General features: G+C 47.5%; 46 protein-coding genes, 1 tRNA gene and 1 rRNA gene (1 of these 48 running past the window's edge). 36 read left to right on the forward strand and 12 right to left on the reverse strand.

What is annotated here, in order from left to right:
- Positions 1–58: 58 nt before the first annotated feature.
- From rrf to ACN08X_RS03880, 17 genes are all read left to right on the forward strand, one after another.
- Positions 59–175 (forward strand): 5S ribosomal RNA (rrf, locus tag ACN08X_RS03800).
- A gap of 195 nt (positions 176–370) precedes the next feature.
- Positions 371–1,600 carry a hypothetical protein gene (locus ACN08X_RS03805; protein WP_419107936.1) on the forward strand — a complete coding sequence of 410 codons (1,230 nt, stop codon included), beginning with the start codon at positions 371–373 and terminating at the stop codon, positions 1,598–1,600.
- 1 nt (position 1,601) lies between these two features.
- A complete protein-coding gene (locus ACN08X_RS03810; RefSeq protein WP_419107937.1) occupies positions 1,602–2,597 on the forward strand; it encodes an HAD-IIA family hydrolase in 996 nt (331 codons plus the stop codon).
- A 177-nt stretch (positions 2,598–2,774) separates the two neighbouring features.
- Complete coding sequence (locus tag ACN08X_RS03815; RefSeq protein ID WP_419107938.1) at positions 2,775–3,503, forward strand: TlyA family RNA methyltransferase; 729 nt, start codon at positions 2,775–2,777, stop codon at positions 3,501–3,503.
- Positions 3,504–3,550: 47 nt separating this feature from the next.
- Complete coding sequence (locus tag ACN08X_RS03820) at positions 3,551–4,507, forward strand: NAD kinase (RefSeq protein WP_419101931.1); 957 nt, start codon at positions 3,551–3,553, stop codon at positions 4,505–4,507.
- A 22-nt stretch (positions 4,508–4,529) separates the two neighbouring features.
- Positions 4,530–6,257, forward strand: a complete 1,728-nt coding sequence (gene recN, locus ACN08X_RS03825) for a DNA repair protein RecN (RefSeq protein WP_419106275.1) — start codon at positions 4,530–4,532, stop codon at positions 6,255–6,257.
- A gap of 29 nt (positions 6,258–6,286) precedes the next feature.
- Entirely contained in the window at positions 6,287–7,969 is a 1,683-nt protein-coding gene (locus tag ACN08X_RS03830; protein ID WP_419101929.1) for a CTP synthase, read from the forward strand.
- Between the two features lie 160 nt (positions 7,970–8,129).
- Complete coding sequence (locus ACN08X_RS03835) at positions 8,130–8,816, forward strand: NUDIX domain-containing protein (protein WP_419101928.1); 687 nt, start codon at positions 8,130–8,132, stop codon at positions 8,814–8,816.
- 12 nt (positions 8,817–8,828) lie between these two features.
- Entirely contained in the window at positions 8,829–9,803 is a 975-nt protein-coding gene (gene xerD, locus ACN08X_RS03840) for a site-specific tyrosine recombinase XerD (protein WP_419107939.1), read from the forward strand.
- A gap of 70 nt (positions 9,804–9,873) precedes the next feature.
- A complete protein-coding gene (locus tag ACN08X_RS03845; RefSeq protein ID WP_419101926.1) occupies positions 9,874–10,740 on the forward strand; it encodes a ParA family protein in 867 nt (288 codons plus the stop codon).
- A gap of 107 nt (positions 10,741–10,847) precedes the next feature.
- Positions 10,848–11,717, forward strand: a complete 870-nt coding sequence (locus ACN08X_RS03850; protein WP_419107940.1) for a segregation and condensation protein A — start codon at positions 10,848–10,850, stop codon at positions 11,715–11,717.
- Between the two features lie 2 nt (positions 11,718–11,719).
- Positions 11,720–12,550, forward strand: a complete 831-nt coding sequence (gene scpB, locus ACN08X_RS03855; RefSeq protein ID WP_419107941.1) for an SMC-Scp complex subunit ScpB — start codon at positions 11,720–11,722, stop codon at positions 12,548–12,550.
- 105 nt (positions 12,551–12,655) lie between these two features.
- The gene (locus ACN08X_RS03860; protein WP_419107942.1) at positions 12,656–13,636 is read left to right on the forward strand and encodes a pseudouridine synthase; all 981 of its coding nucleotides are present in this window, start codon (positions 12,656–12,658) and stop codon (positions 13,634–13,636) included.
- A gap of 11 nt (positions 13,637–13,647) precedes the next feature.
- A complete protein-coding gene (locus tag ACN08X_RS03865; protein ID WP_419107943.1) occupies positions 13,648–14,799 on the forward strand; it encodes a prephenate dehydrogenase in 1,152 nt (383 codons plus the stop codon).
- A 20-nt stretch (positions 14,800–14,819) separates the two neighbouring features.
- Positions 14,820–15,509: a (d)CMP kinase gene (gene cmk / locus ACN08X_RS03870; protein WP_419107944.1), complete on the forward strand. Its 690-nt coding sequence runs from the start codon at positions 14,820–14,822 to the stop codon at positions 15,507–15,509.
- Between the two features lie 33 nt (positions 15,510–15,542).
- On the forward strand, positions 15,543–17,117 hold the full coding sequence (gene der, locus ACN08X_RS03875) for a ribosome biogenesis GTPase Der (protein ID WP_419101920.1): 1,575 nt from the start codon (positions 15,543–15,545) through the stop codon (positions 17,115–17,117).
- A 173-nt stretch (positions 17,118–17,290) separates the two neighbouring features.
- A tRNA-Pro gene (locus ACN08X_RS03880) sits at positions 17,291–17,367 on the forward strand.
- Between the two features lie 64 nt (positions 17,368–17,431).
- Here ACN08X_RS03880 and ACN08X_RS03885 read toward each other — a convergent pair.
- From ACN08X_RS03885 to ACN08X_RS03910, 6 genes are all read right to left on the reverse strand, one after another.
- Positions 17,432–17,995, reverse strand: coding sequence for a methylated-DNA--[protein]-cysteine S-methyltransferase (locus ACN08X_RS03885; RefSeq protein ID WP_419107945.1), 564 nt, complete (start codon positions 17,993–17,995; stop codon positions 17,432–17,434).
- A gap of 75 nt (positions 17,996–18,070) precedes the next feature.
- A complete protein-coding gene (locus ACN08X_RS03890; protein WP_419106283.1) occupies positions 18,071–18,991 on the reverse strand; it encodes an ornithine cyclodeaminase family protein in 921 nt (306 codons plus the stop codon).
- 151 nt (positions 18,992–19,142) lie between these two features.
- Positions 19,143–20,699 carry a glycerol kinase GlpK gene (glpK, locus tag ACN08X_RS03895; RefSeq protein ID WP_419107946.1) on the reverse strand — a complete coding sequence of 519 codons (1,557 nt, stop codon included), beginning with the start codon at positions 20,697–20,699 and terminating at the stop codon, positions 19,143–19,145.
- A gap of 65 nt (positions 20,700–20,764) precedes the next feature.
- Positions 20,765–22,150, reverse strand: a complete 1,386-nt coding sequence (locus tag ACN08X_RS03900) for an MFS transporter (RefSeq protein ID WP_419101916.1) — start codon at positions 22,148–22,150, stop codon at positions 20,765–20,767.
- A gap of 72 nt (positions 22,151–22,222) precedes the next feature.
- Positions 22,223–23,008 carry an MIP/aquaporin family protein gene (locus ACN08X_RS03905; protein ID WP_419101915.1) on the reverse strand — a complete coding sequence of 262 codons (786 nt, stop codon included), beginning with the start codon at positions 23,006–23,008 and terminating at the stop codon, positions 22,223–22,225.
- Between the two features lie 286 nt (positions 23,009–23,294).
- The gene (locus ACN08X_RS03910) at positions 23,295–25,052 is read right to left on the reverse strand and encodes an FAD-dependent oxidoreductase (protein WP_419107947.1); all 1,758 of its coding nucleotides are present in this window, start codon (positions 25,050–25,052) and stop codon (positions 23,295–23,297) included.
- Between the two features lie 103 nt (positions 25,053–25,155).
- On the opposite strand from ACN08X_RS03910, the gene ACN08X_RS03915 reads away from it, so the two are divergent.
- Positions 25,156–26,106 (forward strand): sugar-binding transcriptional regulator, encoded by a 951-nt coding sequence (locus tag ACN08X_RS03915; RefSeq protein ID WP_419107948.1) that lies wholly within the window; start codon positions 25,156–25,158, stop codon positions 26,104–26,106.
- Positions 26,107–26,111: 5 nt separating this feature from the next.
- On the opposite strand, the gene ACN08X_RS03920 is transcribed toward ACN08X_RS03915, so the two are convergent.
- Positions 26,112–27,041 (reverse strand): LysR family transcriptional regulator, encoded by a 930-nt coding sequence (locus tag ACN08X_RS03920; protein WP_419107949.1) that lies wholly within the window; start codon positions 27,039–27,041, stop codon positions 26,112–26,114.
- Positions 27,042–27,200: 159 nt separating this feature from the next.
- Between ACN08X_RS03920 and ACN08X_RS03925 the strand changes: the two genes are divergently transcribed.
- The 5 genes from ACN08X_RS03925 to ACN08X_RS03945 all read left to right on the forward strand — a co-directional run bounded on the left by ACN08X_RS03925 (position 27,201) and on the right by ACN08X_RS03945 (position 33,781).
- Complete coding sequence (locus ACN08X_RS03925) at positions 27,201–30,686, forward strand: bifunctional proline dehydrogenase/L-glutamate gamma-semialdehyde dehydrogenase (protein WP_419107950.1); 3,486 nt, start codon at positions 27,201–27,203, stop codon at positions 30,684–30,686.
- Between the two features lie 338 nt (positions 30,687–31,024).
- The gene (gcvH, locus tag ACN08X_RS03930; RefSeq protein ID WP_419101910.1) at positions 31,025–31,414 is read left to right on the forward strand and encodes a glycine cleavage system protein GcvH; all 390 of its coding nucleotides are present in this window, start codon (positions 31,025–31,027) and stop codon (positions 31,412–31,414) included.
- 291 nt (positions 31,415–31,705) lie between these two features.
- Positions 31,706–32,185 carry an FHA domain-containing protein gene (locus ACN08X_RS03935; RefSeq protein ID WP_419101909.1) on the forward strand — a complete coding sequence of 160 codons (480 nt, stop codon included), beginning with the start codon at positions 31,706–31,708 and terminating at the stop codon, positions 32,183–32,185.
- Complete coding sequence (locus ACN08X_RS03940; RefSeq protein WP_419101908.1) at positions 32,186–32,962, forward strand: MerR family transcriptional regulator; 777 nt, start codon at positions 32,186–32,188, stop codon at positions 32,960–32,962.
- A 216-nt stretch (positions 32,963–33,178) separates the two neighbouring features.
- On the forward strand, positions 33,179–33,781 hold the full coding sequence (locus ACN08X_RS03945) for a MerR family transcriptional regulator (RefSeq protein ID WP_419101946.1): 603 nt from the start codon (positions 33,179–33,181) through the stop codon (positions 33,779–33,781).
- Positions 33,782–33,861: 80 nt separating this feature from the next.
- On the opposite strand, the gene ACN08X_RS03950 is transcribed toward ACN08X_RS03945, so the two are convergent.
- On the reverse strand, positions 33,862–34,647 hold the full coding sequence (locus tag ACN08X_RS03950; protein WP_419107951.1) for a ParA family protein: 786 nt from the start codon (positions 34,645–34,647) through the stop codon (positions 33,862–33,864).
- Between the two features lie 302 nt (positions 34,648–34,949).
- On the opposite strand from ACN08X_RS03950, the gene ACN08X_RS03955 reads away from it, so the two are divergent.
- Positions 34,950–38,402, forward strand: coding sequence for a pyruvate carboxylase (locus ACN08X_RS03955; RefSeq protein WP_419107952.1), 3,453 nt, complete (start codon positions 34,950–34,952; stop codon positions 38,400–38,402).
- Between the two features lie 186 nt (positions 38,403–38,588).
- Complete coding sequence (locus ACN08X_RS03960) at positions 38,589–40,001, forward strand: mycothione reductase (protein ID WP_419107953.1); 1,413 nt, start codon at positions 38,589–38,591, stop codon at positions 39,999–40,001.
- A 96-nt stretch (positions 40,002–40,097) separates the two neighbouring features.
- Here ACN08X_RS03960 and ACN08X_RS03965 read toward each other — a convergent pair whose 3' ends face one another.
- Both ACN08X_RS03965 and ACN08X_RS03970 read right to left on the reverse strand, forming a co-directional pair.
- Positions 40,098–42,113 carry an AMP-dependent synthetase/ligase gene (locus tag ACN08X_RS03965; protein ID WP_419106292.1) on the reverse strand — a complete coding sequence of 672 codons (2,016 nt, stop codon included), beginning with the start codon at positions 42,111–42,113 and terminating at the stop codon, positions 40,098–40,100.
- Positions 42,110–42,916 carry an alpha/beta hydrolase gene (locus tag ACN08X_RS03970; RefSeq protein WP_419107954.1) on the reverse strand — a complete coding sequence of 269 codons (807 nt, stop codon included), beginning with the start codon at positions 42,914–42,916 and terminating at the stop codon, positions 42,110–42,112. The genes ACN08X_RS03965 and ACN08X_RS03970 overlap by 4 nt, the downstream gene beginning before the upstream one ends.
- A 193-nt stretch (positions 42,917–43,109) precedes the next feature.
- Here ACN08X_RS03970 and ACN08X_RS03975 point away from each other — a divergent pair, with 193 nt between their 5' ends.
- Both ACN08X_RS03975 and ACN08X_RS03980 read left to right on the forward strand, forming a co-directional pair.
- Positions 43,110–43,868 carry a lysophospholipid acyltransferase family protein gene (locus tag ACN08X_RS03975; RefSeq protein ID WP_419107955.1) on the forward strand — a complete coding sequence of 253 codons (759 nt, stop codon included), beginning with the start codon at positions 43,110–43,112 and terminating at the stop codon, positions 43,866–43,868.
- A gap of 203 nt (positions 43,869–44,071) precedes the next feature.
- Positions 44,072–45,445 carry a class II 3-deoxy-7-phosphoheptulonate synthase gene (locus tag ACN08X_RS03980; RefSeq protein ID WP_419107956.1) on the forward strand — a complete coding sequence of 458 codons (1,374 nt, stop codon included), beginning with the start codon at positions 44,072–44,074 and terminating at the stop codon, positions 45,443–45,445.
- A 103-nt stretch (positions 45,446–45,548) separates the two neighbouring features.
- On the opposite strand, the gene ACN08X_RS03985 is transcribed toward ACN08X_RS03980, so the two are convergent.
- A complete protein-coding gene (locus ACN08X_RS03985; protein ID WP_419107957.1) occupies positions 45,549–46,970 on the reverse strand; it encodes a serine/threonine protein kinase in 1,422 nt (473 codons plus the stop codon).
- Positions 46,971–47,095: 125 nt separating this feature from the next.
- Here ACN08X_RS03985 and ACN08X_RS03990 point away from each other — a divergent pair, with 125 nt between their 5' ends.
- A complete protein-coding gene (locus ACN08X_RS03990; RefSeq protein WP_419106297.1) occupies positions 47,096–47,467 on the forward strand; it encodes an Rv2175c family DNA-binding protein in 372 nt (123 codons plus the stop codon).
- 131 nt (positions 47,468–47,598) lie between these two features.
- On the opposite strand, the gene ACN08X_RS03995 is transcribed toward ACN08X_RS03990, so the two are convergent.
- Positions 47,599–48,726, reverse strand: a complete 1,128-nt coding sequence (locus tag ACN08X_RS03995; RefSeq protein WP_419101898.1) for a polyprenyl synthetase family protein — start codon at positions 48,724–48,726, stop codon at positions 47,599–47,601.
- Positions 48,727–48,897: 171 nt separating this feature from the next.
- On the opposite strand from ACN08X_RS03995, the gene dinB reads away from it, so the two are divergent.
- The 8 genes from dinB to ACN08X_RS04035 form a co-directional block, all read left to right on the forward strand.
- Complete coding sequence (dinB, locus tag ACN08X_RS04000; protein ID WP_419107958.1) at positions 48,898–50,157, forward strand: DNA polymerase IV; 1,260 nt, start codon at positions 48,898–48,900, stop codon at positions 50,155–50,157.
- A gap of 147 nt (positions 50,158–50,304) precedes the next feature.
- Positions 50,305–50,685: a DUF3040 domain-containing protein gene (locus ACN08X_RS04005; RefSeq protein ID WP_419101896.1), complete on the forward strand. Its 381-nt coding sequence runs from the start codon at positions 50,305–50,307 to the stop codon at positions 50,683–50,685.
- Between the two features lie 278 nt (positions 50,686–50,963).
- Positions 50,964–51,398: a division/cell wall cluster transcriptional repressor MraZ gene (mraZ, locus tag ACN08X_RS04010; RefSeq protein ID WP_419101895.1), complete on the forward strand. Its 435-nt coding sequence runs from the start codon at positions 50,964–50,966 to the stop codon at positions 51,396–51,398.
- 74 nt (positions 51,399–51,472) lie between these two features.
- On the forward strand, positions 51,473–52,465 hold the full coding sequence (gene rsmH, locus ACN08X_RS04015; RefSeq protein ID WP_419107959.1) for a 16S rRNA (cytosine(1402)-N(4))-methyltransferase RsmH: 993 nt from the start codon (positions 51,473–51,475) through the stop codon (positions 52,463–52,465).
- A complete protein-coding gene (locus ACN08X_RS04020; protein WP_419107960.1) occupies positions 52,466–53,185 on the forward strand; it encodes a hypothetical protein in 720 nt (239 codons plus the stop codon).
- 209 nt (positions 53,186–53,394) lie between these two features.
- Entirely contained in the window at positions 53,395–55,257 is a 1,863-nt protein-coding gene (locus ACN08X_RS04025; RefSeq protein ID WP_419101892.1) for a peptidoglycan D,D-transpeptidase FtsI family protein, read from the forward strand.
- A gap of 84 nt (positions 55,258–55,341) precedes the next feature.
- On the forward strand, positions 55,342–57,030 hold the full coding sequence (locus ACN08X_RS04030) for a UDP-N-acetylmuramoyl-L-alanyl-D-glutamate--2,6-diaminopimelate ligase (protein WP_419107961.1): 1,689 nt from the start codon (positions 55,342–55,344) through the stop codon (positions 57,028–57,030).
- A 6-nt stretch (positions 57,031–57,036) separates the two neighbouring features.
- Positions 57,037–57,671, forward strand: partial view of a UDP-N-acetylmuramoyl-tripeptide--D-alanyl-D-alanine ligase gene (locus ACN08X_RS04035; protein ID WP_419107962.1) — the 5' end (the start) only. It continues 955 nt past the right edge of the window; the window shows 635 of its 1,590 coding nt (coding positions 1–635); the start codon lies at positions 57,037–57,039; the stop codon falls past the right edge of the window.

Below are 57,671 nucleotides of genomic sequence, written 5' to 3' on the forward strand. Positions count from 1 at the left end.
CTAATAACAAACCACAAGAGTTGTAAAACTTTTGCAGGTATTGATTATTAAATAGGTTTGCGGTGATTATATCGTAGGGGAAACGCCCGGTTCCATCCCGAACCCGGAAGCTAAGACCTACCGAGCCGATGGTACTGCACTGGGGACGGTGTGGGAGAGTAGGTTGTTGCCGCATTATTATTTGAAGGAGGATTTCTTCCAGGTAAAACTGGTAGAAGTCCTCCTTTTTTATTATCTAAATTAAACATTCATGTAAGAGAAAACGCATCAACATTTTTGATGTGTTGATAGCTCATCCTAAAATACCCCGATAAACTATATATTCAATGCCATAACGTGAATCGTCTTCACAACAATAGAGGAGCATAATTTGTCTGACCACTCCCGCCGTGACACGCACCAGAACAACGACCGTAAAGACCAGGGAAAACGACCTCAACACTCTGACCGTCAGCGTTCTGCTTCTCGTGGAGAATACAAGAAGAATTTTGGCAACCACAAAAAATTTAACGATCGTGGACGTGACGGAGAAAAACGCTATTCAAAAGATACTGAACGTTCTTCTTCAACACATCGACCTTCCCGCGATAATAATCGATCAGAGCGCTCATACCAAGATCGTAACAAAGGCGGACGACGCTATAACAACGAAAATAAACCTCAAGGTGGACATCGCCGTGGAGGAGTAGAACAACGTGAAGAACGATTCGCCCGTAAAGAAGGATACCGTCCGGCACGCCCACAAGCACCAGAACTAGACACCGACGTCACTGGTCGTGAACTTGAAGGATACATCCTGAGAGAGCTGCGAGCCCTCGAAAAAGATAACGCTGAAGTTGTTGCAAAACACCTTGTTATGGCAGGACGATACCTTGAACTTGACCCACAATTCGCGTTAGAACACGCCGTTGCTGCTACCCGCCGTGCAGGACGTATCGGAACAGTCCGTGAAGCAGCAGGAGTCGCCGCATATGTTGCTGAAAACTATGACCTATGCCTTCGTGAACTTCGCACGCACCGCCGTATCAGTGGTTCTAACCAACACCTAGCGTTACTAATCGACAGCGAACGCGCATTAGGGCGTATCGATAAAGCACTAGAAATGGCAGAACAATTCCGCTTCGATCAAGACTTACAACCGGCAACTCGTGTCGAAATCGCTCTTGTACTTTCAGGTATCCATCACGATAGAGGCAACCTACAAGAAGCAATCAAAGCACTAGAAATTCCAGAACTTAACAGCAAACGCGGATTTGAATATAGTCCACGCCTCTTTTCAGCCTACGCAAATCTTCTAGAAGAAGCCGGAAAAACCAAAGAAGCAGCACGCTGGAACCGTCTTGCTTTCATGACCGAAGCAGCTTTAGGCCAAGGAAACTTCGTAGAGCCTGAAATTTTTGATATTTTCACCGAAGAAGAACTCCTCGAGCCAGAAGAACCTTCAGTAGATATTAGTGAATTAGAATCCCAAGCTGAAAGCTCAACCTCACAAGAGCCTACCGAAGAAAAGACTATAGAAGAGACCTCCTCAGCATCTGCTGAAGAAGAATCTTCTGCAACGAACGAGGAAAATACCGACAACGCACCCAAAGACGCATAGTATGTTACTTAAAAATCATGATGCCATTCTGAGCGATCTTGACGGTGTCGTCTATACTGGCCCACATGCAATCGACGGCGCACCTCAAGCGCTTAACCGAGCAGAAGATGAAGGCGTACCTGTCGCATTCGTAACGAATAACGCTTCACGAAGCGTCGAAACCATTGCAGAACACCTACGTTCTCTAGGGGTCAATACCTCAGCAGAACGTATTGTCAGCTCAGCACAAGCTGCAGCAGAACTCTTACGAGAATACCTTAAAACAGGGGCAAAAGTTCTGATTACAGGAACTCAAGACCTTGCAGAATGTGTCGAAGCAGCAGGTTTTAAAGCGGTTTACCACCAGACAGAAAATCCTCAAGCTGTTGTTCAAGGTTTTAACCCAAAAATGGTATGGGAAAACTTAGCAGAAGCAGCCTTTACCCTAGCAGACCCAGAAATTCTGTGGATTGCAACCAACACTGACTGGACTATTCCACAAGCCCGTGGAATGGCCCCCGGAAACGGCACACTAGTACACGCCGTCGCTAAAGCGACTGGCAGAACCCCATATATTGCGGGGAAACCAGAGGCAGCGATCTTCCGAACCGGAGCTCAAAAACTCAAGAGTACTGCACCAGTTGTTGTAGGAGATCGCCTTGATACCGACATTCGTGGCGGTAATAAAGCAGGTATAGCAACAGCTTGTGTCCTGACCGGAGTAGAAAGCTATCAAAGTATTCTACAAGCCCCAACTTTTGACCGCCCAGACTATATTCTCAGCACATTAAACGATTTCTTCATAGAATATCCGAAGATAACTGTTACCTCTGAGGGAGTGAGCTACACTGCCGAAGGTGCAGGATACCACGCCAAAGTTGAAGGCGAAATTCTCACCATAACCGGTGAAGGAGAAGAACCCGATGCTTGGAGAGTCGCATGTGCTGCATGGTGGGCTGCTTACCCTCAAGAAAGAGAAAGTCACCAACCGAAAGAAATTATTCGTGGCAAACGATAATTCACCCAACGGACTTTCCCCAAAAGAAGCGGAAAGATTAGATTCTTCCTACGTAGAACACTTTATGCATCAGCTGCAACAGGCTGACACAATAAATACTATGAACCAAAAAACTCAAGAACTTTGGTCTTTGGTTCATGGGCTAGAAGACTATCTTAAAAAGGGTGAGTCCTCCGAGTGAGACTCGATAAAGAACTCGTAAATCGTGCTTTAGCACGTTCACGCACCCTTGCTCAGAAACTCATTAACGATGGTTTTGTCTCGGTCAACGGGGTAGTTATCACAAAAAGCTCCTATGACGTACTACCTCGAGACACCATCACAGTGGATGATAACGACCATATACAGTATGTTTCCCGTGCCGGGCATAAACTGATGGGCGCACTAAAAATCTTTTCCGAAGTCACAGCAGCTGATAAAAATTGTCTTGACGCTGGAGCTTCCACCGGAGGATTTACAGATGTCTTACTACAACAAGGTGCAGCACACGTTGCTGCCGTTGACGTAGGACACAATCAGCTCGTTTCCACGCTACGAGAAGACCCACGAGTTAGCGTTTACGAGGGCATGAACGTTAGATATCTACGTCCAGAACATATCGGAGGAGTCGTAGATCTTACCGTCTCTGACCTCTCTTTTATCTCCTTAACACTGGTCATGGATGCACTAGCTCAAGCAACTAGAACAGGCGGAGACCTCCTCCTGATGATTAAACCTCAATTTGAAGTAGGCCAACACAACATTGGACGTGGGGGAGTTGTCACCGACCCGATAGCTCATCAAGAAGCCATTAAGAAAGTCTCGTTGAGCGCTCAAGAATGTGGACTTAACATTGCTGGCGTTGAAAAAAGTCCATTACCGGGACAAGACGGAAATCAAGAATTTTTCCTGTGGTGCACTAAATAGTGAAAGCCAACTCAACCTCAACGCAAAAGTACCATAAGATTTATAACGTGAGCACCTCAACAAAAAAGAACTCTTCTTCTCGAAAAATTCTCGTCTTCGCCCATACCGGCCGTGAAGAAGCCCGCAAGGCAGCACGTACTGTCTGCCGTCAACTACATGAATCGGGGCTAGTTCCCGTCCTTGAACGTAGCGACCTCGAATGTCTAGTTGAGGGGTGGCAAAATCCCGTCCCTGTAGCTGTTGCTCGTGAAGCAGTAGCACTCGTTGACGTCGAACTAGGAATTGTGCTTGGTGGCGACGGCTCTATTCTGCGTGCAGCAGAGAAAGTGCGTCATACAGATATTCCACTTGTCGGTGTTAACCTTGGGCACGTCGGATTTCTAGCTGAATCTGAAGAATCAGATCTTCAAGAGACCGTGCAATGCATCGTTGAAAATAATTACACCGTCGAAGAACGCATGGCCATTGACGTAAAAGCATGGCACGGGCATCAAAAACTAGTCGAAACATGGGCCCTGAACGAAGCGAGTGTCGAAAAAGGCAACCGCGCAAAAATGATTGAGGTAGTTATCGAAGTCGACAAACGTCCGTTGAGCACCTTTGGGTGTGACGGGGTTGTTATGGCAACGCCCACGGGGTCAACAGCCTACGCTTTCTCCGGTGGTGGGCCTATCGTCTGGCCAGAAGTAGAAGCCATGCTCATGGTTCCACTATCCGCACACGCCCTTTTTGCTCGTCCTCTTGTCACTGCCCCGACATCTTCCTTAGCTGTTGAACTATTACCCCATAATGGGGTGACTGGCGTACTGTGGTGCGATGGGCGTCGAACCATCGACTTACCTGCTGGTGCAAGAATTGAAGTCTCACGATCAGAAAAATACGTTCGTCTAGCAAGAATACATACAGCACCATTCTCCGAACGTCTTGTCGCAAAATTTGAGCTTCCTATTCGCGGCTGGCGCGGTCCAGAAAACACTACTCAAGACGAAAAAACAGCCTCATAAGGATAAGAGAGACACTAATTCTATGATTGAAGAAATTCATCTGCGTGACGTGGGCGTCATTACGGATGCTCGTTTGCCGCTAGAACCGGGGTTCTCTGTGCTTACTGGTGAAACTGGAGCCGGAAAAACAATGGTTGTCACTGCTCTTGGCATGTTACTTGGTGCACGCAGTGACGCTGGAACGGTACGAAGCGGCGCGAAGAACGCTTTAGCTGAAGCTGTGATGCGCCTACCTAAAAACCATAAAGCTCTTGCTCTAGCAGAAGACGCCGGCGGTAGTTTCGACCATATTGATCAAGAACAATGTGAACTATTACTGGCACGTACTGTCTCTGCCCAAGGACGTTCACGTGCACACGTTGGAGGCTGTTCGGCACCGATTGGAAAATTAGCTGAAATTGGGCAAACACTAGTGGCAGTACACGGACAATCGGATCAGATTCGTTTGAAATCTTCTGCCGAACAACGACGAGCTCTTGACTCCTACGCTGGAGACGAACTAAGCAAGATACAGCAGAACTATCAGCAACATTATGAGCGTTATCGTCATCTTGCAACGGAGCTACGCCACGTTCGTGAAAATACTCGTGAAAGAGCTCTTGAAGCGCAAACATTAGAAAGTGCTTTAGCTGAGATTAACACGATAGAACCCATCCTCGGAGAAGACGAAAAATTATCTCAAGAAAGTCTACGGCTGACGAACATTGAGTCTTTACGTTCTGCCGCGCATACGGCTTTAGGCGCTTTGACCGGATCAGAATATCTTGAAGCTGATAGCGCTAACGTTTTAGCACTATTAGATACAGCCCGTTCTGCTCTAGAGGTGGAATCCTCTTCTGACGAACAATTAGCAACACTCGTTCAACGACTCAATGATGCGCTGATACAGATTACAGATATTGCTGAGGAGCTGTCGTCATACACCTCAAATCTAGACAGTGAAGGGCCGCATCGCTTAGCTCAAGTTCAAGAACGTTTAGCACAGCTTAAAACTCTTACTCGCAAATATGGTTCAGATATTGCTGAAGTACTCCAATGGGCAGAAGAATCTCAAGAACGTCTTGTGTCTTTGAACGACGACCCTCACCGTATTGAAGAGCTTGAAGAGGAACTACAAGACCTTCGAGAACGTCTTCAACAGCAAGCCGAGCAGATGTTGCAGATTAGGCAACGTGCAGCGAAGAAACTTGCTTATGCTGTTTCTGAAGAGTTAAGCGCGTTAGCCATGCCCCATGCCGAACTTGTTGTTGACGTTCAAGAGAATGCAAAATTCACTCCTTCTGGCAAAGACACTATTGAGTTTTTACTCAAGCCACATGAAAAGGCAACGGCTCGTCCCTTAGGAAAAGGTGCTTCTGGAGGTGAACTTTCTCGCGTAATGTTAGCGCTTGAAGTTGTCTTAGCAGAAGTCGATCCCGTCCCTACTTTTATTTTTGACGAGGTAGACTCGGGTGTGGGTGGTAAAGCCGCCGTCGAAATTGGTCGGCGACTAGCGATGCTCGCTCAACATGTTCAGGTTCTGGTGGTCACACATTTGCCTCAAGTTGCCGCTTTTGCCGATCAACATATTCTGGTCATGAAGAACGACGACGCTTCACTCTCTAAAGTCAAAGTGCTTGACGAACAAGAACGTGTCGTAGAGCTGGCTCGTATGCTAGCCGGACATGACGAATCTCTCTCTGCTCAAGAACATGCAAGAGAACTATTGAAAAATGGGAAGAACATCTCACGACCTACTCGCACGCAATAGGTGAGTGGTGTTGGCTCAGAAGAATATCAATGATAAGGTGGAATTCCGTGGCGAATGAAAAAAAGACTTCAGATAACGGCAAAGTAACACATCAGATTTTTGTAACTGGTGGTGTAGCTTCATCCCTCGGTAAAGGACTTTCAGCATCTTCTCTAGGGCGTCTGCTACGCTCTCGCGGTCTATCCGTGACGATGCAAAAGTTTGACCCTTACCTCAACGTAGACCCCGGTACGATGAACCCCTTCCAGCACGGAGAAGTTTTCGTAACAGACGATGGGGCAGAAACAGACCTCGACATCGGTCACTACGAACGTTTCCTTGACGAAAATCTCGACCAGTCTTCCAACGTAACAACCGGACAAGTCTATTCTACTGTTATCGCTAAAGAGCGTCGTGGTGAATACCTTGGCGATACCGTTCAGGTCATCCCTCATATTACCGATGAAATTAAACGTCGTATGAGAGTGCCTGCAACACGTGAAGACGCACCAGATATTATCATTACTGAAATTGGTGGAACTGTCGGTGATATTGAGTCTCAGCCGTTCCTTGAAGCTGCCCGACAAGTCCGCCGAGACGTTGGACGAAATAACGTCTTCTTTCTACACGTGTCTCTAGTGCCTTTTATTGGGCCTTCCGGAGAACTCAAAACTAAACCTACTCAGCATTCAGTTGCTGCGCTTCGTGGTTTGGGCATTATTCCTGATGGGCTCGTCCTTCGATGCGAACGAGAAGTTCCAGAATCTCATAAGAAGAAAATTGGGAACGCTTGCGACGTTGACCCTGCGGCAGTTATTTCTTGCGCTGATGCGCCTAGCATCTATGACATCCCTAAAACTCTTCACAGCCAAGGGCTAGACACATATATCCTCGATTATCTTGGTCTTGACTATCAAGAGGCTGACTTTACCGAATGGAACAAAGTTCTTACCGCTGTACACCAGCCTCAAGCTGAGGTTAATGTTGCCCTCGTCGGAAAATACATTGACCTACCTGACGCGTATCTTTCTGTCTCTGAAGCCTTACGTGCTGGAGGCTTTGCAAACAACGCTAAAGTGAACGTCAAATGGGTAGCGGCTGACCTCTGTGCCACCGACGAAGATGCTGCACACCAGCTACGCGAGATGGACGCCGTTCTTGTCCCTGGTGGATTCGGTATCCGCGGTCTCGACGGTAAAATTGGGGCACTCAAATATGCACGTGAACACCATATTCCAACACTGGGTATCTGCCTAGGTCTACAGTCAATGGTGATTGAATACGCGCGCAATGTGCTAGAAATTCGTGACGCATCGTCAACAGAATTTGACCCTGAAACACCGTCACCACTCATCGCTACAATTAAAGAACAACAACAATTTGTTGAGGGCGCCGGAGACCTTGGCGGAACGATGCGTCTTGGACTGTACCCCGCAACCTTAAACGCTGATTCTGTCGTGGCGAAGACCTATGGTGCTACTGAAGTTTCAGAACGTCACCGCCACCGTTATGAAGTTAACAATGAATATCGTGAACAGCTAGAAAAAGCTGGTCTCGTTATTAGTGGCGTATCTCCTGACGGCAATCTTGTAGAATACGTTGAACTTCCTGAAAACGTACACCCTTATTACGTTGCGACACAGGCGCATCCTGAATACCGTTCTCGCCCAACACGACCACACCCCTTGTTTGTTGGGCTGATTCGGGCAGCGCTCGCACAACGTGCAAAGTAACGAGGGAACGATATACATAGTTCTTGAGCCATAGAAAGTCGGGTGTCAGAGGTCATCTCTGATACCCGACTTTCTCTAGCTGGTGTATCTTGGAACCTCACATAACAAGCTTCGGTTGTAGACTGATACATGTTTGAGACAACCTTAGGAAGGCTCCACCATGCAATTCCCATTAGAAGAACTTGCCGACTCTATCGATCCGAGAACCACACATAATAGAACCCTTCTATGTGGCGGGCGTATTTGGGATGTCGTACGAGAGAAGGTCTCACTCACAGAAGAGTCAGCACCTTTTGAACGGGATTTTCTCGAACACCCAGGAGCCGTAGCTATTGCGGTGCTGAACGAAGACCAACAGATTCTTTTAATCCGCCAATACCGTCACCCAGTACGTGCAAACCTTTGGGAGATACCTGCTGGATTATTAGATGTGGCAGGAGAAACTCCTCTCGAAGCAGCACAACGAGAACTTGCCGAAGAAACATCTCTATGCGCTAAACAATGGGACACGTTAATGGAATTCTATAATTCTCCAGGAGGAAGTACCGAGGCCTGTCGAGTATTCTTAGCACGGGACATTGCCCCTGTTGATAAAGAACATCAGCACATTCGAGAAGATGAAGAATCTGAGATTATTATGCGATGGGTAAATCTTAAGGACGCAGTTTCTGCTGTATTATCAGGGTACATACATAACCCTAGTGCGACTAACGCGATTCTTGCTACCTATATCGCTCACCAGCAGAATTTTAGTAGCCTTTATTCTGCTCACTCACCATTTGAAGCACATCCTCGGTACAGAACAAAAGATTGTACAGGGCCTATCTGTCCAGCGAAAAACTCATAAGCCGATATCTCTATGACAACAACTTCAACACAAACAGCTTTACAACGTGGCATAGAACAATATCTGCAATTTCTCACTATCGAACGATCCCTGAGTAAAAATACGGTGGAATCATATCGTCGTGATCTTCATCGGTACGAAATATTTTTGGTACAGAATGCAATCATCTCTCCTCGCTCTATCACCTCAAAACACATTCGTGATTTTGTGACTCAACTAGCCACCGGAGTTTACCCAGAACAGAAGCCACTGAGCGTACGGAGCGTAGCAAGAGCTGTCGTTGCGGTGAGAGGAGTTCACCGTTTTTGGTTCAAAGAAGGTACTACCTCAGACGATCCCGCCTCTCATATCCAGCCACCTAAAATAGCGTCAAGACTTCCCAAAGGTATCTCCTATGAAGATGTCAAGGCTCTTGTAGAAAGCCCCGATCAACATTCTGCAACAGGTCTTCGCGACCGTGCCATGTTGGAATTTTTATACTCAACAGGGGCGCGTATTTCTGAAGTCCTGAATCTTGACCTTGATGATATCTCTGTCCAAGAGCCTGCTTCTGAATCTTCTGAACAAAAACACCGTACTGGTATGGTAAGGCTATGGGGCAAAGGCTCTAAAGAAAGAATTGTTCCCCTCGGCTCATATGCTGTGCACGCTCTGGAAGAATATTTGGTGCGTGCACGCCCAATCCTTGCTCAACAAGGTAAAGGAATACCCGCACTATTTTTGAACGCTCGTGGTGGAAGGCTCGGACGTCAGGGTGCATGGCTCATCATCAAAAATGCTGCTGAACGTGCAGGTATTGTGTCAGATATTTCTCCACATACGCTAAGACACTCGTATGCTACGCACCTGTTAGAAGGTGGGGCGGATATTCGTGTTGTCCAAGAACTTTTAGGGCATGCTTCACTGACAACAACCCAGATTTACACTAAAGTTACGGCAGAAACGTTACGCGAAGTCTTCGCGGCAACGCATCCACGAGCTCTTTAACCAGAGATAATTTGACTCTAGGCTGTACTCTAGAGAGAGAACAATTTTCGGTTTCATAAAGGTAATGCATATGAATAAATCTTTTGATGATCATTCACAGACTGGTCCAACGGGTCGTCCTGTACGGATATATCCTGATCCTGCGCCACTGCAGACTCATGGGCCAGCTCGTATTATTTCTATGGTCAACCAAAAAGGTGGAGTCGGTAAAACCACCTCGACTATTAACCTCGGTGCTGCTCTTGCCGAATGCGGACGACGCGTTCTACTCGTTGATTTTGATCCGCAAGGTGCGTTATCCGCTGGGTTTGGTGCCAACCCACACGAACTGGACCTGACAGTATATAACGTTATGATGGACCGTAACGTTGATATTCGTGAGGTTATTCAAAGTACTAACGTCGAAAATATTGACTTACTTCCTGCAAATATTGACCTTTCGGCTGCAGAAGTTCAGCTCGTCAACGAGGTTGCTCGTGAACAGGTTCTAAGTAGCGCTCTACGTAAAGTTGCTCATGAATATGATGTGATTTTGATTGACTGCCAGCCTTCTTTAGGACTGCTGACAGTCAATGCGTTGACAGCTAGCGACGGTGTCATCATTCCACTTATTTGTGAGTTTTTCGCTCTACGTGCGGTTGCACTATTGGTGGATTCGATTGAGAAAGTTCAAGAACGTCTCAACCCTAAACTTCAAATTGATGGGGTTCTTGCCACGATGTTTGATTCTCGCACTTTACATTCTAAGGAAGTTCTAGCTCGTATCATTGACGCTTTTGGAGATAAAGTTTTCGATACCGTCATCAAACGAACCGTGAAATTCCCCGATGCAAGTGTCTCTGCAGAACCTATTTTGTCGTATGCCACAACTCATCCTGGCGCAGAAGCATACCGCCAATTAGCACGTGAACTCATTAGCCGTGGTGGTGCCGCTTAAACGTGGGCAAAGCTACCTGCTAAGACCCTTGCACTTTTCTTCTGTCCTAGGGCAGAATCGTGATAGGGGAATGACCTATATCTTTTTCAGAAGGACCTGCTACATCTATGACAACAGAGCCGGTCGCTGCCGTGATGGCACCGACACCCCATACCTCAGACGAGAGAACACCAACGCCTTTTAACCTCACACTAGAGAACTTTGAAGGCCCTTTTGACCTTTTACTCTCTTTGATTACTCGCCGTAAACTCGACATCACAGATATTGCCTTATCTGAAGTAACCGATGAGTTTATCGAATATATTTCGGCTCTCTACCAACAACATCATCGTCAAGCGCTAGATACTGCCAGCGATTTTTTGGTTACCGCAGCAACACTTCTAGAACTTAAAGCTGCCCGATTATTACCGCAAGAGAGTACCTCTGAAAATAACTATGATGCAGCATTACTAGAAGCTCGAGACTTACTCTTTGCACGGCTTTTACAATATCGTGCCTATCGAGAAGTCTCAGAATACCTGAACGCTCGATACGAACAAGAATCACAACATTTCACACGAGAAGTCGCTCTTGAACCTCACCTTGCAAAAGTTCTTCCCGAACTCGTTTTTAACACGGGAGCTGAAGAATTTGCGCGTATCGCCGCCCAAGCACTACAGCTTAAAAAACGAGAAACTACTGGCATACCAGAGCCAACGGTCAATACCGAACATCTGCAAGAACCGCTCACCACTATCGCCACAGAAGAACAACATGTTCAAGAACTCCTACAAGACAGAGAAGAAGCATCCCTCCTTGAACTTCTTCAAGATGCCGGCGTATATGAAATAGCCATTGTTCGTTTTCTCGCTCTTCTTGGGTTATATCAGCAAGGTGCCATTACCTTACACCAAGAAAAGCCTTTAGGAACAATTCGTGTGATAGCTCAACAGCTCCACGAAGGTACAACACACAAACTAGTAGAGCAGGAGCAGTGACGATGTCTGAACGCTCAGAAGAATACGATTACACTGCAGAAGACCTTGCACTTCTGACTTCTGGAGCATGGAGCCCAGATACAGAAGATCACGACCACAACAACGCAGAACAACGCTCTTTCGACAATGCAGATAAGAGTGTTCAAGCTCCTGAGAACCCTTGGGAAGAACCAGAAAAAGCTGAAGAATACGCAGCACAAAAAACTCGACAGAAACCCGTAGTTCTTCTTAACGATGAGGATATCCCCAGCGTTGAACTTCAACCAGGAGGAACAAAAGCAGCTATTGAAGCCATACTTTTAATCGCGCACAAGCCGGTACGAACCCGAGAACTGTCAGAAGCTCTGCTCCTCCCTGAAGATGTGATAGAGAGCGCTTTAGACCAGCTATATCGAGAATATAATGGTTATGTAGAACAAGATACCGTGCATGAACCTCGTGGACTAGAGCTTAGACGTGTAGCAGGGGGATGGCGCATCTATTCACGTTCAGACTTTAGTCCTTGGGTAGGGCGATTCATCGGGTCAAAAGCAAATTCAAAATTGCCAAAAGCCGTGATGGAAACACTCGCAATTATTGCGTATCAACAGCCCGTAACACGAGCATATATTGCCGGCGTCCGAGGAACTAACGCTGACTCTGCGGTACGAACTCTTCTTCAACGAGAACTCATCGTAGAAACCACACCAGAACCCCAAACCCGAGCGCAACAATATATCACTACAGAACTTTTTCTGGAAAAAATCGGTTTAGATTCTTTAGACGAACTACCGCCGTTAGCCCCCTATCTACCCGATGAAAACGACCTAGAAATAGCAACGGAAAACTTTTAAAGAGTAGAAGAAAACAGCGCTATACGGCGTTGAAACACTCTTCACCTCACAATCCATTAACTCAACACACAATGTGCTACTACAGCACGAACAGGAGAAAAACACATGAGTGCACAGAAACCATCCGGTCGTTCACAGAACCGAACCGGAGCTAAAAATAATCGCGGAACAACTCACCGTAAAGGCGGTATTCCCAAAGGCGGTAAAGGTAACGGCGGAAAACGATTCCGTTCTGGAAAACCTTTCGCACAAGAACGTGGAGAATACAGACCACAACGTAACAACTCTAATTACGCTGGGCCACACCGCCCCCGCCGTCCTCGTGCAGAACCAGTAGACCATTACGATTTCTACGAACAAGACGGTGTACGACTACAAAAAGTGATGGCTCAAGCCGGTGTCGCAAGCCGACGAGTCTGCGAACAGATGATTACCGAAGGCCGAGTGACCGTCAACGACGAACTCGTCACCGAATTAGGGGTACGCGTCAACCCCGAAGAAGTCAACATCCGTGTTGATGGAATCACCATTCAAACCGACGAACGTAAAATCTATATGGCGTTAAATAAACCGGCAGGTGTTGTCTCTACTATGGAAGACCCCGACGGGCGCCCCTGCATTAACGACTTCCTACGTTCTTCTATGAGCCAACGTGTCTTCCACGTCGGCCGCCTCGACGTAGAAACTGAAGGGCTGCTACTTCTCACCAACGACGGCGAACTCACCAACCGCCTGACACACCCCAGCTACGAGATTCCTAAAACATACCTAGTTCAAGTTCACGGGCCTGTAGAAGCTGGCGTAGGTGCACAGATGAAGAGGGGCATCCGCCTTGAAGATGGTGTCTCCCGAGTAGATAGCTTCAAACTCGTAGACTCTACTCCCGGGCACGTACTCATTGAGGTAACTATCCACTCCGGTAAGAACCGTATTGTACGACGTCTCTTTGACGCAGCCGGATACCCCGTAGAAAAGCTCGTTCGTGTACAAATGGGGCCAGTTCGTATCGGATCTCAAAAACAAGGAACTATTCGCAATCTATCTAAAGTGGAAATTGGGCAGCTCCTTGCTTCTGTAGGCTTATAAAAGAGAAATATATGATGAGTCATTCACCTCAGGCAGAGGCGCACTCGCTCCCACCGGTTCTTATCGTTGGAACCGGACTCTTGGGTGCCTCCGTAGGGCTCTGTCTTCGTAGCCAAGGACGAGATGTCTACCTCGTAGACGTCTCTCCTACGGTGGAAGCTATTGCTGAAGATATTGGTGCCGGAATATCTGTTCATAAACGTGCTCAAGAGCGCGGTCTTAAAAATATGCCACTTCCACAACTGATACCTGAGGCGCCGTATCTTGTGGTTGTAGCTGCTCCGCCAGATGTTGTGGCGCAAATCGTCATAGAACAATTACAGTGGTGGCCTCATGCAACGGTAGTAGACCTGGCCTCAGTGAAAGCACCCATCGCCGAAACCGTGATTGCTTCTTCGTCAGAAGCACACCGTTATGTGGGTGCACACCCTATGGCTGGACGAGAACGATCAGGGCCGGTCTCTGCTCGCGCAGAACTATTTACGTCACGTCCATTTGTTGTGTGTCCGCACCATAGTTCCTGCGAAGAATCCATCAAAATTGCTCATCATCTAGGCGTGGAACTTGGTTCTCTTGTGACCATCATGGACGCTCAAGAACATGACCGTTCTGTTGCCCGTATTTCACACGTGCCGCAGGTGATGAGCTCTCTGCTCGCCTCCCGTTTGCAAGAAACTCCTTTACACGCATTATCGTTAGCGGGGCAGGGGTTACGAGACACCGTTCGTATTGCAGGCTCTGAACCAACCTTATGGACCCAGATTTTGTCGGCTAATGCTGAGCACGTTCGAGAGACGCTGCTTGAGATTCGACAGGAACTAGACCGTATTATCTGTAGTCTTGAAAACCCGCAAGGGCAGGGCGCTCGCTTGAGTATCGCGCAGATGATGCGTGATGGTAATGCTGGTGTGGCGCGTATTCCTGGAAAACATGGAGGTGCGCCTTCTGCCTTCTCCCAGATTGTAGTATTGGTTGAAGACACCCCTGGGACTCTTGCTCAACTCTTGCAGGAAATTGGTCAGTTAGGGGTGAACCTTGAGGACTTACGTCTTGAGCATTCTCCGGGGCAGCCGGTCGGTATGGTGGAGCTTTCGGTAAATCCTCATGAGCATGAGAAATTAATTGAAGATTTGACGAACGCCGGCTGGAAGGTTGTTCGATAAAGATGAAAGAAGACAAGACGATGAAAGAACTTGTAATCGCGATTGATGGGCCTTCTGGTTCTGGAAAATCATCGGTATCTGAGCAGATTGCACGCCACTATCAGCTGGCATACCTCGATACTGGTGCCATGTACCGTGCCTTGACATGGTACTGTCTAGAAGAGCACGTTGACCTCAACGATACATCAGCAGTGATTGAAGCTGCGCAGCGTTTTCCCTTAGAACAAAGCACCACTGTCGATGAAAAATTCTTGCGGGTCGGCGGTACAGATGTTTCTGAGCAGATTCGTTCTCCACGTATTTCAGAGTCTGTTTCTGCTATTGCTTCTGTGCCTGAGGTCCGTTCTTTGTTGGTTGCCCAACAGTGTCAAATGATTGAAGACTGTGCACGGCGTATTGTTGTTGAAGGTCGAGACATCACCACAGTTGTCGCCCCAGATGCTCATGCGCGTGTGCTGTTAACGGCGTCTGAAGAGGTTCGAATGGCTCGTCGTGGTATTCAGCTTGGTGGAACACAAAATCAGCAGCAGCTACAGAAACAGGTTGCTGAACGTGACGCTAAAGATTCCCGAGTCAATAATTTTATGGAAGCTGCTGAGGGCGTAACTTTGGTTGATTCATCTGAATTAGATTTTGAACAGACGATTCTTGCTGTGCGTGGAGCTATCGAAGACCAAATTCACTCCGATAGTGCATTAGACTTGAACTAAATAGATTATACGAGCGAAGAGAAAAGAATTTTTATGGTAGAGAATACGACGCCAGAGCGCGATGAGTATGAGAAGAAATATTTAGGTGACGGTAACGATAACGTTTCAGAGCGTTTAGCGCAGATCGATGACGAAACCGCTGAACAACGAGCTGAGGCCTTGCGTGCAGGTCTTGAAGACTATGCTCTAGAAGAGGAAGACCGCCAGCTACTTGGTGCATGGGGCTTCGATATTAACGAAGATGAAAGTGAAGAAGCTGACCCCGTTGTCGCTATCGTTGGACGCCCAAACGTCGGTAAATCCACTATTATCAACCGTATTTTGGGTCGTCGTGAAGCCGTTGTTGAAGACAAACCTGGTGTGACGCGTGACCGTGTTTCTTATAAAGCAGAGTGGAACGGAAAAGACTTCACTCTCGTTGATACCGGCGGTTGGGAAGCTGACGCTAAGGGCATTGACGCGCAGGTGGCTGCTCAAGCAGAGATTGCTGTAGCGCACGCTGATGTTGTGTTGTTAGTGGTGGACGCAATGGTTGGTATTTCTGCAACCGACGAAGCGATTGTTCGTATGTTGCGTCGTATTAATAAGCCTCTTTTGCTGATCGCTAACAAGGTAGACGCTGAACATCAAGAAGCTGAAATTCATAGCTTGTGGTCTTTGGGTATGGGCCAGCCCTATCCTGTGTCGGGTCTGCACGGCCGTGGGCTTGCTGACCTTCTTGACGCCTTATACGAAGTGATGCCGGAGCATTCTCAATATGCTGAGCCAGAGGCTTTAGGCGGTCCTCGTCGTGTGGCTTTGGTGGGTCGCCCCAACGTGGGTAAGTCCTCGTTACTAAACAAGCTCGCCGGTGAAGAACGTGCCGTAGTTAATGATCTTGCAGGTACGACACGTGACCCTGTGGATGAGATCGTTGAGCTAGGGGGGCGTCCTTGGCGTTTTGTGGATACGGCAGGTATTCGTCGTCGTGTGCATATGGCAAAAGGCGCAGATTTCTATGCTTCTCTAAGAACCCAAACTGCTATTGAACGTTCTGAAGTATGTGTTGTTCTTCTCGATGTTTCAGAGACCATCTCTGAACAGGACATTCGGATTATTCAGCAGGTTGTTGATTCGGGGCGTGCTCTAGTGCTGGCCTTTAATAAGTGGGACACTCTTGATGAAGAGCGTCGAGATCAGCTAGAACGAGAAATTGACCGTGACCTTGCGCATGTTGCGTGGGCTCCTCGTGTAAATATCTCTGCGCGTACTGGCTGGCATAAAGATAAGCTTGTACCAGCTTTGGAAACTGCTCTTGAATCATGGGATTCCCGTATTCCTACAGGACGTCTTAACGCTTTCTTGGGCGAGATTGTTGCTGCGCATCCGCATCCTTTGCGTGGCGGTAAGCAGCCTCGTATTCTCTTTGGTACGCAAGTGTCTTCTCGTCCTCCAAAGTTTGTTCTCTTTACGACAGGTTTCTTGGATCCTGGATACCGTCGTTTTATTATGCGTCGTTTGCGTGAGACTTTCGAATACACAGGTACTCCACTTGAAATTTCGATGCGTGTACGTGAACGTCGTCAGCTTGATAAGAAACGTCAGTCCTCTAAAGGCTCTCGACGCTAAATAGTATTTGTGGTGTGTGCTGTGCGTTGACGACACGGTTGCGACGTGCAGCGCACCTCCATAAGTGTGAGCTAAGACTCTCAAGTTTTTAGGTTGTGAGTTTGTCTTCGCTCTTGTCGGTGCTGTATAGTTGTCTAGGTGCTAGAAACCTTCAGGTTTTCTATACAGCATTTCGGGTTGTGGCGCAGCTTGGTAGCGCACTTGACTGGGGGTCAAGGGGTCGCAGGTTCAAATCCTGTCAACCCGACCAACAAAGCCGTGATAAAAACTTATTGTTTTTATCACGGCTTTATTTTTATACGATATCTAATGTCTTAGAAAAGACGATCACCTGCTAGATTCTGGGACCGTTCTAACTCTAATAACCACTGTTTTGCAGAAAGACCTCCTGCATAACCGGTTATTTTTCCTCCCGCCCCAAGAACCCTATGACAAGGAATAAAAATAATACAAGGGTTTCGGCCTACCGCTTGGCCTACGGCCTGAGCAGGAGCACCAGGACCAACAACACGGCTAATAGCACCGTACGTATCTGTATACCCGTAACGGATGTCTGAGACGAGATTCCATACTGCTAGTTGAAAATCTGTTCCTTCAGGGCGAAGAGGAATCTCAAAGACAGTACGTTGACCTCGAAAATATTCTTCTAACTCTTGTACAGCCTGAGAAAGAACACTATTCTCATGAGCTTTAACGAACTTTCCCAGACACTCTTTTTCAGGAAAATGCTTTTGCTTCTCTAACCACGCACCAACAAGAGCGCCCTCTTCAACGCAAAGAAAAATAGTCCCAATCTTCGTAGCACAAGTGGTATAGACACGTGAGAGAACATCATCACCGGCTGCTTCTTCAATCGCGTTGGAAACAGACTCAGTCATAATAAAAACCTTCCGCACCACATAATGATGACAAGTAGAGAAGACACATAACAATATCTCTAGGATAGCGTTATCTTAAGACTGCACTGAACGTACGATTGCTTCTGCTAATGTTAAATCTTCCCAACCCATACCTGATGTTTTAAAAACAATAGGGCGTTCAGACCTTACTTTAAGATCTCCTGAAACAATCTTACACAGAGGATACAACTTGTCTTCTGCCAAGACACCGTCTTCAATTGCGCAGATAACATCACCGCATTCGCGAAGAGCAGTTGCTATATCTTCAACAATCACTTCAGCAACTTCCATCACTGAAGAACTCACTTCTCGTGCCTGCGGAGTATGAGAACCCACCGCAACAATAACAGCGTGAGGGCTAATATCTTCTACCTCAAAAAGGGGAGTGGATGAAGTCGTGGTACAAAGAATGAGTTCTGCCTGTTTGAGGACATCAGCAGCATCCTGAGAATCAGCCTGAACCCACTGTGTTATATCTTCTGGCTGGGTACGGCTAATAAAAGTATGCTCTACTGGACGTATTGCCTCGAGCGTATTTTCGAGGGTCTTAAGGTGGGCGCGTCCTTGTGCACCACAGCCAAAAATGACGGTTTTTAGTGGTTCTGAAGAACCAGAAATATAAGGGTAAACACCGGCAATAGAAACCGCTGACGTGCGGATATCAGTTAGTGCCACGCCATCAAGAACATGTGTTGGTGCAAGGGTCTGCGCATTGAATAGAAGATAAGACCCTTGAATCAACGGCACATCAGGACGTACCGAGGTATCTGCGCAGCTGAGGATTTTCATTCCGAAACTATCACGAGTATAAGAAGGCATCATGAGCAGCTGAGCGTAGGGCATATCCATTTTCTGACGAGGATAATCACAACTTGGATCATAACCATTTTTTAAAGTTTCTCGGAGCGCATGTACTGCTTGTGCAGGAGAGAAATGTTCGAGGATATTTTGATACGAAAGATAAGTAATGCTCATCTTCTCACCCTCTCAAAAACTGGTATAAAAATCTGCTATTAAGCCTAACGCTGAGCCATAAGCGTCATAAATACTCCCATGGAGTACATACAACACCTATGACTCAGCGTTAGTGAGAGTCAGCTATCGAAGAGTGAAAACGACAATAGCTTTAGTCTTGGTCTACATCCTCATCGACCCAGTCGAGAGTCTTTGCTACAGCCTTCTTCCAAAGACGGTATTGACGTTCGACTTCGTCAGTTGGCATTTGCGGAGTCCAACGCTGGTCCTCAGCCCAGTTTGCGGTGACATCTTCTTCACCACTCCAGAAACCAACTGCGATACCTGCAGCATAAGCAGCACCCAATGCGGTAGTTTCGATGACTTTTGGACGGATCACAGGTACGCCCAAGATATCTGCCTGGAATTGCATGAGGAATTCGTTTGCCGTCATGCCGCCATCAACACGTAGCTCAGAAAGATCAACGTTAGTTCCTGCAGCTTGCGCATCAGCATTCATTGCGTCGAGAACCTCACGAGTCTGCCAAGCAGTAGATTCAAGAGCAGCACGAACAATATGTGCACGGTTAACATAACGGGTCAGACCCACGATAACGCCACGTGCGTCTGGTCGCCAATGTGGTGCAAAGAGACCAGAGAAAGCGGGGACAACATAGCATCCGCCAGAATCTTCAACGCTTGTCGCAAGAGCTTCTGAATCTGCCGCATTATCAATCATCTTCAGGTTATCGCGAAGCCATTGAATCAGTGAACCAGAAACAGCGACGGAGCCTTCCAATGCGTAGACAGGTGCTTGATCGCCAATCTTATACGCAACAGTTGTGAGCAACCCATTCTCAGAGATGACGGGCTCCTCACCGGTATTCATCAACATGAAGTTACCGGTTCCGTAAGTATTCTTTGCCATGCCCTTTTCAAAGCAAGCTTGACCGAAAGTTGCTGCCTGCTGGTCACCGAGAATACCCGCGATAGGGGTGCCGTTGAGAAGTCCTTGAGAACGTCCGTATCCGTAAACTTCGGATGAGGACTTAATCTCAGGGAGCATAGACATCGGGATTCCCATATCTGCTGCAATGTTTTCGTCCCATTCGAGGGTACGGATATTCATCAGCAGGGTGCGGGACGCATTGGTAACGTCTGTGACGTGAACGCCGCCATCAACACCACCGGTCAAATTCCATAGAACCCAGGTGTCAGTATTGCCAAAGAGCAAATCGCCTGCTTCTGCTTTTTCGCGTGCGCCTTCGACGTTATCAAGAATCCATTTGACCTTAGGGCCGGAGAAGTATGTTGCCAAGTTAAGACCAACAATATCGTGGTACTTACCGGGGCCTGCCTCGCCACCTAGCTCATCACAAATTTTTTGGGTGCGGGTATCCTGCCACACAATAGCGTTATATACAGGTTTACCTGTGGTCTTATCCCAGACAACAGCAGTTTCGCGCTGGTTAGTGATACCTACCGCTGCAATTTCGTGGTGGTTGACCTCAGCTTTGGTCATACACTGGCCTACTGCCTGGCGGACATTTTCCCAGATTTCCATGGGATCGTGTTCTACCCACCCAGCCTTTGGGAAAATCTGTTCGTGCTCCAGCTGGCCGATGGACTTGATTTCGCCACTCTTGTTGAAAAGAATCGCGCGAGAGCTGGTTGTTCCCTGGTCGATGGAAAGAATGTACTTCTTACGCTCGGGGAGAGTAGTAGTCATAATGTCACTTCCTTGTGAAGTTTGAGATTTTGATAATGGACAAAAGATATCTCGTACGAGAAAAATTAGTTGTTGTCTGCCATCTCGCGTTGTTGTAGGAGCTCACGTTCTTTACGACCGATAATCCACATGAAAACCAGAGCGAGAACAACGATTCCAAGTAACGCGCTATAGGCTACGCCCCAACCAAAATAGTGGATGAGCAAACCTACACCGGTAGATGCCAGTGAAGCACCAAGCAAGTACCCAAAAAGTCCCGTAAATCCGGCTGCGGTTCCTGCAACGTTACGAGGGGATAAATCGATAGCCTGTAACCCGATAAGCATCACAGGGCCATAGATAAGACCACCGATGATAGCGATGAGCAGATAGAAAACTCCGATAGGTGCAGTAGCTGGTAGCAACGCGTATGTTGCTAACGCTATACCTACACCTGCGAGGAATACCATTCCTGCACCAGAACGCCACCCTTTGAAGACTTTATCGGATAGCCAACCGCACAAAAGTGTGCCGATGATCCCTGCAAGCTCATAGATTGCGAAACCAAGAATGCCTTCTTTGACGTTTGTACCGTGAATCTTATCGGTGAGATAAATCGGAATCCAGTTGAGAACGCCGTACCGCAGAGTGTAAACAAAGACGTTTGTGATTGCTAAAAGCACGATAACTTTGTTCTTCAAAACATGCTTGAAAAGCATTTCTTTCCACGGAATCTGAGATTCAGAAGCGACCTTTGGAGGATCGTTACGATACTCTTCGATAGGTGGCAAACCAACCGCTTCAGGACGGTCACGAATTAGAAGGAATGCGATAAAAGCAACAACGAGTGCAACGATAGCTGGTGCCCAGAAAGCTGGTCGCCAGTCTGCCTCAGACTGAGCGTAGTGATCGAGTGCCCACGCTGAGATGACGCCAACAGCTGCACCACCGACGTTATGTGCACAATTCCAAATGGAGGTTTTCCACCCACGTTCGTTTGTTGAGAACCAGTGGACGAGAACACGTCCTGAGGGCGGCCATCCCATGCCCTGTACCCAACCGTTGACGAACATTGTCAAAGCAAAAATCATAACGGTAGCTGATAATGCCGGAATGAAGGCAATCATCAGGTTGATTACCGCAGAGAGCGCTAAACCTAGGGGCATAAAGTAACGGGCATTAGCTCTATCAGAGAGCATTGCCATGAAGAACTTTGATAACCCGTAAGAGAAGAGCACTGCGTTTGCGACGATACCAATGCCAACAGCATTGAGGATGTCGTGATCTTTAAGTACTGCTGAGACGAGTGAAACGTTATTACGGATGAGATAGAACCCTGCGTAGCCGATGAAGATTCCCATAAAGACGCTCAGACGCATGCGACGGTAACGCTGCGGGATTTCGTTTTCGGGGATACGTTTGGCTGCTGGTGGGGCATTGAGAATACCCAAGGAGAACTTGTGTTGAGTCAATGTGTACCTCAAATAGTAGATGATGGAAAAATGCAATAACGGTGCGGTGATGAGAAACCCTACAAGCTCGAATTAGATTCCGAGGAACATAGGAACGAGAATTGCTGCTGCAACAGATCCGATGATTGGGCCAACGACTGGAACCCAAGCATAGGACCAGTTGGAATCGCCTTTACCCTTGATAGGTAGCACTGCGTGAGCAATACGTGGACCAAGGTCACGAGCAGGGTTGATAGCGTAACCGGTTGCACCACCGAGGGAGAAACCAATACCTACCACGATGAGAGCAACAGCCAAAGGTCCAAGACCGGAGGGAGTTTGCCCTGACGCTACAACGAATCCGATGAGTACAAAGGTTCCGACTGCTTCAGTAAATACGTTCCAACCATAGGAGCGAATTGCTGGTCCGGTAGAGAAAATACCAAGTTTGACACCTGGTTCGGTTTCCTCATCAAAGTGTTTCTTATAGGTGAGAAATACCATGACAGCACCGGTAAAGGCACCCGTAAATTGACCCGCAAAGTAAATCATCATATTAGATGCTGTTGCAGGTACTTCGCCGACAAGGTTTTCGCCGGCAGCCCACAGCCCGATGGTGACGGCAGGGTTAAGGTGCGCACCAGATGGACCAGATAGGTACACTGCAGCAAAAACTGCCATACCCCAGCCCAATGCAATAGCTACCCAGCCTGCATCTTTAGCGATAGATTTTGGTAGCGAACAAGCAGCGCAAACGCCCCCGCCAAGAAGAATGAGGATAAAGGTTCCCAAAAATTCGGAGGAGAATAATCCTAATGCGGTAGGTACTCCATCCGCTCCTACGAGGGCAGATGCGCCCTCCGCCAAAATAGTCTGCATGTATTTTTCCTTTCAACACAGCATTGTGGTGGGGGAAGGAGTAAAAGCAACCATTGCTTTTACACAAACATTCTTGAGGGAAAAAATCCTCAAATAACGACAAGAAAAAGATGAGAGGCACTGCGACATATTGTGTGTGCCTGAGCGGTTGATATGAGAGGGGCAGAAACATTGTAGCTGGGGGAAAGTTTCTGCCCCTTCATCAAAAAATCAGTATTTTATCTGTATGGGGAGTTCTGTATCTATACCTTTCATGTGAAGTTTTCTTGGGGAAACTTATGGAATACTAGCCTAGAGGTACGCGAGGACAGACATGCTCGATAGATGTGATGCATTGGGCTGCCTGAACGTCAGAAGTTTTTTCTTCTGCTTGAGCGATTGCTTCTACGCGTTTACGGTAGAGTTCTAGCTCTTTCTCCGCTTCAGCTTCGCTCCAACCGAGTTCTGGCGCCATTACTTGGAGGACTTCTTCGGCTGCACTTAAGCCACGGTCACGCTGTTCAAGGTCTAGACGGCAACGGCGGATGAGCACATCTTCTAAGTGAAGAGCACCTTCGTAACGTACTGCAAAGAGGACGTCTGCTCTGAGGAATTGTGGAGCTTTTGCCAAGGGTTGCGCTAATTCTGGTGCTTCATCAATAAGTGCCACGAGTTCCGTAATATCTGCACCATAGCGTTCGAGCAAATGCTCCATACGGTCTTCGTCCCAGCCGAATCGTTGTGCGAGACGTGGGGAAGATGCTTGTGCTGCAGAAAAACCAGCGGCACCCACCAATTGAATATTTTCAGTGACAGAAGGCTGCTCTTGTGCTCGTTCTTTGAGTGCAAAGTCTACGGCGTCAGCTGCCATAACACGGTAGGTGGTGAGTTTTCCACCCGCGATAGCGCTCATTCCGGGGGCGACTTCGGTGACGGTATGCTCGCGTGAAACTTTAGTAGATGCTGCCTCGGAGCCTTCTTTAAGTTTTGGTTGTAGTAGCGGACGTAGACCTGCATAGGTTCCGATGATGTCATCACGGGTCAGCTCACGTGCAAGGAGCTTATTGGCTTGTTCGAGTACATAGTCAATATCTTGCGAAGTTGCTACAGGGTGCGCGATGTCTTCGGTGTATGGGGTGTCGGTTGTTCCGATAATCCAGTAACGCTGCCAAGGGATGATGAAGAGTACAGATTTTTCGGTTTTGGTGAAGATACCGCTGGAAGCATTAATGCGGTCTCGTGGAACGATGATGTGAATACCTTTGGATGCAAGAACTTTAAGCCCGGCATCTTTATTGGCCATGGACTCAGACTCTTCGGTCCATACGCCGGTAGCGTTAATGATGTGTTGGGTACGAACAGTGTGTTCTTGTCCGTTTTCAAGGTCTCGGATGACTGCTCCGGTAACTTTTCCTTGAGTGTCTTTGAGTACTCGGGTGACTTGTGTACGAGATGCCGCTAGGGCACCGTATCCTGCTGCGGTGCGTACAAGGTCAATGACGAGGCGTGCATCATCAACGCGTGCATCGTAGAACTGGATAGCTCCGGTAAAAGCTGAATCTTTAATATCGGGGAATACGGTTTTCGTGCCTTGCTTTGAGAAGTGGTGTTGTGGCGGTACAGTTTTTTTGCCACGAGCCCCAATAAATGCAAGAGTGTCGTACATTCCAATTCCGATAGCGGAATAGGCGCGTTCGATGACTGGTGTTTTGAGGGGCCATAGGAAAGGCTGTGCTTTAACGAGGTGTGGCGCAATTTTTTCAAGGAGTAGGCCACGTTCTTTGAGTGCTTCTGCTACGAGTTTAAAGTCAAGGTTGTAGAGGTATCGGAGTCCGCCGTGGACAAGTTTTGATGACCATGCTGAAGTTCCTGCTGCCCAGTCGCCTGCTTCGACGATAGCGGTTTTGAGTCCGCGGGTTGCTGCGTCTAAGGCGATGCCGGCGCCGGTGACGCCTCCGCCAATGACGAGAATGTCTACGCCTTCTTCTTTGCTCATTTCGTGGAGAGCTTCAGTACGAGAAGATGCGGTAAGCTGAGACTTCTGAGCGAATTGTGTGTTGGCCATAGTTCCTGTCCCTTTCTACTACGGATGCTGATATACATTCTGACGTAGTTGTAGTTACTATGACCAAAACATTTGAACGTTTTTTCAGAAGGGGGAAATTTGAATGAACGAACGTCACGACACCGCATACGAGGCAGCGTATCTGTATTACATGGAAAACCTCACCATGGAACAAATTGCGCAACATCTATACACTTCACGCGCAACGGTATCACGCCTACTCAAAACTGCTCGAGATACAGGAATCGTGCAGATTCGGCTCAACGAAAACAGCAAACCGCAAACAGATCTCGCTCAAAGACTTGGAGACAAGTATCGAGTTCGTGTGCATCTGGTGAAAACCTCAAAAGAACAATCTGCTATTTCCCGTATGGAAAAAGTCGCTAAGCGTGGAGCAATTCTTGTGGACTCCTGCGTTGAAGAAGGCACCTCATTAGGTGTTGCGTGGGGATCAACGGTGACAGAGCTAGCCAAACATCTGCCGTATCGTCCGCTCAAAGATGTAGTGGTAGTACAACTTAACGGAGCCGGTAACGCTCGGCATACAGGTATACCTTACTCGGGGTCGATTCTTGGGCAGATTACCGCCGCATACGATGCGCAGATGGTGCATTTTCCCGTTCCTGCTTTCTTTGACCATTCTGAAACTAAAGAAGCAATGTGGCGTGAACGGAGCATTATGGGAGTTCTCGCTACGCAGCGTAAAGCTGATGTTGCGGTGTTTGGGATTGGGGCTTTTGGTGGCGCTATTCCTTCTCACGTGTATAACGGAGGGTATTTTGATGCTCAAGAACAACGCGAATTGCGTGCAAGTGGTGTTGTCGGAGATATGTGCACGGTACTTCTTCGTGAAGATGGAAGCTATCAAGACCTTGCTGTGAACCAACGTGCAACGGGGCCAACCGCAACAGAATTGGCACGGATTCGTCGCCGGATTGCGGTAGTTTCTGGCAATCACCGAGTCCTTGCTTTACGAGGTGCACTGCGCACTGGCGCTATTACAGATGTGGTGATAGATACTCAACTTGCTGAAGCGTTGATGGACTGCCCTTAAAACTTTTAGATGCTATCGCTGGGGCACATGCTCTCTTGATGATGTTTGAGGGCACCGGCTGCATATGATAGTGCCCTTCTGACCATGGCAATGTTGGGTTGTCCTGCACTGTCAATTCTAGAGGCGGTAAAGATTTGACGTTCGGGGTGTTCTGGTAAGCAGATGAGTTTAATAGAGGTCTTGTGGTGCGTGGAAGATGTGACAAAACCGGGCAGAATAGCTGCTGCATAACCTTGTTCTGCAAGACGTACATGAGTGAGTAAATCTTCGATGCTATAACGAACTTGCGGTTCGAAGCCTGCCTGACGGCATTGATTAATACCCCAAATACGGCTGGTATTGTGTTCTCGTTCAAAAACCCATGGTAGAGATTTTGCTTCAGTGAGGGTTGTGTAGGGAGAATCTTGTGCTAAAACAAGGTGAATAGGGTCTGCCGTGAGTAGTTCAAGTTGTAGGTCCTCATGTTCAGGTACAAAATGGTGCGGATAGGACTCTGTAATAGCAAGGTCGAATTGTCTGCTTCTTGTGAGTTCTAAACCTGTTTCGGGGTCTATCTGCACAACTTCTAAAATGAGTTGCGGTGCGTTCTGCTGTAAATACGATAGTGCTGTGGGTAAGAGCGCCATCGCTGCTGACTGAAAAATTGCTAGCCTTACGGTGCCTAGCGGTTCGCCAGAAAACTGTGCAATGCGAGTGGCGGTCTTATCCATTTCTCTGAGGATAGCTCGTGCGCCGTGGACGAGGATAAGTCCTTCGTCGGTCAGTCGTACTGAACGTCCTGATCTGCGAATGAGGGGAGCGCCAGCTTCTTTTTCGAGTGCTGTCATCTGTTGTGAGATAGCAGAAGAGGTGAGGTGTAGTGTTCTTGAAGCTGCTGCGAGGGATCCGCGTTCGTGGATTTCAAGAAGGATGCGAAGCCGGTGAATATCGTACATTGTGCTAAACCTCATCACTAGTAGTTAAGCTTTTCTTAACTATTATGCTGAGAAATAATTATTTTTACTAATAGTGTGTTCGCCACCATAACGTGGTCAAATAGAACAAAAGCACAATGAGTGCCAATTCACACAAACACAGAAGATGGGAGCACAGGAATGACAACCAATCCCTTTGCTGCAGAACGCTACCAAGAACTCGCACAAGAAGCCCGAACCCTCGTGCGCCAGTGGCTCACCGAAGCCCAAGACGTCCCCGCAGACTCCTCCGCACAAATGCTCGCAGGCGTCCTCAAAGACCCCAACGGGCTAGACTTTACCGTCGGATTCGTCGACACCGTCGTTCGCCCTGAAGACAATAATGTTGCTGGAGCCAACCTCGCAAAAATCGCACCCCTCGTACCATCATTCCTCCCGTGGTACATGAAAAGTGCAGTAGCCGCCGGCGGAAAAATTGCTAGCAAAGCATCATGGCCCACCGTTGGTATAGCACGACGAGTCCTCCGAGAAATGGTCGGACACCTCATCGTAGATGCCCGCGACGAAAAACTTGGCCCAGCTATTGAACACCTCACCAAAACCGGCAACAAACTTAACGTCAACCTCCTTGGCGAAGCCGTCCTCGGCGACAAAGAAGCAGAACGACGACTCAACGAAACCAAGCGTCTCCTCGCACGAGACGACGTCGATTACGTCTCCATCAAAGTCTCTGCTGTCTCCGGCCCACACTCTCACTGGGCCTTCGACGAAGTCGTCGAAGAAGCAGTACAACGACTCACCCCACTTTATGAACTTGCAGCAAACTCTCCTGAAAAGAAGTTCATTAACCTCGACATGGAAGAGTACAAAGACCTCGACATGACCATCGACGTCTTTACCAAAATTCTCGACCAACCACAGCTCAAAGACCTCGAAGCAGGCATTGTTCTACAGGCATACTTGCCCGACACTCTCGCAGCAATGCAAAAACTCCAGCAATGGGCTAGCAACCGCGTAGCCTCCGGCGGAGCACGCATTAAAGTGCGACTGGTCAAAGGCGCTAACCTCTCCATGGAAATTGTTGAAGCCCTCACTCACGGTTGGGAACTGACCACCTGGGATTCCAAACAGCTCAGCGACACCAACTACAAACGAGTCCTCGAATACGCGCTACGCCCCGAACACACCAAAAACATTCGACTAGGTGTCGCCGGACATAACCTCTTCGACGTAGCATTCGCGCTACTCTTGAGCGAAGAACGCGGAGTCAAAGACGATATCGAATTTGAAATGCTCATCGGTATGGCCGCACAACAGGCAGAAGTCATCCGCCGACGTGTCGGACATCTTCTGCTCTACACTCCAGTTGTTCGCCCCGAAGAATTCGACGTAGCAATTTCCTATCTCGTTCGACGTCTTGAAGAAAATGCTTCGAGCGAAAACTTCATGTCAGCAGTATTCGACCTGCATGACAACGCTGAACTCTTCGAACGAGAAGAACAACGATTCATGCGCTCGCTTAACTCTGTTACTGATGAAGTGCCTGAGCCCAAACGTCAGCAAAACCGTCAGACAGAAACCGTCGATAACGTTTTCCGACCCCGTCAAGGATTTGAAAACGCACCAGATACTGACCCTTCGCTTGCTGCAAACCGCCAATGGGGACGAGAAATCCTCGAACGTTCAAAAACAACGAGCTTGGGCATAGAAACTCTCGAAGCCTCACAGCTTAGCTCTAGCGATGAGGTTCAACCACTTGTGGATTCTGTGATTGAAGCATCCAAAGTCTGGGCTGAACGTAGTGGCGCCGAACGAGCTAAAATTCTGCGTCAAGCAGGTATCGCACTTGGTGTGAACCGTGCAAAACTACTTGAAGTGATGGCAGCAGAGGCAGGAAAAACTCTCGACCAAGGCGATACTGAAGTCTCAGAAGCAATCGACTTCGCAAACTACTATGCGACGTTGGCAGAGAATATCGAACACATCGACGGGGCAACCCCTGTACCTGTTCACCTCACACTAGTAGTGCCACCGTGGAACTTCCCAACGGCTATCCCCGCAGGTGGTGTTCTTGCTGCACTGGCTGCCGGGTCTGGTGTCGTTTTCAAACCTGCAACGAACACTGCAAGAACGGGTGCTTTGATTGCTGAGATTCTTTGGGAAGCTGGAGTCCCTCGCGAGCTTCTCCGTCTCATCAAAATCACAGATCGTCAGGCCGGAAAAGAGCTTATCTCTCACCCAGCAGTAGACCGACTGATTCTCACGGGCGGATACGAAACGGCAGAAACTTTCCGTTCATGGCGTCAAGACTTGCCATTATTTGGTGAGACCTCTGGCAAAAACTCCATCATCGTTACGCCTAACGCCGACCTTGATTTAGCGGTTAAGGACGTTGTCTATTCTGCTTTTGGGCATGCTGGACAAAAATGTTCTGCAGCATCAACGGTGATTCTCGTTGGAACTGTTGCACAATCTGAACGTTTCAAGAATCAGCTAGTCGATGCTGTATCTTCCTTGCACGTAGCCTACCCACAAGATATCGAATCTCAGATGGGGCCGATTATCGCACCGGCAGAAGGCAAACTGCTCAGCGGACTAACCACTCTTGGAGATGGCGAAAGCTGGCTAATTGAACCTAAAAAGCTTGATGAGAGTGGCAAACTCTGGTCACCAGGTGTGCGTGTAGGAGTTAAGCCGGGAAGTGAATATCACCTCACCGAATATTTTGGTCCGATTCTCGGCATTATGGTGGCGCAAACTCTTGAAGAAGCCATTGAATTGCAAAATGCAACTGACTACGGTCTTACTGCAGGGCTTCACTCTCTTGATTCTGATGAACTGGCATTATGGTTATCTCGTGTTGAAGCAGGAAACCTCTATGTTAACCGCGGAATTACTGGTGCAATTGTTCGCCGTCAGCCCTTCGGCGGTTGGAAGAAATCCACTGTGGGCAGTGGAACTAAAGCTGGAGGACCTAACTATTTAGTAGCCCTCAGTGATTGGAAGAGCGCTCCTTCGACAGCTACTGCTATGCCAACCTCTCGAGCTGTCCGCGAGACTCTGGCTGCTACCCGCCAACCTACTGCTGTAGACCATGAAAAACTAGAATTCTTGGTTCGTTCTGCATCTTCTGATGCTGAGGCCTATAACGGCGAGTTCGGCATTGCTCACGACCCCTCACAGTTAGGTGTCGAACGCAATATTTTGCGTTATGTTCCTCAAGCTGTACAAGTTCGTGCGGATTCTTCTGCGAACGTAGCTGATACTTTACGTGTACTCCTTGCTGGTTTGGCAGCTGGTGCACCTATCTACCTATCAACTGCTCAGCAGCTGCCAGTAGCTGTGGCTGGAACATTAGAAAATCACGGAGTAAAGATTGCTCTTCAAAGCGATGAGGAATACCGTCAGTGGCTCAACTCTTATGCTTCAAAGAGCACTGCAGACTTGCAAGGTACGCCTCTAGAAGGTAGCCGTATCCGTTATATTGGAGATCAAGCAACAAGCATCTTTGCCGCGTTGAATGGACGTCCTGATATCGGTATTTATACGGCTGCAGTCACTGAAGCCGGACGTATTGAGATGCTTCCATTTGTTAAGGAGCAGGCAGTCTCGATTACTGCGCATCGTTTTGGTAATCCCAACAGATTCTCTGAACACGTCATCTAATACTCCTGTTAGGCGTGGTGTCGTAGAAGCCTTTTCTGCGACACCACGTGCTTTAAACATCAAAATAGTTTTCTTCTACAAAGTAAGATATGGCTGCCTGTTTGAGAATAATTCTTGTGAACGCGCTGTTGTTGAACCTATCTGAATGAGATGTGGAATACTATAGAGTGTGTGACGGGCCAAACGTATAAGAAGATGTATTGTCGTATCATCTTGTTGCGTTAAGAACAGCACACGCCACTGTTCTTCCCCGTTGCTGAACATGGTTTATTTTCTGGGGCTAGCAGCCCCGGGCATCTTGGTGGTCGTATCGCCACACGCACGAAAGGAAAGCCACTATGAGTGACGTACCCGCAAATCTGCTATATACCTCAGAACACGAATGGGTGACCGCTGTAACTGCAGAAGGTACCGTAAAAATAGGTATTACCGATCACGCACAACAAGCTCTTGGCGACGTCGTGTATGTTGATCTTCCTGAGGTGGGGGAGAACGTCGTCGGCTCAGAGACTTTCGGAGAAATTGAATCCACAAAATCTGTCTCAGATTTATTTGCGCCCGTTAGTGGTGAAGTCGTTGCCATCAACGAAGAAATTGAAGCAGATCCTGCTCTTGTGAATACCGATCCCTATGAGAAGGGGTGGCTGATTGAGCTACGTCCCGATAACGTAGAGGATCTCTCTGCACTTCTTGACGCAGAAGCTTATGCTGCAGAAATTGCTGAATAAGTAGCGACTCTTCTGGTTGTTGGTGCCGGTCTTTAACATCAGTAAAAGACCGGCACCAATACTGTTTAACGGCATATTATGAGGGAGCGTCTTAGAGAACTACCTGATGATCCCTTCAAGAAAATCCTTGAGGAGTTTTGTATGCCATCGTGTTTTATATAGCTAACTCTTATACTTGCCTATAAGATTAGACGGTAGGTTCAATGTTTACCGAATCGTTATCATTATGAGCGGATAAGATTCAATCAAAATTTGACCTACAGGGAAGAATACTATGGCGAAGGATCCCCCATGACTGAACAGAACGAAGCGCACCCACCGACAGCTGCGCTCAACGCTATCACGCAACAAGAGATGCGGATTGCTGCGAAAGTTTTTGCAGAATTTAAAGATGCTAACCACAAACCCACAGTAGAAGAAATGGACGTTTTAGCAACCATTCCTCAAGGCTCAGGGCTGCTCATCTGCACTAGCACAGAACTTGAAGGCGCTCGTTTCTTGCTCAACTCTGAGCTTGACGAAAACGGTGCGGAGAAACAAATCGTTGTGGGTCGTAGCCCAGATTCTGATATCTTCCTCGACGACGTTACCGTCTCTCGTCAGCACGCTGTTTTTACGCCTAACGCTGGATCTTTTGTTATCACGGATAATAATTCGCTCAACGGAACATACCTCAACGGCGACCGCGTAGACACTGCTTTCCTTAAAAATGGGTCTGAACTTCAGATTGGAAAATACATTTTTGCATTCTTCTTGGGAGTCGGAGAATAAATGTCAGACTCTGCACAAAAGCTCTCTGATAGTGAAGGTAAAGACCGCACTATCGGCCAAGTTCTTAGTGCTCTTGACGTCAATTTTAAAGGCATTAGCGCTTCAAAAATTCGCTTTTTAGAAGATAAAGGCTTAGTACAACCTCACCGCACAAACACCGGATACCGGAAGTACTCTGCCCGAGACGTTGAACAGCTACGCTACATCCTATCGTTACAACGGGACCAATACCTGCCGCTGAAAGTTATCAAAGATAAACTTCAAGCAGGGGAGTTCGAACAGTATTATCGGGAAAAGACACAAGGCGACACGACAGCTGAATCTTCGCCCCGTAATACACAAGAACAACATGCCCAAGTACACGGTGAAGAACAGGACGCCGTTGCTAGTTTTGTTCCCTTACCGGAGCAAGAACGAAGCTATACTCTTCGAGAGCTTTCTACTGCTGCCGGTGCGGATATGCCGCTGCTCCGTGAACTTATCAATTTTGGTCTGATTCGAGATGTCGACGGAAACTATAGCGAATATGATGTCGCTATCACCAAAATTTGTTCTCAGCTTACCTCTCATGGCTTGCAACCCCGACATTTACGTCAATTCCGCGCAACAGCAGAACGAGAAGCTGAACTTGTCAAAAATGCGGTAGCGCCCTTAGCCTTGAGAAAAGATAAAGATTCTCTTTCACTAGCAAAAACACGTGCACGAGAGATCTCTAATCTTTGCCTTCGCCTACATATGGCACTCGTTATTTCTTCTATCCCTGACTACGACTCCTAAAACTCGTATCAGGGGAATCTCTGAAGAAAAACAACTGTTCTTTATCGAGAATGACGACGTTTTGCCGTATCTACCGGTAATATGTCAAGAGGTCAGTAAAAAAGTATCTACGGTTAGGAAGTCCTTATGGTAGCTCACAAGAATGGGGGCACGCGTCGCCCTAGTTCTGCGGTTCAGCCCTTGAACCTAGCTACACAGAACTCAGAAACTATACCGATGGATCAGCCTATTCTGGGGTTTGAGCAAGTGATGCCCAAGCAACCTCCTCAGCAAGGTGAACAAGGGGTACTCTTCACTGACTCCGTCTCACTCGTTGACGAAAACCTCGGATACCGTGGACCAGTGGCTTGCAAAGCCGTAGGAATTACCTACCGCCAATTAGACTACTGGGCGCGCACCAAACTTGTAGAACCTACTGTACGTTCAGCCTCAGGCTCAGGATCTCAACGTTTATACTCTTTCAGAGACGTCCTTGTCCTTAAAATTGTTAAGCGTCTTCTTGATACTGGAGTCTCTCTACAACAAATCAGAACTTCGGTGAAACATCTACGTACTCGCGGAATCGAAGACCTCTCCGGCATTACCTTGATGAGCGACGGGGCAAGCGTTTACGAATGTACTTCACCTCATGAAGTGATTGACCTTGTACAAGCTGGGCAAGGCGTTTTTGGTATTGCTATTGGTAGAGTCTGGCGTGAACTCGAAGTTAACCTCGCCAACCTTCCAGGCGAAAATACCTGCGCAATCTCTGACGATGAAGAACTAGCTCAAACAGATGAGCTTTCCCTGCTTCGCGCTAAAAAAGCAAACGGAAAATAACCTCAACATACTTAAAACATTCAGCGAGGGGTCTTATACAAGATATTTTGTATAAGACCCCTCGCTGAATGTCTAAAGAATTATTTAAGTCCTTGAAGAATATCAGAGAAAACCGCTGCACAACGTCGCACATCATCGCTTGGCCAATAATGCACAGGATAGGCAGAACCTTGAACTCGTTGGAATTCTTCAAAATCCTCTAAAAACTGGTCAGCAACAAGATCCCCAAATAAGACCTTCATCTCTTCAACACGATAAGAATGCTCACTACTGTGAGGACGAACCTTATTCAAAATAACTGAAGCAGAGGAAACTGAATACTGACTATTTTCCTCAAAACGAGTAATAGCACGCAACGTACGTTCTGTACCGGCAACCGAAAATAAAGAAGGTTCAGCTACCGAAATAACACGGTCAGAAGCTGCCCATGCCATCGAGGTGAGAACACCTAATGTTGGAGGGCAATCAATGAACACCACATCATAATCGTCAATATTTCCTTGAAGCAGGTTCAACAACCGTGGCAGATACTGAGACAAAGGTGCTTGCTCCAGGGGAGTAGAAGACGCACTACCACGGACAACGTGAACAACTCCACCCGAATTTTCATGTTCCTGAGCAATAGCGTTCCACCCAGAAGAAACAATATTATCGGTGAAAGAGAACCGATCTGGGGCAGCAAGCATACTGCCAATATCGGCTCCCGTCGTTGGAACACCCAAACCTGTGCTTGCATCGCCGTGAGGATCTAAATCAATCACAAGGACCTTCTGTCCAGCGTGCAAAGCTGCTGAGGTAAGACCAAGAGTAACTGAAGTTTTACCAACTCCACCTTTAAGGCTGCTGATACTCACAATCAGTGGCATAAAAATGGCCCCCACCCAAATCCAGAACACAAAACTAACGTGCAATTTTTACACAGTTAACATAATGCTACCGAACTTTAGCGGTAACTCCTGCCAAAGATCACTGAAAATATCGCATTGTGGGCTTAAATGTAGATAATCACAGTACACACCCTGTAACTATGTAAACTTTAGGTATTCTTGGCTTCACCAAGAACAAAAAGGGCAAAAACTAGCAATGATGCATATAGTAGAGCTAGTCACACACCGTGAAAACCTCTACCAAGAATGCCTCCTATGCTAGGCAGATTGGAACTAAACACATGTTTGAAAAGATTCTTGTCGCAAACCGTGGCGAGATTGCCATTCGTGCATATCGCGCCGCCTACGAACTTGGTGCAAAAACAGTTGGCGTATTCCCCTACGAAGACCGCCACTCCATTCACCGTCAGCAAGCCGACGAAGCCTACCCTATCGGTGAAGAAGGACACCCCGTTCGTGCGTACCTTGATATCGAAGAAATTATCCGCGTCGCCAAAGAAGCCGGCGCAGACGCTATCTACCCAGGATATGGTTTTCTCTCAGAAAACCCAGACTTAGCACGTGCCGCAGAGAAAGAAGGAATCACCTTCATCGGACCACCGCCAGAAGTTCTAGAACTTGCCGGTAACAAAGTCGAAGCACTCCGCGCCGCACGAGCAGCCGGAATACCCGTCCTCAAATCTTCCGAACCATCTAAAGACACCGAATACCTACTGGCAGAAGCCGAAAAAATTGGGTTCCCCATCTTCGTCAAAGCAGTAGCAGGCGGTGGCGGGCGAGGAATGCGTCGAGTCGAAAGCAAAGAGGCTCTACCTGACGCACTCGCATCGGCAATGAGAGAAGCAGACACCGCATTTGGCGACCCCACCGTATTCCTAGAACAAGCAGTACTGCGCCCGCGCCATATCGAAGTGCAAATCCTTGCCGATGCACAAGGGAACATCGTGCACCTCTTTGAACGTGACTGCTCCTTGCAACGGCGACACCAAAAAGTTGTCGAAATCGCACCAGCACCACAACTTGATGAGAACATTCGTCAAGCTCTCTTCCGAGACGCCGTAAAATTTGCTCGTGAACTCGGATACCAGAACGCTGGAACCGTAGAATTTCTTGTCGATACCGCAGGTGAACGCGCCGGAGAACACGTCTTCATCGAAATGAATCCACGCATTCAGGTTGAGCACACCGTCACCGAAGAAGTCACAGACGTAGACCTCGTCCAAGCTCAAATGCGCATCGCTTCAGGGGAATCCCTTGAAGACCTCGGCATCAGACAAGAAGAACTACACGTTCGAGGCTCAGCCTTACAATGTCGCATCACAACTGAAGACCCTGCCAACGGATTCCGACCTGACGTCGGAAAAGTGTCATACTACCGATCAGCAGGTGGCTCTGGTATTCGACTAGACGGCGGAACAGTCTACACCGGAGCTCAAATCTCACCGCACTTCGACTCCATGCTCGTAAAACTCACCTGCCGTGGACGAAACTTCTCAGCAGCAGTACAACGAGCTCAACGCGCACTTGCAGAATTCCGTATCCGCGGAGTCGCAACCAACATCCCCTTCCTTCATGCCGTCCTTGAAGACCCCACCTTCCAAGCTGGAGACGTCTCAACCCCGTTCATCGACGAACACCCAGAACTGTTACGTAAACGTCCCTCCAGCGACCGTGGCACAAAAGCCCTACAATACCTAGCAGAAGTGACCGTTAACCAACCTCACGGTCCACGTATTGAAGGGCCAGACCCCCGTCATAAACTTCCTCGATTCCCTGGGGACAAAATTGACGAGCCTTTCCGCTCACCCTTCGACCACGGCGAACACGAACGACCCCGAGGATGGCGGCATATCCTGCAAGAGCGCGGACCAAAAGGATTTGCACAAGCACTACGCGAATACCAGCCAGTCGCTATTACCGATACAACGTTCCGAGATGCCCACCAATCTCTGCTTGCAACACGTCTAAGAACCCGAGACCTGCTAGCAGCAGCACCAGCAGTATCACATGTACTACCAGAACTATTCTCGGTAGAAGCATGGGGTGGAGCAACCTACGACGTGGCGTTACGTTTCCTCTCAGAAGACCCGTGGGAACGTCTAGCACATCTTCGTGCGGCCATGCCAAATATCCCCATCCAGATGCTTCTGCGCGGACGAAACACCGTCGGATACACTCCTTATCCGGTAGAAGTAACCGATGCTTTCGTCCAAGAAGCGGCTGCTACAGGCGTTGATATCTTCCGTATTTTTGACGCTCTCAACGACGTCTCACAAATGACTCCTGCAATTGAGGCAGTACGGAAAACCGGAACAGCCGTTGCAGAAGTCGCCATGTGCTACGCCGGTAACCTCCTAGACCCTCAGGAGAAGGTATACACTCTTGAGTATTACCTTGAGCTCGCACAACAAATTGTTGACGCGGGTGCACACATCCTTGCTATCAAAGATATGGCAGGGCTACTACGTCCAGAAGCTGCACGACGTCTCGTAAGTGCCTTACGCGAACGTTTTAGCCTACCAGTACATCTGCACACCCACGACACTGCGGGTGGACAAATCGGAACACTACTGGCTGCTGTAGAAGCAGGTGTAGACGCTGTTGACCTTGCCTCTGCCACATTAGCTGGTACAACCTCACAGCCTCCTTTCTCTGCCTTCATCGCCGCGATGGACGGCACCGCGCGCCAACCAGAAGTAAGCCTTGACTCGGCGCTCTCTCTAGAGCCTTATTGGGAAGCTATTCGTGCAATTTACCGTCCCTTCGAAAATGGCTTGAGCTCACCTACTGGGCGAGTCTACGATCATGAGATTCCTGGCGGACAACTCTCAAACCTCAGAGCACAAGCCAAAGCCCTTGGCCTGGCTGACCGATTTGAAGATATCGAGAATATGTACGCTGCGGCAGATAAGATGCTGGGACATATCGTCAAAGTTACTCCCTCCTCAAAAGTTGTTGGCGATCTCGCTTTACAACTGGTAGGAATGGGAGTAGACCCTGAAGAGTTCGAGAAAAACCCTCAGAACTTTGATATTCCTGACTCCGTTATCGGTTTTCTGAACGGGGAGCTAGGAACCCCACCAGCAGGCTGGCCAGAGCCTTTTAGAACCCGTGCTCTTGAAGGGCGAAAACTAGCGAAACCGACGGTCAATGAACTCTCTGAAGAGGATAGAAAAGCTCTACAAGAAGGTGGAGACACACGTCGTAAAACGCTAAATAGGCTACTTTTCCCTGCCCCGACACGAGAATTTGAACGTGTCCGTCAAGACTACGGTGACGTTTCTATCCTTCATACTCGAGATTTCCTCTACGGTATGATCGAAAACCGAGAACACGTTATCTCCCTAGGCAAAGGGGTGCGCCTCATCGCCAGCCTACAAGCAATCTCTGAACCAGATTCTAAAGGTATCCGGCACGTCATCTGCACCCTGAACGGTCAATCTCGAACCGTCGAAGTTCGAGACCTCTCCATCGAATCCGACGTCAAAGAAGCAGAAAAAGCTGACCCAACCAACCCCGGTCACATTTCTGCACCTTTTGCCGGTGGCGTAACGATTACCGCCACCGTAGGAGAGCGTGTCGAAGTCGGTGAACAGATTGCTACTATCGAGGCAATGAAGATGGAAGCATCTATCACGTCACCGGTAGCCGGCGTCGTAGAACGAGTCGTCTACCAAGATGTTACTCAAGTGGCAGGTGGAGACTTGCTCATCGTAGTTAACACCAACTCATAAAAACACAACTCACTAGGTGATGAGGTCTTTCTTTAACAAAACTTCTTTTTTGTTAAAGAAAGACCTCATTTTTTATGAACGTCGTAGCATAAACACATCAAAGGCTGTCGACGAGGGAATAGAAGCACCACCAACATCGTTATAGTCAGCAGAATCTATCCCGAATACTCACTTCATGGAGGAAACATGACTGAAGAATACGACCTCATCATTATTGGATCAGGCTCAGGGAACTCCCTCATCGATGAACGCTGGGAACATCAAAAAGTTGCCATCGTGGATGGTGGAACGTTCGGAGGAACCTGCCTGAACTTCGGTTGTATCCCCACTAAACAATACGTTTATCCCGCAACTCTTGCCTACGAAACAACTCATATGCAACGCCTCGGTGTGCAGGCAGAGCTTGTGAATGTTTCATGGAAACAGATGCGAGACAGAATCTTTACACGCATTGACGCCATTTCTGAAGGCGGACTTAACTACCGTAAAACTCTAGACCATGTCACGGTCATTGAAGAATACGCTCATTTTGTGGATACTCATACCCTTCAAACCGATAGTGGACGTCAACTACACGCACCAAAGATTGTGATTGCTGCCGGCTCACACACCACCATTCCCGAAAATATTGATGGCGTGAATAGCCCTCTAGTACACACTTCAGACACTATTATGCGTATCGAAAAGCTACCGCAAAGTTTGATTATTATTGGGGGAGGATTCATTGCAGCAGAATTTGCCCACGTCTTTAGCTCTTTAGGCACTGAGGTGACTCAACTTCACCGTTCAGAAACTCTGCTACGCGGTGCTGACGAACTCATCTCAGAACGTTTTGAACACAACGCACGTAAACAATGGAGCGTATACACGAATACTCCCGTCCATGCCATCGAGACAGATGAGAACGCTCAGCAAGTCACGGTTCGTGCTGAGCATGAAGGAGAAGAAAAAAACTTTAACGCAGAGCTTGTGCTCTTGGCTGTTGGACGAACCCCGAACAGTGCATCGCTTAACCTTAAAGATGCTGGTTATGACGTATTAGACGGTGGTTTCCTCGCCGTTGACCAATACCAGCGGGCACTATCGAAGGGGAAAGTCGTAGAGGGCGTATTTGCTTTAGGAGATATTAGCTCACCGTGGATGCTCAAACACGTTGCGAATGCACAGATGCGCGCCGTGCAACACAACCTCTGGGCGAGTGAAGACCTCCACAGCGCAGAAGACAATATTGTTCCGGCAGCGGTCTTTACTCACCCCCAAATTGCTAGCGTCGGACTCACCGAAAAACAAGCTATGCAACGAGCCGAAGAAGAAGGCTTCAACATCGTGACCAAAATTCAAAAGTACGGTGATACCGCTTATGGGTGGGCAATGGAAGACGATGAAGGATTCGTCAAGCTCATTGCTCGTACAGATACGGCTGAGCTCCTAGGGGCACATATCATGGGTGCTGAAGCGTCATTGCTGATTCAGCCGCTGATTCAGGCAATGAGCTTTGGACAAGACGTAAGAACCTTAGCTCGTGGACAGTATTGGATTCATCCAGCACTTACAGAAGTTGTCGAAAACGCTATCCTAGGCCTTGAGCTACATGCCTAAATAGCCCCTAGAGGCATCAATTAAAAAGCGATGGGTGTTTGGCGGTGCCCCTCAATTAGGGGAATGCCAACACCCATCGTGTCTTACAAGAAAAGACTAATCTTCAGTGGAAGAGTCTTCCTGCCCTGCACTATGTTTAGGAGTATAGTCCTTAATCTGTTCGCCTAACTCAATGAGCTTATTACCGGTCTCTTGACGGAACTCATCAAGTTTCTCAGCACGCTCAGCACGTTTAGCTTCAGCACGCTCAGCACGTTCTGCCCTGAACTCCTCAAATTTCTTGGACTGTTCGTTAACAGATTCTTTTGTCCTGTTATAAATATCCTCAATATACGAGGCAAAATCATGTGAGACTACGGCACGTTTAATTTTTTGCGAAGGAGTCAGATGCCCTTCTTCTTCGGTAAAATCACGGTTCATAATACGGAACTCACGAATAGATTCTGCACGCGAAACAAAGGTGTTTGCTTCATCAATGAATTTCTGAATTGCTTCACGAACCTTAGGATTAATCGCAGCATCCGAGATGGACATTTCGCGTGGCAAGCCAAGATGCTCTAGTTCGTCGGGTAAAGCGTCAGGGTCCAAAGTAATCAGTGCCGCAATAAAGGGTTTTTCATCGCCGATAAGCATGGCATTAGAAACGAGTGGGGAAGTACGTAGACGCTCTTCAGCAACTGAAGGAATAACGTTCTTACCGCCAGCTGTCACAATAATTTCTTTTTTACGTCCGACAATCTTAATAAAACCACGCTCATCAATTTGAGCTAAGTCACCACTGCGGAACCATCCGTCCTCAGTGAACGCGATAGCATTCTCTTCAGGATTATCAAGATATCCTGTGATGACACCAACGCCTTTAAGCTCTAGTTCGCCATCTTCAGCAAGGCGAGCAGCACCACCGGGGAGTAACGTCCCAACATTTCCGACTTCAAAATCGCGGGTACGTCCGACACAGATAGGACCGGTGCACTCGGTCAGACCATAACCTTCAATGACCATCACCCCTACAGCATGGAAGAAATGACCCAAACGAGGAGCTAACGGGCCACCACCAGATACCGCATAGCGAAGGTTGCCACCCATTGCTTTACGTAGCTGAGAATAGACCAACCGATCATAAAAGGCGTACTGCATCGCTAACGTGCGCGAGACTTTTCCGGCGATAGAAGCCTGAGACCACTTAATTGCTACATCAACAGAACGGTGGAAGAGCTTAGCGTTAACCTTCCCACCTTTTTCTGCTTTACGTACTGACGCCTCATAAATCTTCTCAAAAAGGCGCGGTACAACCAACAAAAAGGTTGGTTTAAACGAACCTAAATCAGAGGTGAGGTTTTTGATATTGGAAGAATGTCCGACAACGACGCCAGCATCCAACGCCGTAATCTGAATGATACGCGCCATAACGTGAGCTAAAGGCAAGAACAATACCGTCGAACCACCTGGCTTAGAAACATTTGGTTCACCCACCAAGATATTGGCTGCAACACGCGCAAACATGCCATGAGTTAGAGGACAACTCTTAGGTTTTCCCGTTGTGCCAGACGTATAAATAATTGACGCGATAGAGTCTAAAGTGGCGTAGGAACGGCGTTGTTCAACTACCTCATCACTAATATCTTGGCCTCGACGAACTAGCTCTTTAAGGTCGCCTTGATCAATAACCCACGTATCTTCTAGAACAAGTGGCGCAAACTGTTCACCTTCAGCAACCGTATGTGCAAGCGCCTCCGTCTCTACGAACACTGCTTTTGCCCGCGAATGTGAAAGTGCCCAAGCCGCCTGAGCCGGTGAAGAAGTTTCATAGACAGGAACCGAAACAGCGCCAGCATACCAGATGGCGAAGTCAATCAGCGTCCACTCATATCGGGTGCGGGACATAATCCCGACAGTGTCACCGATTTCGATGCCCGCCGCAATCATACCCTTAGCGAGGTCTACTACTTGTTTTTTAAATTCGGTGGCACGAATAGGCACCCAGTTGCCAGGGGAATACTGAACACGGTAAAGAACAGGGTTCTCACTATGCTGCACTTTACGTTCCAAAATATCGGTAACGTTGAGCTGTGGGTCACAGGTGACAGCTTCTGGTACTGAAACATACTTCATAAGGTAACTTTCTGGCTCAATTCACATGACGTGAGAAAAACAGTAGCATGTTCAAAGATGAACGGTGCATCATAATCAAGAGTTGCCACATGATAGCTATTCTCAAGCTCAATAAACTCTACTGGACAAAGGGCATTTTTGAGAAAATAACGGTGCGAAGCATCTGACACCACATGATCTTGCCGTGAACGAAAATACAAAACTGGTTCAGACAAACTCGGTATCACTGGACGCAACTGCCGACCCAAAAAATGTAACTGCGCCGCCGCAGCAGTAGGAACTCTATCATAAGCACCCTCATCAACACCTTCTACGGCAATATCAGAAGCAATAGAAGACGTACTCGAAATAAAAAACTTCGCATACGGACTCAGCGACAATAACGGCGTCGGGTCTACAACATAAGGATTAATAACAATTGTTCCTATCACCGGACGACGAGCAGACTGATAAAGAGCTAACGCCCCACCCATCGACAAACCTGCGATAACAACGTCACAACCTTGAGCACGTAAACGCCAATACGCCCGATCTACCTCCGCCAACCAATCATGACGAGAAAACCGCGACATATCCTGCAATGACGTGCCATGACCCGGCAGACAAGGAAGTTCCACCGAATATCCCAGACTCATCACATGCTCAGCTAAAGGACGCATACTCCACGGAGAACCCGTAAAACCATGCAATACAAGCACGCCGATAGACTTTTGACCACGAAAAGACATCGGCTGATGGTTGAAAAGACCGGCCAAAACTATATCTCCTGAAAGAGCCCTCATCGGAATGCGAACACCACTCATTATAAGGTCTTTGAACACAATTCACCTTGCACCATGGACACAACTCAGACAAAACACCCAACAGAACCATAAACCTCACCCGTTAGAGTACGACAGTTCTCACACCACACGACAAAACGAGATACAGACAGAACACTAATTAGGTAAACTATGAATGCATGTGACGCTAGTGTAGAGAGGCACACCCACAAGAATGAAGAACACCCAAAGCACCGGTTTATATATGGTTCTCAAAAAAGTTTGCACACCACTTTTAGGACGAATCTACAAACACCGCGTCCAAGGACAAGAAAACCTACCAACCGGGGGCGCCATCCTCGCTAGCAACCACTTAGCGTTTTGCGACTCTCTCTTCATCCCCATGTCCGTACCTCGACAAGTCTTCTTCCTCGCAAAATCTGATTATTTCACCGGAACTGGACTCAAAGGCCGTATCATGCGTTGGTTCTTCAGCGGAGTCGGACAAATCCCCATGGATCGATCCGGCGGAGCTAAAAGCCAAGCTTCTCTCAACCAAGGAATCAAAAAACTACATGAAGGCTGCTACCTAGGTATCTACCCAGAAGGAACAAGAAGCCCCGACGGCAGAGCCTACCGCGCAAAAATTGGTGTTGCAAAACTTGCCCTCAGCGCTCGCGTACCAGTTGTACCTATCGGCCAGATTGGAACAGACCGTGTCCAACCACTTGGAACAAACGCTGTACGCCTCAAAAATGACGATGGCTCTGCCATCACGGTCGAAACTCGTATCGGAAAACCTCTCGACTTTTCCGAATATTGGGACCGCGCCTCCGAACACAAAATTCAGCGTCTCGTTGCCGACCGCATCGTTGAAGCAATTCGAGAGCTCAGCGAACAAGAGTATGTTCCTGTCTATGCAGCAGACGTCAAAGAACGCATGAAGAAACATCATGTAACAGCACAAGAAGCTATCAGTGAGATAATGTCCTAATTTTTTGCAAACTACTCAAGATACCGGTAATGTTCACCAAAATACTCATACCCTTCAGGGGGTATCGAGTCACTTGCTTACCAAGCAGCAGCTACAAAAAATACCGTTCTTATCAACACCAAAGACGATAAGAACTGCATCTTGTAGCACCACCTCATTTTTCTGATACCGCAGAACTTTCGTACTCTCGAAGGAAACCTAATATGTCACTAGAAAACAGCCAACATGGTCAGACACTGAACTCCAACGATCTGCCAGAGCTTGACGAATGGCGCAATCTACACATTGACCAACAACCAACGTGGCATGAACACCCTGAGTATCCTTCCTCCATTCAAGAACTTAGCTCACTTCCACCTCTCGTGTTTGCCGGTGAAGTGGACCGCCTACGCAGAAGACTAGCGAACGTCGCTGAAGGAAAAGCTTTCTTCTTACAAGGTGGCGACTGCGCTGAAACCTTTAACGATGCCACCGCTGATAAAATCTCAGCACGAGTAAAAACACTTCTACAAATGGCTGTCGTACTCACCTACGGTGCCTCTATGCCCGTCGTCAAAATGGGCCGTATGGCAGGACAATTTTCAAAACCTCGCTCCTCAAACGATGAAACACGCGATGGAATCACCTTGCCCTCGTTCCGTGGCGAAATGGTTAACGGCTTTGACTTCACGGAAGAAGCTCGTGCTCATGATCCGCGACGCATGGTACGTGGATACCATACCTCCGCATCAACGCTTAACCTTGTCCGAGCTTTTACAACAGGAGGGTTTGCTGACCTTCGTTTAGTCAACCAATGGAATAAAGGTTTTACCGCTAACCCTGCACATGCACGCTATGAATCCTTAGCACGAGAAATTGATCGCGCACTTAAATTCATGGAAGCTTGCGGAGCCGATTTTGAAGCTCTTAAAGCAACCGAAATGTACGTCGGACATGAGGGCTTACTTCTCGACTACGAGCGTGCTATGACACGGATTGATTCACGTACTCAAAACCCATATGACACCTCTGCACACTTCATCTGGATTGGTGAACGAACCCGAGGACTAGACGATGCACACGTTAACTTCCTGTCTAAAGTGCGTAACCCCATCGGTGTTAAGCTTGGGCCAACGACATCTACGGAAGAAGTCCTCCGCCTCATCGACATTCTAGATCCAGAACGTGAACCAGGACGTTTGACCTTTATTACCCGCATGGGGGCGCAGAAGATTCGAGAGAATCTTCCTCCTCTCGTTGAAGCGGTTAAATCTGAAGGCTCAAAGATTGTGTGGGTAACAGACCCCATGCACGGTAACACTATTTCTGTGCCATCAGGATATAAGACAAGACGCTTTAACGATGTTGTCGATGAAGTTCGTGGTTTCTTTGAAGTGCACGAGGCCTTGGGAACATTCCCCGGTGGGCTACATATCGAGATGACAGGCGACGACGTCGCTGAATGTCTGGGAGGCTCAGACCCCGTTGATGAATCAGCGTTCTTAGATAATTATGAGTCTCTCTGCGACCCCCGACTAAACCATCGCCAGTCCCTAGAGATTGCATTCTTAGTCGCAGAATACCTTGCACGACGATAAAGTACCCGTTGAGACTGCTCAAGAATAATTTTTCTAGAGCAGATAGTTAAGGGGCGATAGAAAAATCTATCGCCCCTTAACGTTTAAAACCTTTTAGTGACTCCTATAAAAAATTACCGAGGAGATGCTCATCCCCATGTGCTGTCAAAAATGTATTGAGCTGGGGGAATAACGGGGAATCTACGAGAATTCTTGCTAGTTGCCATCCTAATAAACTGAAGACGGTAAAGGCGATAATAAAAAGAATGCCTATTCCTACTTTCATAACGTTAGAAACTCTTGGATTCCAAGGACTTTGGGGCTTACGAGGGTTATGCGGAGGTGGAGTAATAGACTGCTGAGGAAGGGGAGAATACTGAGCGGAAGATTCAAAAGCCTCTCTCGGAAGATGATATTGAGCACTCAGTACGGACGTCCTATCAAAAAGGTTATTTGCTGTATCTCGTACTGAATTGGCAGAATCATCAGTATTTTCGGAGTCTGTATATGGGTCTGTGGGAGGTTCTGTGAATCTTATACTTTTGTCGATGTCTTTAACCGCAGTAGATATGAGGCTCTGAGACTCCTCTAGAGAGTGACCTGCCTCCGTGATATGCGCTACGTCCTCCCATAGGTTTCTACCCATCGGAATATGACTGAACCAACGGTAGTTTAATGCTTCATCTGATAGCTCTGAACGGGTTTGTTGAAGAATCTCAAATAACTCTGTCGCATTTGATGGGCGGAATCTGGGGGGTTTACGGGTACACCATTTAATGATTCCGGAAATGTTTTGATCAAGTTGCGGGGAATATTTGTTAATATCTGGTAGCTCCGTATTAACATTATGGTAGATAATCTGCTGATCATCTGAACACTCTGCGAAGGGGAGTCTGCCACTAAGCATACGGTACATGATAATGCCCAGAGAGAAAATATCTGCTTGAACCCCTACCTCAGCTCCGGGCGTGACAATCTCTGGGGCAACAAATGACGGTGTACCCATCAGCTCACCTGTCCACGTTTGGTTAGCACGTCGCGTCAAACCAAAATCTGTCAGTTTAATATCCCGATGATCTGCCGAGAGAAGAATATTGCTCGGTTTGAGATCACGATGAATCAAATCGTGTGCATGAACCTCAGAAAGCCCCTCAACTGCTGGCAGAATAATCTCAAACATTTCTGCTGGTGTGAGTACTTTGCGCTGGTTTAACAGATGCTGCAATGTGCAACCATGCACATAATCAAGGACGAGAAACATGAGCTGATAGCCTTGCTCCTCTTGAACGCCAGAATCAATCACACCCACGACATGTTCATGAGATATATTGCGAAGAGAACGTTCTTCCCTAAAAAATTTTTGCTGCTGTGAGATATCTGAACAAAATCGAGAAGACAAAACCTTAATAGCCACAGGATTATGGGAGAACACGTCCGTGGCATAATAGACCTCTGCCATACCTCCTTCACCGATTTTTCTGCCAAGTTGATAGCGTCGGCTAAAAGTTTTTCCGGTGAGCCATGGGGCAGAACGTGATTTACTCATGTAGCTATACTACTAGGGTCAAAACTGCCGATAGGGTGAAAATATCTTCATTCTTAGCGAATAAAATCTGTTCAGGTGCTCTAAAGCACGGAAAAACTTCTCAATATCTGGCAGACTCATTAACTGTGACTGAAGAAAAAACTACTGCACAGATTTTTGACCTTGTGGGCAATTGGCTCACGATTCCCGATATCGCTGAGTTACTTGATATTAAGGTAACTCGCGTGCACTCTCTTATCGCAGAACGTGCGCTTTTAGCTCTTCGCGATCCCGAAACTCAGGTGCGTAAAGTTCCAGAACTCTTCTTCCGAGAAGAACACGTTTTGGAATCTCTCAAAGGAACGCTTATCGTCCTTCAGGATGCTGGATTCAGCGATGAAGAGGCCATCACTTGGCTATTTACTGAAGATGAATCCCTACCTGGTCGCCCTATTGATGCGTTGCATCAAGGACGTAAAACGGAGATTCGTCGTCGTGCTAGCGCACTAGCATGGTAGTGCCTTATACAACGTAAAAAACAACAGATTCATTATGCGTATGGTGTGGTTACCGTAGAAGCTACGGTAACCACACCATACTTTTTATGAACCTTGTACCTCATCGCATGATGTACAAAATATATGAGAACTTATGAACGTCGATGCAGCATCTTCGACACAATACTACCTAGTGCAGTGCGAGTGAGCTCATCAACTTTCATGCTTTCTAATGCTGAAAATACTTTGTCTCCCGTATTCTCAATATATTTTTCGACTTCTGCAAGTGCCCCTGAACGAGTAATGATTGTTCGTAGCTGAGTAATCTCATTATCGTGGAGTTCAGGATTCCCTAATTGTGAGTTAAGTAATTCCCATTGCGCTGGGGAAGCGTTCTTTTCTACAAGGGCGATGAGTACGGTACGTTTTCCTTCTTTGAGGTCATCACCTGCAGGTTTTCCTGTCTCACGTGGCTCTCCAAAAACGCCTAATACATCATCTCGAAGTTGGTATCCTTCTCCTAATGGCAACCCAAAAGAACGGTATTGTTCAAGTAAAGGGTTTGTCTCGGCAGAGGATATGTTAAGTGCGAGCGCACCGCCTAAAGATAAAGGATGCTCGCATGAATATTTTGCAGATTTATAGCGGATAATATTGTGCGCGTATTGTAAAGATTGTTGATAGCCCTGTGACGGTAATACTTCGTTGAAAATGTCGAGATATTGTCCAGCCATTACTTCGGTACGCATCAGATCAAAGATATGTCGGGCTTCAGAACCCCATAGAGCCTTATTTCCGATAGAACTAAACATCATCTCGGACCAAGACAAACATAGGTCACCAGCGATAATGGCACTAGAGATGCCATAGTTCTCTGAGGAGGTAAGCCACTGTTGTCTTTGGTGTTCATGCTCAAATTTGCGGTGTACTGACGGTAACCCTCTGCGAGTATCTGAACGGTCGATGATGTCATCGTGAATGAGCGCTGCGGTTTGAAATAATTCGATGGCTACGCCTGCTTTAACAATCTCGTCAGAGACTCCAGTAGCTCCTGCTCCGCGATAACCCCAGTAGCTTAGCAGAGCGCGGATTCTTTTTCCGCCTGAACAAAGTCTGCGGATAGCGTTCAAAAGTTCAACTGATTCGGTAGAAATCTTGTGAAGAAGCTGTTCTTGGCTCGTAAAAAACTCTTGCATGTGGTCTTCTACGGCTTGAAGATAAGCTTCTTGTTCTGCGCGGACCTGTTCTGCAATTGTTTGAGTTGGAGGGTTCTGAGCCAATGGTGCTCCTTGAGCATGAGGGGAGTAAACTCTCCCATTTTAGGTGAGGTCTTGAAGGAAAATCTACTGTAATGCAGGAACTCTCGGGGTGTTGATGTGTAGAAGCCACTAAAAGTTATATGCTCTTAGTAGAACTTTATCGAATATATGTTCTAACTGGGTGGTGTTGTTATGTCGGAAAGTCCTTCGAAGATTATTATGCACCTTGATATGGACGCTTTTTTCGTTAACGTTGAGTTGCTTCACCGAAATTGCACAATCGACGCGCCTGTTATCGTGGCGAAAGAAGGCGCTCGCTCTGTTGTGCTCTCTGCGTCATATTCTGCGCGAGCTTATGGTGTGCGTTCAGCAATGCCGCTTCTAAGAGCACGATCTCTTTGCCCGCAGGCTGTCATTATTCCACCGAGTGCAGATTATGCCCAGTATTCTCAGCAGATGCTCAATATCTTGAGAAGTTATAGCTCTCTCGTCGAAAAAATTAGTATCGATGAAGCTTTTGTGGATTTAAGTGGTACTGTGCGAACTTTAGGGCATCCTGTGCATACTGCTCAACAGATGCAACGAAGAATTATGAGTGAATTATCTTTGCCGTGTTCGATAGGGCTAGGTCCTACGAAATTTATTGCCAAAATGGCTTCATCTGCGAGTAAGCCGCATGGATTATGGGTGATTGAGCCTCATCAAGTTCAAGAGTTTTTGGATCCTCTTCCTGTCGAGAAATTATGGGGAGTTGGGTCTAAAACCCAACAGCTATTAGCTGATATTGGGGTGCGTACGGTATCCCAGCTACGGGAGCATTCTCGTTCTTTTCTTATGTCTCGTTTTGGTACCAGTGCCGGTTCTCATCTTTATGATATTGCTCGAGGTATTGACCTTCGAGAGGTAATTCCTGAGCGCCCAACAAAATCGGTGGGTGCAGAATATACCTTTTATCAAGATGTTTCATCCTATGAGCAGGTGCAACAGGAATTACTTAAATTGTCTTTATCTGTCGGTGCTCGACTGCGAAAAATTGGTAAATATGCATCAACTATTTCTATTAAAATTCGTTATGCAGATTTTCAAACGGTCACCCGCTCTACCTCTTTAGAGAGTATTAACTCTGGTCAAAAAATTTATGCTGTTGCTTTAGAGAAAATACGTGAGCTTTCTGTGTTTGATAGTCATGGATTTTCTTATCGAGGGATTCGATTGATTGGTGTTAGAGCGGAGAACCTTCGCGATGTAGAGAAAGGCATTCAATGTTCCCTCTTTGAGACGTTCTCGGGCGAGAATTATTCCGCTGAGTCGATGTTGTGTAGTGGGAATGAGCGCTGGTCTCGTGCAGAAGAAATTATGGATCAGATTCATGAACGTTTTGGGTCTCAAGGTATTATGCCCGCCAAATTATTAAGCCCTTTCCCTCTCTGTGAAAATCATGAGAAATCGTAGGATATATGTGAGAAGAAAATAACCCTAAGTATTCTTGATATATCCATAGCACCATAGGTTATGGTTCTGTATGATGAGGGGAGAGTTTGAGAAAGAGATACTTTGTCTCTTCTATCCCATTGATGATTATGAAGACAGGGGAGCAATATGCCACTTTCGGAACGTGAGCAACAGCTGTTAGCACAGCTTGAACAACAGCTCAATGCGGAAGATCCAAAGTTTGCAAGCTCTATGTCTTCGGCGGACGCTCCACCTGCGGTGACCTATTCTGCTCGGCACGTAGTTCTTGGTGTTTTAATTGCTCTTGTTGGTTTAGGCGTTGTTATAGCAGGTGTTAGTACAAAGCTAATTCTTCTTGGTGTTTTTGGTTGTATCATCACTGGCGTGGGAGTTTATGTTGCAACGTTGAAAAATTCCTCTGGTGTCGGAAAATCTTCTCCGAAGGTTCGTTCTTCTGGCAAAAATACTTCGCGGTTTATGAAAGATTTAGAAGAGAAATGGGATAAGCGTCAAAACGGCGGTCTATAAGTTTTCTCAACAAGTTATTGAGAAAAGCGGCGGTATGGGTATCCATACCGCCGCTTTTGTGTTGAGGCGCTGGGGTGTGTGAGAAAAATGCTGTTGGTGTCGGCTTTGGTGAGTCATGATGCAAAAGAAATGTGAAAACTCTTAAAAACATCGAGAAATGCGGGTATTTGGGTAGACTGGGGAGGAAAGTGGAGTAAAGTGGGGTAAGGCGAAACAACACGGTTGTAGTTTTCATTCTTTAAGCGCATGAAGAAACTAGAGAAATGTGAGGTGTACTAATGTTTCTAGGAACATATACGCCTCGTCTTGACGCTAAAGGGAGGGTTATTCTCCCGGCTCGTTTTAGAGAATCTCTAGCTGACGGACTTGTCCTAACTCGAGGGCAAGAACGTTGCCTCTACGTTTTCCCCTTAGAAGAGTTTCAGCACATTCATGAGCGAATGAGAATGGCCCCTATCTCATCCAAACAGTCTCGTGACTATATTCGTGTATTCCTATCGGGTGCTTCTGATGAAGTTCCCGATAAACAAGGAAGAGTCACTATACCTACCAACTTGCGTGAGTATGCAGGTTTAGGGAAAGAACTAACTGTTATCGGTGCTGGTAGCAGAGCTGAGATTTGGGATTCTCAGGTATGGGAAACCTACCTATCAGAGAAAGAACACGAATTTTCAGCAACGGATGAAGAAGCTTTAGACGGTTTCATTGTATAACTGTCAAAGGTATAGCCACTAAGAACCACCCCACATCATGAAAACGTTATAGGCCATAACGTGAAGGAGCAAAAGTGACTGACGGTGCCGCACTCGGCAAAGAAGCCCATCAGAGGCATATCCCCGTTATGCTTGACCGCTGCCTTGAGCTTCTTGCGCCTGCCATCAGCCGTGATGACGCCTACGCCATTGATGGCACATTGGGGATGGGAGGGCATACCGAAGCAATGCTTGAACGATTCCCCCGGCTAACCGTTATCGGTATCGACCGTGACCTTGAAGCTCACCGTATCGCGGGAAAACGACTTGAACGTTTTGGTTCAAGGTTTAAGCCCGTCCATGCGGTATACGACGAAATTCCAGATGTTCTTTCATCTCTAGGGCTGAGCTCCGTTGATGGCATACTTTTTGACCTTGGCGTTTCTTCTATGCAATTAGATGAACGTGAGCGAGGTTTCGCTTATTCTTATGACGCGCCACTTGATATGCGTATGGACTCTACTGAAGAACTGACTGCTGAACGTATTGTCAACGAATATTCTGTTGACGATTTGCGTCGTATCATTCGTTCTTGGGGAGAAGAAAAATTTGCATCACGTATTGCTGCAGAGATTGTTAAAATACGACAAGAACAACCTTTAACAATGACAGGGGAGCTTGTTAATGCGATTCAGCGTGCTGTTCCTGTTGCTGCTCAACGTCAAGGTGGACACCCCGCAAAAAGAACATTCCAAGCTCTACGTATCGAAGTTAATCATGAGCTAGATGCTCTCTCTCGTGCAATCCCTTCAGCTATCGAGGCGTTGAACCTTGGCGGGCGTCTTGTTGCGATGAGCTATCACAGTTTAGAAGACCAACTGGTCAAAAAGGCAATGGTCGCAAAAGCGACTTCTAGCGCACCTAAAGGTTTTCCGGTTGAACTTGAAGAGCATCGACCGGAGCTAAAAATTATTACTCGTGGGGCAGAACCGCCGAGTGAACAAGAAATTAGCGAAAATTCGAGAGCAGCTAGTGCAAAGCTAAGAGCTGCTGAAAAGATTAAGATGCGTCAGGGAGGAGGACGATAAATGAGCGCTGAACCTCAATTCCCTCGTCGAGGGCGGAGCATGAAAAAATCTTCATCAAAACGTCATTTACGTCTTGTCTCTGATTCTGTACCAGCGGACTCTCCTAAATCCCGACCAGCGTTGGTACCCGGTGCTGCACCTAAAAACCGGAGAATGCTGATTATTCTGGGATTCCTTGCTATTCCTTTCGCTCTTGGCCTCATCCTATGGCTTAATATTCTTACTGCTCAAGGACAATACGAACTCTTAGATCTTCGAGCGCAGGAGAAGAGCCTGATTGAAAAGAATGAGGCGCTCGTCCAAGAAATTGAATACGATAAAGCTCCTCAAGATTTGGCTGTGCGGGCCTCTCAACTAGGGCTTGTTGCCACAGACGTGACAACAACACTAAACTTGCAAACAGGACAGCTTAGTGGAACTCCTACTCCTGCTACAAAAGTTGAAGGTCAAGAATATCGTAAAAACTTGATTAGTCCACCTGCCTTGTACGACACTGAAGCATACGCTAAAGCGAGCGAACGAGCTGCTGAACAGCTTAAAAAAGAGCGTGCAGAACAGAAACGTAAAGAAGATGCCGCACGCCAGAAGAAAGAAACTGAACAAAAAGCTCAGCATCAACAATCTGAACAACAGGGTGATTCTCCTCCTTCTTCAGCGCCATCACAACAGCCTGGCTTGAACACCTCTTTACTGCAGCCTGCGCCAGATACAAACCACTAATAGCTGGAATGTGCCGTCTTCGTATATACCGGATAGAGGTTTTTAGTGATATTGCTTGTCAGTAGGAGATTATCCAAAGATTCTACGTGTTATTAAGTAGGGCAAATACTTTTCGCGTGAACTTGAGAGTGCTGCGGAAAAATAGGTATGGTGTTAGCCGGCTATCGTAATGCTAAGACCAGAGGTTGAGAAAGTTTAAGGGAAACGCGATGAACGAAAAAGAAACTGGGAAACCTGCACCTAGTTCGCGCCCGATAGAACGTCGGGCAATCGGGCGTCGTGCTTTTTTAGCAAGTGCTATCGGTACTGCTGGACTGGGACTCTTCAGCGCTCGTCTCTTATACCTTCAAGGATTTGATCCTAACGGTATTGCTGCAAAGGCGAAAGAACGACGAATTCGAACACAAGAAATTCCGGCTCTAAGAGGTCAGATTCTTGATATTAACGGAAATATCCTTGCTCGAACCGTTCAACGTTACACTGTTGTTGTTGATCAAAGTGCTGTTGCGCCATTCCGTCGTTATATTAAAGGCGATAAAGACCAGAATAAGACGGAGCTGGTTACTCCCAGTCAGCTAGTGTACGAGTTAGCTGATCTGCTGAAAATGTCAGACTCAGATGTTAAAGCTGCACTTGACGGTGATAGAAAATATTCGGTTGTTAAAGATAACGTCACACCAGAGGTGTATAACGCTGTTAGCGATTTAGGCGCAACATTTGTCTATGGAAAAGTCACTTCTGAGCGCCTGTATCCTAATGGTGCAGTAGGTGGCTCTGTCGTTGGACGCTTCCAGATGGTTGAAGCTAAAGTTGAAGGTTCGGATGAGGTTGAACTCCAAAATAACTCCGTAGGAATAGAACGCGTATATGGAGAAACCCTCGCCGGAAAAAATGGAGAACGTAGCTTCGAAATCAGTGCAACTGGGGTACGTATTCCCGTTGGGGATGAGCATAACGTTCCCGCCGTCAACGGAAAAAATGTTCGTCTGACTATCAACCAAGATATTCAATATTTTGCACAACAAGTCGTTAAAGCACGTGCCGACGAGCTTAAAGCCGAATGGGCAACAGCCGTTGTTATGAAGGTATCAGACGGGTCAATTCTGGCTTTAGCAGACTCTAGCACCATGGATCCGGGGTCACAGAAATTTACCTATGCAGATATGAACCCTCGAGCCATTACCCAAGCGACTGAACCAGGATCCACTGAAAAAATTCTTACATCAACAGCTTTACTTGAGATGGGGTTGGTCACCCCAACAACGGTATTTGATGTACCTGCTGAACTCGTAATCGACGGGCAGACCATTACCGACGCGTTTGAACATCCTCCCCAGAGACGCACATTCTCTGGTATCATCACCGATTCTATGAATACCGGAACTGTTCTTGCGGGAAAGAAAATGACTCCTGAACAACGTTATGACTGGCTGAAGAAATATGGTTTGGGTGAATATACGGGAATTGAGCTAACCGGCGAAAATCAAGGAATCGTAGCCTCTTGGAAAGATTGGGATGTCCGCCAACAATACACCGTACTCTTTGGTCAAGGTGTTGCTCAAACGCCTCTACAAACAGCCATGATTTACCAAACCGTTGGTAACTTAGGCATCAAACTTAAACCACGAATTGTTGATGCTATTATCGATGCGGACGGTACAGAAGAAGTCATACCTGTTGAACCTGGTACACGAATTATCTCAGAAAAGACAGCGCGTACTACTTTATCTCTAATGGAAAATGTGGTTCTCCAAAACGCAAAAGGCGCTCAAATTGCAGGATATCGTGTTGGCGGAAAAACAGGTACTGCAGAGGCACCGAGTGAAACCAAAGCAGGGTACGACGGTTACACCACTTCTTTTGTGGGGGTAGCCCCCCTAGAAAATCCACAATTTTTGGTAAGCGTAACGATTCAGCGTCCAGATGCTAACGCATATAACGTTGGTCTTGCTGGTGCTGCTACACAGTTTTCTCAAATTATGGAGAAAGTACTGAGCACTTATAATGTTCCATACTCGGTAAGTGAGCCTGTAGAAATACCAAAATTTGCTGAAAAAGACGGAGAGGGATAAAACTCGATAGGGTAAAAGAGTCTTTAATTCACGAAAATTCCAGCAACCTTATAAAATAAGAACATTATGAAAGCGCAGAATACTATGAGCACCGAGGAACCAACCGATCACGGAACGGCTCAGAGCCTCCGTCCGCATAATATCGTCGGTCGCTCCGCACAAGAGCTGGTGGATTACCTCATACGTGCTGGACACTCGGTACAGTTACTCACTGATACACCACATATCACCGGAATCACCATGGACTCTCGAGAAGTCCAAAAAGGAGACCTTTACGTCGCTATTGCTGGAGCTCAAACTCACGGCGCAAAATTTGTAGATACAGCAATCAACCAAGGAGCATCCGCAATACTTACCGATGCTCAAGGGCTAGAAATCCTTAACACGAAAAACCTATCAGCCCAAAAACTGACGCTAGGGCTCATCAGTTGTGAAGAACCACGGTCACTCATTGGCCCTCTATCCGGATACATCTACCAATCTCAACCCCAAGATGGCAGCGCCCCAACTCTCTTTGCGGTAACCGGAACGAATGGGAAGACCACCACAACATATATGGTGAACTCCATCATGCAAAGCCTCGGAAACACGACTGGGCTCATCGGAACTATCGAGATTCTTGCAGGCCAAGAATCCATTCCCTCAAAACTCACAACACCAGAATCTCCACATGTGCACTCACTGATTGCACTGATGAGAGAACGCGGCATTAGCTCAACTTCTATGGAAGTCTCCTCCCACGCTCTAGACTACCGCCGTGTAGACGGTATCCGATACGACGTATCAGGATTTACCAACCTGACTCAAGATCACCTTGATTTACACGGAGATATGGAAAGCTACTGCGCCTCTAAAGCAGAGCTCTTCACCCCAGAACGTTCAGCTAGAGCCGTCATTACTGTTGACGACTCTTGGGGCAAGACCATCTACCAAAAAGCCTGCCAAGACATGGGCACAGAACACGTCGTCGCCCTGTACACCAACACCGGGGCCGGATACAAACAAACACCCACTTGGCTTAACCCACAGGACTGGGCACTTCTTAACGTAGAACGTTACGGCATCGGACACCGCTTCACCGTCGTTCGGGCAGACGGCACCCAACTGCACTTACAAACACAACTACCAGCAGACTTCAACGTATCGAATGCATCCCTAGCTGCAGTGATGGTTTACGAATCAGGGCAGAACTTCGCAGAACTAACACACGCTTTGGAACAGCCACAGACCCTCACACCTGTGGTGCCAGGACGCATGCAACTTATCGGCAATGCACCCACCGCAATCGTCGACTTTGCTCATAACCCTGACGCGCTCAAACGAGCATTAGAAGCCATCCGACCTGCCAACGAAAAAGGGCGAGTTATTGTTGTCTTCGGGGCGACCGGCGACCGCGACCAAACAAAACGCCCCATCATGGGTAGTATCGCTGCACAATACGCAGATATCGTCATCGTCACCGACGATGACCCACACTCCGAAGACCCAACACCTATTCGTCAAGCTGTTGTTCACGGCGCTGAACAAGAAAAAGCGCGAGGCGCTCGCGTTGAGCAGATACTTAACATATCTCCTCGTGCAGAGGCTATTGACCGCGCATTTTCTTTGGCTCAAAAATACGATTCAGTACTTGTAGCTGGCCGTGGACACGAAACTGCACAAGATATTGCCGGTGTTGATATCGAACTTGACGATAGGGTAGAAGTAGCTCGTTCACTTAACCACTATGGATACAGCGTACTCGCTGAGTATCAGCTGATGTTGGAGGCATAAACCTATATGATTACGTTAACCGTGGCAGAGATTGCTCAGGCAACCGGTGGTTCCTTAGAAGGAATCTCTGCAGAAGCTGCTCAGCAGATAACTTGTAATTTTGCAACAACTGATTCTCGTGAAGTACGCGAAGGTACGCTCTTTCTTGCTAAGCCTGGGGAAAAAACAGATGGACATCTTTTCGTTCCCTCAGCTTTTAGCGCTGGTGCGAGCTTAGCGCTAGTAGACCATCTCGTCTCAAAAGAAGATGGCAGCTATTACCCACAAGTTCGCGTGAACGATGTTGTGTTGGCCATGGGAAGCTTAGCTCAATTCTGCATCAAGAAAATGCGCAAAAATGCTGAGCTGACAGTTATTGGTATCACCGGATCTGCCGGTAAAACAACGACCAAAGACCTCCTCTCCAATATTTTTGCTACAGCAGGAAAAACTGTTGCTCCGATTGGCTCCTACAACGGAGAAGTCGGCGTCCCGCTGACCATTTTCCGAGCCGATGAGAATACCCGTTACTTAGTAATTGAGATGGGGGCTGATGGTCTTGGACATATTAGATACTTAGCGAATATCGTTCAACCTGACCACGGTGTCATACTCAAGGTCGGTACAGCTCATGCCGGAGAGTTCGGTGGCGTTGAAAACAT

This window comes from Rothia sp. P6271, from assembly GCF_048512995.1.
GTDB lineage: Bacteria > Actinomycetota > Actinomycetes > Actinomycetales > Micrococcaceae > Rothia.

Bases quoted from the DNA above. Each gene is read 5' to 3' on its own strand.
- ACN08X_RS03810 (WP_419107937.1), top strand. From the start codon at position 1,602: ATGTTACTTAAAAATCATGATGCCATTCTGAGCGATCTTGACGGTGTC.
- recN (WP_419106275.1), top strand. From the start codon at position 4,530: ATGATTGAAGAAATTCATCTGCGTGACGTGGGCGTCATTACGGATGCT.
- ACN08X_RS03830 (WP_419101929.1), top strand. From the start codon at position 6,287: ATGATAAGGTGGAATTCCGTGGCGAATGAAAAAAAGACTTCAGATAAC.
- ACN08X_RS03835 (WP_419101928.1), top strand. From the start codon at position 8,130: ATGCAATTCCCATTAGAAGAACTTGCCGACTCTATCGATCCGAGAACC.
- xerD (WP_419107939.1), top strand. From the start codon at position 8,829: ATGACAACAACTTCAACACAAACAGCTTTACAACGTGGCATAGAACAA.
- ACN08X_RS03845 (WP_419101926.1), top strand. From the start codon at position 9,874: ATGAATAAATCTTTTGATGATCATTCACAGACTGGTCCAACGGGTCGT.
- ACN08X_RS03850 (WP_419107940.1), top strand. From the start codon at position 10,848: ATGACAACAGAGCCGGTCGCTGCCGTGATGGCACCGACACCCCATACC.
- scpB (WP_419107941.1), top strand. From the start codon at position 11,720: ATGTCTGAACGCTCAGAAGAATACGATTACACTGCAGAAGACCTTGCA.
- ACN08X_RS03860 (WP_419107942.1), top strand. From the start codon at position 12,656: ATGAGTGCACAGAAACCATCCGGTCGTTCACAGAACCGAACCGGAGCT.
- ACN08X_RS03865 (WP_419107943.1), top strand. From the start codon at position 13,648: ATGATGAGTCATTCACCTCAGGCAGAGGCGCACTCGCTCCCACCGGTT.
- cmk (WP_419107944.1), top strand. From the start codon at position 14,820: ATGAAAGAACTTGTAATCGCGATTGATGGGCCTTCTGGTTCTGGAAAA.
- der (WP_419101920.1), top strand. From the start codon at position 15,543: ATGGTAGAGAATACGACGCCAGAGCGCGATGAGTATGAGAAGAAATAT.
- ACN08X_RS03885 (WP_419107945.1), bottom strand. From the start codon at position 17,995: ATGACTGAGTCTGTTTCCAACGCGATTGAAGAAGCAGCCGGTGATGAT.
- ACN08X_RS03890 (WP_419106283.1), bottom strand. From the start codon at position 18,991: ATGAGCATTACTTATCTTTCGTATCAAAATATCCTCGAACATTTCTCT.
- glpK (WP_419107946.1), bottom strand. From the start codon at position 20,699: ATGACTACTACTCTCCCCGAGCGTAAGAAGTACATTCTTTCCATCGAC.
- ACN08X_RS03905 (WP_419101915.1), bottom strand. From the start codon at position 23,008: ATGCAGACTATTTTGGCGGAGGGCGCATCTGCCCTCGTAGGAGCGGAT.
- ACN08X_RS03910 (WP_419107947.1), bottom strand. From the start codon at position 25,052: ATGGCCAACACACAATTCGCTCAGAAGTCTCAGCTTACCGCATCTTCT.
- ACN08X_RS03915 (WP_419107948.1), top strand. From the start codon at position 25,156: ATGAACGAACGTCACGACACCGCATACGAGGCAGCGTATCTGTATTAC.
- ACN08X_RS03920 (WP_419107949.1), bottom strand. From the start codon at position 27,041: ATGTACGATATTCACCGGCTTCGCATCCTTCTTGAAATCCACGAACGC.
- ACN08X_RS03925 (WP_419107950.1), top strand. From the start codon at position 27,201: ATGACAACCAATCCCTTTGCTGCAGAACGCTACCAAGAACTCGCACAA.
- gcvH (WP_419101910.1), top strand. From the start codon at position 31,025: ATGAGTGACGTACCCGCAAATCTGCTATATACCTCAGAACACGAATGG.
- ACN08X_RS03935 (WP_419101909.1), top strand. From the start codon at position 31,706: ATGACTGAACAGAACGAAGCGCACCCACCGACAGCTGCGCTCAACGCT.
- ACN08X_RS03940 (WP_419101908.1), top strand. From the start codon at position 32,186: ATGTCAGACTCTGCACAAAAGCTCTCTGATAGTGAAGGTAAAGACCGC.
- ACN08X_RS03945 (WP_419101946.1), top strand. From the start codon at position 33,179: ATGGATCAGCCTATTCTGGGGTTTGAGCAAGTGATGCCCAAGCAACCT.
- ACN08X_RS03950 (WP_419107951.1), bottom strand. From the start codon at position 34,647: ATGCCACTGATTGTGAGTATCAGCAGCCTTAAAGGTGGAGTTGGTAAA.
- ACN08X_RS03955 (WP_419107952.1), top strand. From the start codon at position 34,950: ATGTTTGAAAAGATTCTTGTCGCAAACCGTGGCGAGATTGCCATTCGT.
- ACN08X_RS03960 (WP_419107953.1), top strand. From the start codon at position 38,589: ATGACTGAAGAATACGACCTCATCATTATTGGATCAGGCTCAGGGAAC.
- ACN08X_RS03965 (WP_419106292.1), bottom strand. From the start codon at position 42,113: ATGAAGTATGTTTCAGTACCAGAAGCTGTCACCTGTGACCCACAGCTC.
- ACN08X_RS03970 (WP_419107954.1), bottom strand. From the start codon at position 42,916: ATGAGTGGTGTTCGCATTCCGATGAGGGCTCTTTCAGGAGATATAGTT.
- ACN08X_RS03975 (WP_419107955.1), top strand. From the start codon at position 43,110: ATGAAGAACACCCAAAGCACCGGTTTATATATGGTTCTCAAAAAAGTT.
- ACN08X_RS03980 (WP_419107956.1), top strand. From the start codon at position 44,072: ATGTCACTAGAAAACAGCCAACATGGTCAGACACTGAACTCCAACGAT.
- ACN08X_RS03985 (WP_419107957.1), bottom strand. From the start codon at position 46,970: ATGAGTAAATCACGTTCTGCCCCATGGCTCACCGGAAAAACTTTTAGC.
- dinB (WP_419107958.1), top strand. From the start codon at position 48,898: ATGTCGGAAAGTCCTTCGAAGATTATTATGCACCTTGATATGGACGCT.
- ACN08X_RS04005 (WP_419101896.1), top strand. From the start codon at position 50,305: ATGCCACTTTCGGAACGTGAGCAACAGCTGTTAGCACAGCTTGAACAA.
- mraZ (WP_419101895.1), top strand. From the start codon at position 50,964: ATGTTTCTAGGAACATATACGCCTCGTCTTGACGCTAAAGGGAGGGTT.
- ACN08X_RS04020 (WP_419107960.1), top strand. From the start codon at position 52,466: ATGAGCGCTGAACCTCAATTCCCTCGTCGAGGGCGGAGCATGAAAAAA.
- ACN08X_RS04025 (WP_419101892.1), top strand. From the start codon at position 53,395: ATGAACGAAAAAGAAACTGGGAAACCTGCACCTAGTTCGCGCCCGATA.
- ACN08X_RS04030 (WP_419107961.1), top strand. From the start codon at position 55,342: ATGAGCACCGAGGAACCAACCGATCACGGAACGGCTCAGAGCCTCCGT.